This is a genomic window from Actinomadura opuntiae, assembly GCF_030283205.1.
Taxonomy (GTDB): domain Bacteria; phylum Actinomycetota; class Actinomycetes; order Streptosporangiales; family Streptosporangiaceae; genus Spirillospora.
On record NZ_JASNWF010000041.1, the window covers coordinates 1 to 41,463 of the forward strand.

44 protein-coding genes and 1 pseudogene are annotated in these 41,463 nt (G+C 73.4%); 30 read left to right on the forward strand and 15 right to left on the reverse strand.

The genetic code is table 11. The features are described 5' to 3' along the window. Positions 1–560: 560 nt before the first annotated feature. The 3 genes from QP089_RS46915 to QP089_RS46925 all read right to left on the reverse strand — a co-directional run bounded on the left by QP089_RS46915 (position 561) and on the right by QP089_RS46925 (position 4,226). Positions 561–1,832 carry an HNH endonuclease signature motif containing protein gene (locus QP089_RS46915; protein WP_285921101.1) on the reverse strand — a complete coding sequence of 424 codons (1,272 nt, stop codon included), beginning with the start codon at positions 1,830–1,832 and terminating at the stop codon, positions 561–563. A gap of 473 nt (positions 1,833–2,305) precedes the next feature. Continuing rightward, positions 2,306–2,986: an endonuclease NucS gene (gene nucS, locus QP089_RS46920; protein ID WP_285921102.1), complete on the reverse strand. Its 681-nt coding sequence runs from the start codon at positions 2,984–2,986 to the stop codon at positions 2,306–2,308. Between the two features lie 40 nt (positions 2,987–3,026). Next, positions 3,027–4,226, reverse strand: coding sequence for a HEAT repeat domain-containing protein (locus QP089_RS46925; protein WP_285921103.1), 1,200 nt, complete (start codon positions 4,224–4,226; stop codon positions 3,027–3,029). Positions 4,227–4,385: 159 nt separating this feature from the next. Between QP089_RS46925 and QP089_RS46930 the strand changes: the two genes are divergently transcribed. After that, positions 4,386–4,574 (forward strand): hypothetical protein, encoded by a 189-nt coding sequence (locus tag QP089_RS46930; RefSeq protein WP_285921104.1) that lies wholly within the window; start codon positions 4,386–4,388, stop codon positions 4,572–4,574. A gap of 138 nt (positions 4,575–4,712) precedes the next feature. Further along, positions 4,713–5,099 (forward strand): SCO5389 family protein, encoded by a 387-nt coding sequence (locus tag QP089_RS46935; protein ID WP_285921105.1) that lies wholly within the window; start codon positions 4,713–4,715, stop codon positions 5,097–5,099. Between the two features lie 47 nt (positions 5,100–5,146). On the opposite strand, the gene QP089_RS46940 is transcribed toward QP089_RS46935, so the two are convergent. Then, on the reverse strand, positions 5,147–6,133 hold the full coding sequence (locus QP089_RS46940) for an LLM class flavin-dependent oxidoreductase (protein ID WP_285921106.1): 987 nt from the start codon (positions 6,131–6,133) through the stop codon (positions 5,147–5,149). A 55-nt stretch (positions 6,134–6,188) separates the two neighbouring features. Between QP089_RS46940 and QP089_RS46945 the strand changes: the two genes are divergently transcribed. The 4 genes from QP089_RS46945 to QP089_RS46960 all read left to right on the forward strand — a co-directional run bounded on the left by QP089_RS46945 (position 6,189) and on the right by QP089_RS46960 (position 9,793). Then, positions 6,189–7,775, forward strand: a complete 1,587-nt coding sequence (locus QP089_RS46945) for a 3-hydroxyacyl-CoA dehydrogenase family protein (RefSeq protein WP_285921107.1) — start codon at positions 6,189–6,191, stop codon at positions 7,773–7,775. A 27-nt stretch (positions 7,776–7,802) separates the two neighbouring features. Beyond that, on the forward strand, positions 7,803–8,123 hold the full coding sequence (locus QP089_RS46950) for an Rv1322 family protein (protein WP_285921108.1): 321 nt from the start codon (positions 7,803–7,805) through the stop codon (positions 8,121–8,123). Positions 8,124–8,160: 37 nt separating this feature from the next. Beyond that, the gene (locus QP089_RS46955) at positions 8,161–8,883 is read left to right on the forward strand and encodes an alpha/beta hydrolase (RefSeq protein WP_285921109.1); all 723 of its coding nucleotides are present in this window, start codon (positions 8,161–8,163) and stop codon (positions 8,881–8,883) included. A gap of 118 nt (positions 8,884–9,001) precedes the next feature. Next, positions 9,002–9,793: an alpha/beta fold hydrolase gene (locus QP089_RS46960; protein ID WP_285921110.1), complete on the forward strand. Its 792-nt coding sequence runs from the start codon at positions 9,002–9,004 to the stop codon at positions 9,791–9,793. Between the two features lie 44 nt (positions 9,794–9,837). Here QP089_RS46960 and QP089_RS46965 read toward each other — a convergent pair whose 3' ends face one another. The 3 genes from QP089_RS46965 to mce all read right to left on the reverse strand — a co-directional run bounded on the left by QP089_RS46965 (position 9,838) and on the right by mce (position 13,698). Beyond that, positions 9,838–11,370: an AI-2E family transporter gene (locus QP089_RS46965; protein WP_285921111.1), complete on the reverse strand. Its 1,533-nt coding sequence runs from the start codon at positions 11,368–11,370 to the stop codon at positions 9,838–9,840. 153 nt (positions 11,371–11,523) lie between these two features. Continuing rightward, positions 11,524–12,873 carry a DivIVA domain-containing protein gene (locus QP089_RS46970; RefSeq protein ID WP_285921112.1) on the reverse strand — a complete coding sequence of 450 codons (1,350 nt, stop codon included), beginning with the start codon at positions 12,871–12,873 and terminating at the stop codon, positions 11,524–11,526. A 402-nt stretch (positions 12,874–13,275) separates the two neighbouring features. Then, entirely contained in the window at positions 13,276–13,698 is a 423-nt protein-coding gene (gene mce / locus QP089_RS46975; RefSeq protein ID WP_285921113.1) for a methylmalonyl-CoA epimerase, read from the reverse strand. 106 nt (positions 13,699–13,804) lie between these two features. Here mce and QP089_RS46980 point away from each other — a divergent pair, with 106 nt between their 5' ends. Next, positions 13,805–14,995, forward strand: coding sequence for an acetyl-CoA C-acetyltransferase (locus QP089_RS46980; protein WP_285921114.1), 1,191 nt, complete (start codon positions 13,805–13,807; stop codon positions 14,993–14,995). A 23-nt stretch (positions 14,996–15,018) separates the two neighbouring features. Here QP089_RS46980 and QP089_RS46985 read toward each other — a convergent pair whose 3' ends face one another. Next, positions 15,019–15,714 (reverse strand): DUF4230 domain-containing protein, encoded by a 696-nt coding sequence (locus QP089_RS46985; protein ID WP_285921115.1) that lies wholly within the window; start codon positions 15,712–15,714, stop codon positions 15,019–15,021. A gap of 35 nt (positions 15,715–15,749) precedes the next feature. Further along, positions 15,750–16,547, reverse strand: a complete 798-nt coding sequence (locus tag QP089_RS46990; RefSeq protein ID WP_285921116.1) for a DUF2127 domain-containing protein — start codon at positions 16,545–16,547, stop codon at positions 15,750–15,752. Between the two features lie 129 nt (positions 16,548–16,676). On the opposite strand from QP089_RS46990, the gene QP089_RS46995 reads away from it, so the two are divergent. Further along, positions 16,677–17,000 carry a DUF3817 domain-containing protein gene (locus tag QP089_RS46995; RefSeq protein ID WP_285921117.1) on the forward strand — a complete coding sequence of 108 codons (324 nt, stop codon included), beginning with the start codon at positions 16,677–16,679 and terminating at the stop codon, positions 16,998–17,000. Positions 17,001–17,040: 40 nt separating this feature from the next. On the opposite strand, the gene QP089_RS47000 is transcribed toward QP089_RS46995, so the two are convergent. Both QP089_RS47000 and QP089_RS47005 read right to left on the reverse strand, forming a co-directional pair. Next, positions 17,041–18,417 (reverse strand): hypothetical protein, encoded by a 1,377-nt coding sequence (locus QP089_RS47000; protein ID WP_285921118.1) that lies wholly within the window; start codon positions 18,415–18,417, stop codon positions 17,041–17,043. Beyond that, a complete protein-coding gene (locus QP089_RS47005) occupies positions 18,410–19,786 on the reverse strand; it encodes an ATP-binding cassette domain-containing protein (RefSeq protein ID WP_353070849.1) in 1,377 nt (458 codons plus the stop codon). The genes QP089_RS47000 and QP089_RS47005 overlap by 8 nt, the downstream gene beginning before the upstream one ends. Before the next feature lie 247 nt (positions 19,787–20,033). Here QP089_RS47005 and QP089_RS47010 point away from each other — a divergent pair, with 247 nt between their 5' ends. The 3 genes from QP089_RS47010 (at position 20,034) to QP089_RS47020 (ending at position 23,434) form a co-directional block, all read left to right on the forward strand. Then, positions 20,034–20,984: a tetratricopeptide repeat protein gene (locus QP089_RS47010; RefSeq protein WP_285921119.1), complete on the forward strand. Its 951-nt coding sequence runs from the start codon at positions 20,034–20,036 to the stop codon at positions 20,982–20,984. 224 nt (positions 20,985–21,208) lie between these two features. Then, complete coding sequence (locus tag QP089_RS47015; RefSeq protein ID WP_285921120.1) at positions 21,209–21,928, forward strand: cytidylate kinase-like family protein; 720 nt, start codon at positions 21,209–21,211, stop codon at positions 21,926–21,928. A gap of 102 nt (positions 21,929–22,030) precedes the next feature. Beyond that, complete coding sequence (locus QP089_RS47020) at positions 22,031–23,434, forward strand: NAD-dependent malic enzyme (protein WP_285921121.1); 1,404 nt, start codon at positions 22,031–22,033, stop codon at positions 23,432–23,434. A gap of 37 nt (positions 23,435–23,471) precedes the next feature. Here the strand turns inward: QP089_RS47020 and QP089_RS47025 are convergent, their stop codons facing one another. Beyond that, positions 23,472–24,152: a hypothetical protein gene (locus QP089_RS47025; RefSeq protein WP_285921122.1), complete on the reverse strand. Its 681-nt coding sequence runs from the start codon at positions 24,150–24,152 to the stop codon at positions 23,472–23,474. Between the two features lie 168 nt (positions 24,153–24,320). On the opposite strand from QP089_RS47025, the gene QP089_RS47030 reads away from it, so the two are divergent. The 4 genes from QP089_RS47030 (at position 24,321) to QP089_RS47045 (ending at position 28,286) form a co-directional block, all read left to right on the forward strand. Then, complete coding sequence (locus QP089_RS47030) at positions 24,321–24,896, forward strand: YqgE/AlgH family protein (protein ID WP_285921123.1); 576 nt, start codon at positions 24,321–24,323, stop codon at positions 24,894–24,896. 18 nt (positions 24,897–24,914) lie between these two features. Next, complete coding sequence (locus QP089_RS47035) at positions 24,915–25,184, forward strand: DUF3039 domain-containing protein (protein WP_285921124.1); 270 nt, start codon at positions 24,915–24,917, stop codon at positions 25,182–25,184. A 270-nt stretch (positions 25,185–25,454) separates the two neighbouring features. Continuing rightward, the gene (locus QP089_RS47040; RefSeq protein ID WP_285921125.1) at positions 25,455–26,510 is read left to right on the forward strand and encodes a zinc metalloprotease; all 1,056 of its coding nucleotides are present in this window, start codon (positions 25,455–25,457) and stop codon (positions 26,508–26,510) included. A 36-nt stretch (positions 26,511–26,546) separates the two neighbouring features. Continuing rightward, positions 26,547–28,286, forward strand: a complete 1,740-nt coding sequence (locus QP089_RS47045; protein WP_285921142.1) for a DEAD/DEAH box helicase — start codon at positions 26,547–26,549, stop codon at positions 28,284–28,286. A 2-nt stretch (positions 28,287–28,288) separates the two neighbouring features. Here QP089_RS47045 and QP089_RS47050 read toward each other — a convergent pair whose 3' ends face one another. The 3 genes from QP089_RS47050 to QP089_RS47060 all read right to left on the reverse strand — a co-directional run bounded on the left by QP089_RS47050 (position 28,289) and on the right by QP089_RS47060 (position 30,848). Next, entirely contained in the window at positions 28,289–28,816 is a 528-nt protein-coding gene (locus QP089_RS47050) for a gluconokinase (RefSeq protein ID WP_285921126.1), read from the reverse strand. Between the two features lie 3 nt (positions 28,817–28,819). Then, positions 28,820–29,401, reverse strand: coding sequence for an isochorismatase family protein (locus QP089_RS47055; RefSeq protein ID WP_285921127.1), 582 nt, complete (start codon positions 29,399–29,401; stop codon positions 28,820–28,822). Positions 29,402–29,495: 94 nt separating this feature from the next. Beyond that, entirely contained in the window at positions 29,496–30,848 is a 1,353-nt protein-coding gene (locus QP089_RS47060; protein WP_285921143.1) for a nicotinate phosphoribosyltransferase, read from the reverse strand. Positions 30,849–31,047: 199 nt separating this feature from the next. Between QP089_RS47060 and clpS the strand changes: the two genes are divergently transcribed. From clpS to QP089_RS47135, 15 genes and pseudogenes are all read left to right on the forward strand, one after another. Continuing rightward, positions 31,048–31,344, forward strand: coding sequence for an ATP-dependent Clp protease adapter ClpS (gene clpS / locus QP089_RS47065; protein ID WP_151546078.1), 297 nt, complete (start codon positions 31,048–31,050; stop codon positions 31,342–31,344). Positions 31,345–31,375: 31 nt separating this feature from the next. Continuing rightward, positions 31,376–31,903 (forward strand): DUF2017 domain-containing protein, encoded by a 528-nt coding sequence (locus tag QP089_RS47070; RefSeq protein ID WP_285921128.1) that lies wholly within the window; start codon positions 31,376–31,378, stop codon positions 31,901–31,903. 176 nt (positions 31,904–32,079) lie between these two features. After that, positions 32,080–33,012 carry an MEDS domain-containing protein gene (locus QP089_RS47075; protein WP_285921129.1) on the forward strand — a complete coding sequence of 311 codons (933 nt, stop codon included), beginning with the start codon at positions 32,080–32,082 and terminating at the stop codon, positions 33,010–33,012. 40 nt (positions 33,013–33,052) lie between these two features. Beyond that, a complete protein-coding gene (locus tag QP089_RS47080; protein WP_285921130.1) occupies positions 33,053–33,898 on the forward strand; it encodes an MEDS domain-containing protein in 846 nt (281 codons plus the stop codon). Then, complete coding sequence (locus QP089_RS47085; RefSeq protein WP_285921131.1) at positions 33,895–34,929, forward strand: anti-sigma factor RsbA family regulatory protein; 1,035 nt, start codon at positions 33,895–33,897, stop codon at positions 34,927–34,929. Before QP089_RS47080 ends, QP089_RS47085 begins: the two co-directional genes overlap by 4 nt. A 33-nt stretch (positions 34,930–34,962) precedes the next feature. Further along, positions 34,963–35,388 carry a M67 family metallopeptidase gene (locus QP089_RS47090; protein ID WP_285921132.1) on the forward strand — a complete coding sequence of 142 codons (426 nt, stop codon included), beginning with the start codon at positions 34,963–34,965 and terminating at the stop codon, positions 35,386–35,388. Between the two features lie 71 nt (positions 35,389–35,459). Next, positions 35,460–35,588, forward strand: a complete 129-nt coding sequence (locus QP089_RS47095) for a hypothetical protein (protein WP_285921133.1) — start codon at positions 35,460–35,462, stop codon at positions 35,586–35,588. A gap of 82 nt (positions 35,589–35,670) precedes the next feature. After that, positions 35,671–35,943 carry a MoaD/ThiS family protein gene (locus QP089_RS47100; protein WP_285921134.1) on the forward strand — a complete coding sequence of 91 codons (273 nt, stop codon included), beginning with the start codon at positions 35,671–35,673 and terminating at the stop codon, positions 35,941–35,943. Between the two features lie 20 nt (positions 35,944–35,963). After that, positions 35,964–36,911, forward strand: coding sequence for a PLP-dependent cysteine synthase family protein (locus QP089_RS47105; protein WP_285921135.1), 948 nt, complete (start codon positions 35,964–35,966; stop codon positions 36,909–36,911). A gap of 121 nt (positions 36,912–37,032) precedes the next feature. After that, positions 37,033–37,833 (forward strand): thioesterase family protein, encoded by an 801-nt coding sequence (locus tag QP089_RS47110; protein WP_285921136.1) that lies wholly within the window; start codon positions 37,033–37,035, stop codon positions 37,831–37,833. 164 nt (positions 37,834–37,997) lie between these two features. Next, the gene (murI, locus tag QP089_RS47115) at positions 37,998–38,900 is read left to right on the forward strand and encodes a glutamate racemase (RefSeq protein WP_285921137.1); all 903 of its coding nucleotides are present in this window, start codon (positions 37,998–38,000) and stop codon (positions 38,898–38,900) included. A gap of 30 nt (positions 38,901–38,930) precedes the next feature. Then, a complete protein-coding gene (locus QP089_RS47120) occupies positions 38,931–39,680 on the forward strand; it encodes an MBL fold metallo-hydrolase (protein WP_285921138.1) in 750 nt (249 codons plus the stop codon). A 29-nt stretch (positions 39,681–39,709) separates the two neighbouring features. Further along, positions 39,710–40,444, forward strand: a complete 735-nt coding sequence (rph, locus tag QP089_RS47125; protein ID WP_285921139.1) for a ribonuclease PH — start codon at positions 39,710–39,712, stop codon at positions 40,442–40,444. Further along, complete coding sequence (rdgB, locus tag QP089_RS47130; protein ID WP_285921140.1) at positions 40,441–41,076, forward strand: RdgB/HAM1 family non-canonical purine NTP pyrophosphatase; 636 nt, start codon at positions 40,441–40,443, stop codon at positions 41,074–41,076. The genes rph and rdgB overlap by 4 nt, the downstream gene beginning before the upstream one ends. Positions 41,077–41,184: 108 nt before the next feature. Then, positions 41,185–41,463, forward strand: a pseudogene (locus tag QP089_RS47135) (hypothetical protein); the annotation flags it as partial.

Below are 41,463 nucleotides of genomic sequence, written 5' to 3' on the forward strand. Positions count from 1 at the left end.
TTCGCGATGGACTTCGTCCACCCTTGACTTTGGAGCCTCTGCGGCCCCTGAGGCAGCGCCAAGGGGCAGGCTCCGCCTGCCCCGCCCGGGTCGCGCCACCCCACCGCCCCCGAACCAGAGGACGAAGAGGTTGAGTGGGGAGAGCAGTTCCAGCGCGTATGGGGCACCGGCCTCTCCTCCCAGCAATGCAGAGCAGGTTGGGGGTCTGCTCGCCTTCCATCCCGTGGCTAAGGGAGATGAGAGGGCAGAGGGAGCAGGAAGCGCGTCCCTGGGTTGGTCGGGTTGATGGCCATGGTCTCGATGGGGCGTGGGGGCAGAGGGCTGGTGTGCCTGTGCCGTTGCTTAGGCCAGATCGTGGTTGGGTCAGCGCACGCTTGGGGTGGTTGCCCCTCGCCCGCTGAGCGAAGCCACCAGCTAGTGCGGGGCCGAGGCCGTCCGGGTTCTGGTCGGTGCAGCGGCCGCTAGCGGAGAGCGGAGGGCTGGGGGCTAATGAGGGCATGCCGGTTCGCCCGAGATCCGCTGTGGATTCGGGCGAGCCGGTCATGTGAGGGTGGGGCTGGTTATGCGGCCCAGGTGATGGCGGGATCGGGTGGGCCGAGTGTGCCCGGCGGCCCGTTCCCGGTCCGGGTTCTTCGGGCGTCGGGTGGTGGCAGCAGCCGGTACACATACCGCCCGTCGGAATCCTTGCTGACGCCGATCTGGCGTGGGCTGCTGTGTTTGAAGCGGTTATGCCACCCACAGGTGAGCGTGAGCCGATCAATGTCGGTGGGCGAGTTTCCCAGAGCCCAGCCGTGGATGTGGTCGACCTCGCACAACGTCCCCGGAATCTCGCACTCCCGCACCGCACACGTCGGGTAGAGCGTCTCCAGGACCCGGCGTTGCGCGGGGCTGGCGAACCGCTCCCGATACCCGAGGTACAGCGGGTTGTGGCCACGCCCCAAAATCAGCGGCGATACACCGGCCGCAAGAGCGATGCGGCGCACCTGCTCGGCCGGGATCGGCGTCCCGTCGATGAGACGGCCCGGAACGTTGCCGCCGGTCAGTGTTTCGAGGTCGCAGATGACGGTGACTTTGGTGGCCTTGTGCCCACCGGACAGCACACTCGACAGCGCTGCGGCTGTTCGTTCGGCGACGTCGCGGTGGTCCTCTGGCCCGGCCGGCTTGGCCAGCGGGGCGAGTGTGCCGTCCCAGATGGCGGCGTCTTCGGCGTTCAGCCAGCCTTTGATGTAGCGGCCGCCGTCCAGGGAGCCGGTGCTGGTGATCCAGGACTTGGCGTAGCCGCGCTTGGCGTCCTCGGGTTCGTGTTCGGTGTCGTCGCGTTCGGCGATGACGTCGCGGATGCGGTGGCCGAACACCGCGATCTTCCCCGGTGAGAAGCCCTGGCCGACCATTTCCAGCAGCTTGTTCTCTGCCTTGGCGCAGTCGGTGTCGTCCAGCCGGGCTACTGAGTCGGCGACCGTGGCGGCGTAGCCGTAGGACAGCTCTCCGGCCGCCAGTTGCTCGGTCACCTGCGGTAGGCGGTGGCGTTGCCGGGCGAGGGTGAGGCGTTCTTTGGCGCGGTTCTCCCGCATCCCCAGCCGAGATCGCAGCCACGCCCGCGTGGACGGATATCCCCACCTCTGCTGCTCTCCGGTGGCGTCGACGCGGCCGATGAATCCGGCCAGTGCGCTTTCCTGCATATCGCAGGCGGCGGCCAGGTCTTCGGTGAGTTCCAGGCACGCGGCCGCCGATTCCGGGGCTTGTCGCTGGGCGAGTTCGGTGGCGATCGTTGAGAGCGCGTTCACCAATTCCATGGTGGACGCGCCCTCAAGGTCGACCGTCACTGACTGCATACCTAAAGTGTACCCCAAGTGACCGACAATTGCGCGCCGAGCGGGGCCCTTCTTTCTTGCTGATCAGTGGAAAAATATTGCTCAGTTCACCCCGACCCCCCTGCCTTTGGCTGGTCGGTGAATTGTTCCTTTCAGGTGGTTTGTTGAGCACGCGGACGGATGGGGGCGGTGGGGTGGCGCGACCCGGGCGGGGCAGGCGGAGCCTGCCCCTTTGGCGCTGCCTCAGGGGCCGCAGAGGCTCCAAAGTCAAGGGTGGACGAAGTCCATCGCGAAGCGACGCCGAAGGCGCCCTTGACTTTGGAGGGGCGGCCCCGTACGCCAGCGCCACCCCACCGCACGGCCAACCCCTCCGCCTCTGCCCCAAACACCCTTTTACGAGCTGCTAATGCAGGCAGCAGGGCGCTTCAAAAGTCCACGCCGGGCGATGGGTGCGAGAAAGGAGCCGAGATCACCAGGACGGCGGGGGACGTGGGCTAGAAGAGGGTGCCCTCGTGTTCGATGCCTCGGAGGGTGTCGTAGTCGAGGGTGACGCAGCTTATGCCGCGGTCGGTGGCGAGGACGCGGGCCTGGGGCTTGATCTCCTGGGCGGCGAAGATTCCGCGGACCGGCGCCAGGTGGGGGTCGCGGTTCAGCAGTTCCAGGTACCGGGTCAGCTGCTCGACGCCGTCGATCTCACCGCGCCGCTTGATCTCGACGGCGACGGTGGCGCTGTCGGAGTCGCGGCAGAGGATGTCGACCGGGCCGATCGCGGTGGGGTATTCGCGGCGGATCAGTGTCCAGCCCTCGCCGAGGGTGGTGATGTGCTCGGCGAGCAGTTCCTGCAGGTGCGCCTCGACGCCGTCCTTGCGCAGGCCCGGGTCCAGGCCGAGTTCGTGGCTGGTGTCGTGGAGGATCTCCTGGATGGTGAGGATCAGCCGCTCGCCCGACTTGCCGTGCGTGACCGTCCAGCGGGCGATCGCGCCGTTGTCCTCGTAGGGCTCCTCGCGCAGGGAGCAGGGCGGGTTCATCCAGTTCAGCGGCTTGTAGGCGCGGTCGTCGGCATGGATGCTGACGCTGCCGTCCGCCTTGATCAGGACGAGCCTGAGGGCCATGGGCAGGTGAGCGGTGAGCTTGCCGGCGTAGTCGACGCTGCAGCGGGCGATAACGAGACGCACGCTGCACAACCTTAGTTCGGCCGTGAACCCCGCGTGACCGTCATGCGAGACCCGCGTACGCGCGGCACTCGTCGCGGTCGGTGGGCAGGCCCCAGTCGCGCAGGATCTCCATGAGGTTGACCCACTGCCAGCTGTCGTCCGGCAGGTCGGCGATGGTCCGGACGGTCCGCTGCTGGACGGGTGTGAGGGAGGTGTAGGGCGGGAGTGGGGGAGACGGCTCGCCGAAGGCCAGTTTCAGCGCGGCCGCGGCCATGGGGAAGGACGTCTCGTCGGACGTGCGGGACAGGCCGTCGAGGACGGCGTCGGCGGCTTCGGGCGGGGCGTCGTCCAGCGCGGCGAGGCAGGTGGCCGAGTAGAGGCGCAGGTCGCCGTTGAGGAAGGCGACGGGCGGACCGGGCATCTCGGGCGGCGTGACGGTGGTGGCGGCGAGTTCGGCGATGACCGGTCGTTCGGTGACGCCGAACCCAAGGAGGGCGACGGCGGCGGCCCAGCGGGGGAGGGGCTCGTCGCCCGCCAGGTGCTCGCGGAGCGGGGGGATCAGGTCGCGGTCGTCCAGCAGTCCGGCGGAGACGAGCGCGGTGGCGGTGACGGCGGGATCGGTCTCGGTGCCGAGCAGCGTCCGCAGCGCCGGCAGTGAGGCGGCGGCCTCCTCGGGGAACCAACCGAGCGTGTAAGCGGCCGCGGAGCGGACCTGCGCGTCGGCGTCGGCGAGCAGGGCGCGGACAAGGGGCAGCCCGGACCGGACGGCGTCGTAGGCGGCCAGTTCGGCTTCGGCGTTGCTCAGCAGGTAGCCGGCGTCCACCAGTTCGCGGTGCCGCCTCCGGGACGGGTCGTCGGCCTCCTCGGCCCAGGCGTCCAGACGGCGTTCCTCGTCGGCGGGGTCGGCGGCGCGCATCCGGGCGACCTCGCGCCGCCAGCCGGCGATGTCGACGCCGGACGGCAGGTGCGACTCGTCGAAGCCGATGGCCATCCCGGCCGCCAGGTACAGCAGGTCGTCGCGGTCGGGTGTCGCCGGGTCGGCGGCGAGGGCCAGCAGGAACGGCACCGCGGGGCCGGACGCCGGGTAGCGGTTGCCCTGGTGGTAGATGCTCGCGTAGAGCGCGTGCAGCGCGTCGCGGCGTTCCTCCTGGTCCGGTGCGCGGAGCGTCCGCAGCAGGGCCGGGACGTCGTCCGCGGAACCGTAGGCGTGCCTGAGGCCGCTCCAGTCGATGCCGTCCAGCCCGGCCAGCAGATCGTCCATGGCGCGGGATTCTGCCAGCCGTCCCTGAGCTGCATAAGCACCCCTAAGACCCCGCATAGGGCCCGATATAAGGAGTCATCCCGATGTAGGGGTGGGCGCCTTAAGACGAACCTCTTGGATGTCGGGTCGTTTCCACGGCCCGCGACGGGAGGAGGGGCCGTGTACCACCACGACATCATGTACTCGATCGCGCAGGAGCGGGGCCGCGAGCGGCGGGCCGAGGCGCGCGCGGCCCGGAACGCGGCGAAGGTGCGGCGGGCCCGCGAGTTCTGGGACGAGCGGCTGCAGCAGCTCGCGCGCCCGGCGCGGCGGCCGTCCCGGCGGCGCGGAGCGGCGCCGGCGGGCTGACCGCCGGCGCCCGGCCGCGGGCCGGCGGCGAGCCCGCCGCATGGCGCAAGTAAGGATCTCTGTCAAGCCTGGAATTGTCGGGATGCCGTGATTAGCGTCGCGGGTGGTGGGTGTCATCCGTCTGCGAAAGGACCCGCAATGTCCCTCGACGTGACCCCGGAACTCCTGGAGACGGCTCGGCAGGGCGAGGTCGGCGACAAAGAGTTCGTCGAGTGCATCAGGACGTCCCTCCCGTACGCCTGGGAAATGATCAGCGGCCTGGTGGCGCGGCTGCAGGTGGACGGCGGCGAGTTCGCCGACAACCTGACGCCGCCGCCGGACGAGCGGGCCCGCGGCCAGTTGCTGCGGGTGCTGGCGAGCGACGCGATGCGCGGGGCGCTGGAGCGCTACTTCGGAATGAAGCTGGCGTTCCAGAACTGCCACCGCGTCGCGGTCTTCCCGTCCGGTGATTCGGAGTCGTACCGCACGTTCGTCACGGCGCGCGAGCAGATCCTCAATCAGTCCCCCGAACTCCGCGACTGCTGAATCGCGACGCGGCGCGCCGTCCCTTCGCGATGGGACGGCGCGCCGCGTCATTGCAGGGCGGCGCGGGCTTTCGGGAGGACCTCCGCGCCGAGGCGGGCGATGTTGCCGAGCGTCGCGCGATGCGATCCGGCGGCCTCGACCAGCAGGATGAGGTGGCGGATCCCGGTGCGCTCGGCGGTCGCGACGAGCGATGCGGCGCAGTCGTCGGGGGAGCCGACGGGGTGCAGGTCGCACAGGTGGCGGGTGTAGGCGGCGGGGTCGCGGGACGGCCGGGGACGGTCGTCCACGGGCACGTATCCGTCCAGGCCGGGCCCGAGCCAGCGCGGCATCTCGGCCAGCAGCGTCCGGACGGCCTGCTCGCGGGTGTCGGCGACCTGCGCGAGGTGCGTGGAGATGTGCGGCAGTTCAGGGAGGCCGTGCCGTTCGACGGCCGCGGCTTTCTCCGCGTCGCCGACGTGCATTCCCAGAAGCATCGGCAGCCCGCGTTCCGCGGCGATGGCCTCGGTGGCCGGAGACGTGCAGGCGACCGAAATCGGCGGCGGGACGACCGGGCGGGGCACCACCGGAACTTCGCGAAACGAGAAATGCTCGCCCCGCCAGCCGAGCCGTTCCGACCTGAGCCAGGCGAGCAGCAGGTCGAGCGATTCGGCGAAGCCTTCCTCGTAACGGCGCAGTCCCGTTCCGAAGACCTCCAGATCGCGCCAGGGGCCGCCGCGTCCGACGCCGAGCCGGAATCGCCCGCCGGAAAGCAGTGACAGCATCGCCGCCTGTTCCGCGAGTGCCACGGGGTGCTGGTTGGAAAGGACGCTGACGGCCGTCCCGACGTGGATCCGGCGGGTCGACGCGAGAATGTGACCGGCCATCAGCGGCGCGGACGGGATGACGCCGTAGGACATGAAATGGTGCTCGGCCAGCCACACGTCGTCGAATCCGGCCCTCTCGGCGGCGACGGCGGCCTCGACCGTGCGGGTCAGGGCGGCGGCGTCCCCCTGACCGGGATAGCGGGCGGCGAGCAGGAAGATTCCGAAGCGCACGTCCCGGTCGTACCCGGCATCCGGCGGTGCCGAGCGCTCTGGGAGACTGCCGTGCATGACTGGTGGTTCGTTCAGCAGGGTCGGGGTCGTCGGACTGGGGACCATGGGCGCGGGCATCGCCGAGGTGCTGGCGCGCGGCGGCCTGGCGGTCGTCGGCATCGAGGTGAACCAGGACGCGCTGGAGCGCGGCCGCGGCCATCTGGAGAAGTCCACGGGGCGCGCGGTGAAGCGCGGCAGGCTCACCGAGGACGCGCAGCGCGAGATCCTCGGCCGGGTCGCGCTGTCCACCGACTTCGCCGACCTCGGCGACTGCGACCTGGTCATCGAGGCGGTGCCGGAGCGCCTGGACCTCAAGCGCAAGGTGTTCGCGACCCTGGACGGGGTGTGCCGCGCCGACGCCGTCCTCGCCACCAACACCTCGTCGCTGTCGGTCACCGACATCGCGGTCACCACGAACCGCCCCACCAAGATCGTCGGGGTGCACTTCTTCAACCCCGCGCCGGTGATGAAGCTGGTCGAGGTCATCCGCACGGTGCTCACCGAGCCGGAGGCCGTCGACCGCGTCGCCGCCCTGGTGACCGGCCTCGGCAAGACCCCCGTCACCATCGGCGACCGCGCCGGGTTCGTCGCGAACCGGCTGCTGTTCGGCTACCTCAACCAGGCCGCCGGGATGCTGGAGTCGGGGCACGCGACCCGCGACGACATCGACACCGCGATGACGGCGGGCGCCGGGCTGCCGATGGGCCCGTTCACCCTCATGGACCTGATCGGGCTCGACACCTGCCTGGAGGTGCTGGAGGCGATCCACGCCGAGACCCGCGACCGGCGGCACGCCCCGTCCCCGCTGCTGCGCGAGCTGGTCACCGCCGGGCTGCTCGGCCGCAAGACCGGCCGCGGCTTCTACGACCACGGTGCCCCGAAGGACGAGGCGCCCGCGCGGGCGGACGGACCCGCGCCCGTCGTCGGCGTCCTCGGCGCGGGCGCCCTCGCCGACGCGTTCGCCGCGCTGTGCGACCGCGCCGGCGCGCAGGTCCGCGATGCCGCCGCCGACCTCGCCGACTGCGACCTGATCGTCGAGGCGTCCGGCGATGCCGACGCCGGCCGCGAGCTGCTCGCCGCCGCCGCGCAGGCCGCCAAGCCGGACGCGATCCTCGCCGTCACGTCCGCCACCGTCCCGGTGGCGGAGGCGGCGATGGCGTCCGGACGTCCCGCCGACGTCGTCGGCCTCCACCTGCCGGACCTGCCTTCAACGGACAGGGCCGGCACGCTCGCCGAGATCGCGGAGACCGTCGCGACCGGCCCCGGCGTCGCCGACCGCGCCGCCGCCCTGGCCGGACGGCTCGGCCTCACCGTCGTCCGCTGCCGCGCCCGCGCCGGCTTCATCGTGGACGCGCTGCGCTTCCCCTACCTCAACGACGCCGCCGCGATGCTCGGCGCCGGCTACGCCGACCCCGACTCGATCGACGCCGCGATGACGCTCGGCTGCGGCTACCCGACCGGCCCGATCGCCGACCTGGACCGCCTCGGAGTCGACCGCGCGGTCGCCGTCCTGCGCGCGCTGTACGCCGAGACGCGCGAGCCGGCGCTGGCGCCCGTGCCGCTGCTGACCGAGCACGTCACCGCCGGACGCCCGCTCCGCTGAGCGTCCGGGGCTGAATATCCTGGGCGCATGAGCCCCCGCAAGAACCGCCGTGCCGTGTCCAAGAAGCCCGGGCAGGGCGGCGGAGGCGGGGGCTGGGCGCAACGCACGGAGGAGGGGCCGGACGGCGAGTGGATCGTCCGGTCGATCACGGGTGCCGCGGCGGTGAAGGCGTACCGCTGCCCGGGGTGCGACCACGAGATCCCGCCGGGCGTCCCGCACGTCGTCGCCTGGCCGTCCGGCGAGCGCGGCGGCGCCGACGACCGGAGGCACTGGCACAGCCCGTGCTGGAACGCGCGCGCCCGCCGGGCGCCGCGCGTCCAGCGGAGCCGGAACGCGCCCCGCTACTGAGGCGCTACCAGTCCCGCATGAGCGAGTGAGGAGTCCGATGGCGGAGATCAGGGCGGCGACGGTGCTGCCGGCGCGGCGCGAGGAGATCACCCTGCACACCTCCGACGGGCTGCGGCTCGTCGGGGAACTGGCGCTGCCGCCCGACCGGCCCCCGGTCGCGACGCTGGTCTGCCTGCATCCGCTGCCGACCGCCGAGGGCATGATGGACAGCCACGTGCTGCGCAAGGCGTCCTACCGGCTGCCCGCCCTCGCGGGCCTGGCCGTCCTGCGGTTCAACACCCGCGGGACGACGTCGGCGCGCGGCACCAGCGAGGGCGAGTTCGGCGAGGGCGAGACCGAGCGCTTCGACGTCGCGGCGGCGCTGGAGTACACCGAGTACCACGACCTGCCGCGCCCGTGGCTGCTCGGCTGGTCGTTCGGCACCGAGCTCGCGCTGCGCTGGGGGCTGGACCCGCTGGTCGAGGGCGCGATCCTGCTGTCGCCGCCGCTGAAGCGGGCCGGGGACGCCGAGCTGGACGCCTGGGGCGCCGACGGCCGGCCGCTCGTCGCGCTCGTCCCCGAGTTCGACGACTACCTGCGCCCGGCGGAGGCGCGCGAGCGGTTCAAGCGCGCGCCGCAGGCGGAGGTGATCGGGGTGGACAAGGCCAAGCACCTGTGGGTGGGCGAGCCCTACGTCCGGACGGTGCTGGACGAGATCGTCCGGCACGTGGCCCCGGACGCGTATCCGCTCCCCACGGAATGGGACGAACCGGACAGATAAACTCGCACGGCCGATCGCGGCCACTCCCGTCCCGCCGCCTCCGATACCGGGTAACGATGACCTAGCCGTGGCGTTGGCCCGCGGCGGTGTTTCGCGGACGCGGACGTGAGGAAACCGTATGACCGTGCAGCTGTACGCCAGGGACGTCGGTTCGGGGACCCCGCTCGTCCTGCTGCACGCCTTCCCCCTGTCCTCGGCGATGTGGCTGGAGCAGCGGCAGGGCCTGGCGAACCGGTTCCGCGTCGTCACCCCCGACCTGCGGGGCTTCGGCGGCTCCCGGCTCGGCACCGACGAACCGTCGATCGAGGCGATGGCCGACGACGTCGCGCACCTGTTCCGCCGCCTCGGCCTCCAGCGCGCCGTCGTCGGCGGCCTGTCGATGGGCGGGTACGTCGCGATGGCGCTGTGCCGCCGCCACCCCGACCTGGTCCTCGGCGTCGTGCTCGCCTCCACCCGCGCCGCCGCCGACACCGACGCCGTCCGGGAGAACCGGCTGCGGCAGGCCGAGCAGATCGACCGCGACGGCAGCGTCCAGGTGCTGCTGGACGAGATGCTGCCCGGCCTCGTCGGGCCCACCACCTACCGGCAGCGCGCCCTCGTCTACGGGCGCGTGCGCGGGCTCGTCCAGGCGACGCCCCCGCAGGCCGCCGCGTGGGCGCAGCGCGCCATGGCCGGGCGCCCCGAGTCGTTCGAGACGCTGCGCGGCCTCAAGGTGCCCGCGCTGGTGATGGTCGGCGACGAGGACGCCCTCGCCACCGAGGACGAGGCGCGCGCGATGGCCGACGCCCTGCCGAACGCCGAGCTGCTCGTCATCCCGCGCGCCGGGCACCTGTGCGCCGTCGAGCAGCCCGACCTGTTCAACCAGGCCGTCGCCGAGTTCGCCGCCGCGCTCGCCCGCACCACCCGCTGACGCCGCGCAGCCCGCCGTCGCCGCGCCCCTCGCCCGTCGCCGCGCTAGAGGGTCTCCTGCCGGGGCATGACCACCTCGCGGATCAGCAGCGAGATCGCCGCCGCGGTCGGGATCGCCAGCAGCGCGCCGACCACGCCGAGCAGCGCCGCCCCGACCAGCGCCGCGACGATCGTCACCGCGGGCTGGACGTCCACCGTCCGCTTCATGACCCGCGGGTACACCAGGTAGTTCTCGACCTGCTGGTACACCACGTAGAACACCACGCAGACGATGAGGTCGGTGGTCGTCCCCGTCAGGAACGCCACCAGGCAGACGATCACCGCGCCGATCGTCGCGCCTATCAGCGGGACGAGGTCGGTGACCGCGACGATCAGCGCGAGCGCCAGCGCGTACTTCACCCCGAGGATCGACAGGAAGATGTACGAGCACAGCCCCGCGATGAACGCGATCGTGAACTGGCCGGCGACGTACCCGCCGATCCGGTCCAGGATCTCGTCGCCGAGCAGCGCGACGCGGGCCCGCCGGGAGCGCGGCGCGAGCTGGTAGAAGAAGGTCTTGATCTGCGGCAGCGAGCTCATGAAGTAGAGCGTCAGGATCAGGATCGTGACGGTCTGGAACACGCCGTTGATCGCGACCTTGCCGATGCCGGTGGCGGTGTCGGTCAGCCCGTTCTGGAAGCCCGGGCTGTTGACGGCCTTCTCCGCGCGCTTCAGCAGCCCGTAGCGCTTGTCCCAGTCGGCCAGCGTCCTGTTGTTCTGCAGCTGGTCGACGAAGTCGGGGATGCTGTGCCGCAGCTCGGTGACCTGCTCGGTGACCGGCTGGACGAGCGAGGCGACGAACCCCGCGAAGAACAGGATCACGATCAGGAACACCGAGCCGACCGCGGCGCCGCGCGGCAGCCCGAGCCGGCGCAGCCGCTCCACCGCCGGGTTCAGGCCGACCGCGAGGAACATCGCCACCACGATCATCACGAGCACCGACTTGGCGTTCGTGGCGGCCTTCACCAGCATCCACGCCGTGATCACGCCGAGCGCGGCGGTGAACCCGAACACGAACGGGTGGGCGCGGCCGAGCGGCTGGCCGGGCCGGCCGAACGGGAACAGCGGGTTCACGCCGGCCTCGCGGCGGCGCTGCTCCACGTCGTGCGCCGGGTCGGGCGCGTCCGGGTCGGGCACCGCGGGGGAGGGCGTCCGCGCGCCGGGCACCGTCGGGCCCGGCGCCCCCGCGCCGGACGCCCCCGCGCCGGACGCCCCGCCCTCGCCGGACGCACCGCCCTCGCCGGACGCCGGTGACCGGGGGCCGGACGGCGGGCCCGCGGCGGCGAGCGCCGGGCGCGTCCGCGGCCCGCCGGTCGCCGGGTCGAGCTCCCCGACGGGCTCGGTCTCGATCTCGTCCGGATCGAGGGCGCCGCTGGGCGCCTTGGCGTCCTCGGCCTCGTTCTCGTCCGGCGGGTTGCCGGTCCCGTCCGCGCCCTTGTCGGCGGGCGGGGCGGGTGCGGGGATGGCGCCGGCGGTGCCGGAACGTCCCTTCCCGGGGGCCGCCGCCGGCCGGTCCTCGTCGGGGGTGTCGTCGGCCACGCCGCTCTCCTTCGCCGTCCTGCCGTCGGTCCTTCACGGGTCAGGACGCAAGCCGCCGACCACGCGCTACCGCTGTAGACGACGGAAAGCCCGGAGACGTTTCCGCCTCCAGGCTCTCCGTCGCGCCGCCGGGCCGTCAGCCGGCCCGGCGGGTCACTCCTGCCACCAGTCCTCGTCGTCCTCGTCGGACTTCTTGGCCTGGCCCTGCTTGGCGGGCGCGGCCTTCGCGGCGGCCGGCTGCTGCTGCTGTTGCTGTTGCTGTTGCTGCGGCTTGGCCTGGGCCTGCGGCGCCTGCTTCGGCTCGGCCGCCGGGATGGCGGCCTTCTCCGGCGGCGCGGCCAGCTCGGGCTCGCCGCCCATCGCCGGGGCGACGCCGCCGATGAGCTGGCGCAGCTGGTTGAGGTGGCTGGTGATGCTGTCGCGCTGCCGGGTCAGCTCGTCGACCTGGCGCTGCGCGGCGGTGCGGACGCGGTCGGCCTCGGCCTTGGTCTCGGCGAGCAGCTGCTCGGCCTGCGACTTGGCCTCGGCGATGACGTTGTCGGAGTTCTTGCGCGCGTTGGCCATGAGCTGCTTGGCGTGCGAGTCGGCCTCGCGCCGGGTCTGCTCGGCCTGCTGGGTGGCCTTGGCGGCGCGCTGCTCGGCGGACGCGGCGCGCTGCTCGGCCTCGGCGACCAGCTTCTGGGTCGCGGCCTGCGCGGCGGCGTGCCGCTCGGCGTCCTGCCGGTCGGCCTCCTCGCGGCGGGCGGCCAGCTGGATCTCGAACTCGGCCTCGGCCTGCGCCCGCTGCGCCTCGCTCTCCTCCAGGATGCGCTGGGCCTGCGCGCGCATCTCGTCGGCCTGCCGCTTGGCGGTGGTGAGGATCTCGTCGCGCTCGCGCTTGGTGGAGGCGCGCAGCTGCGCGACCTCGCGCTCGGTCGTGGTGCGCAGCTTGGCGATCTCGCGCTCGGCGCCGGCGCGCTTCTCGGCGACCTCGTGGTCGGCGGTGGCGCGCAGCTTGGCGACCTCGCGCTCGGTCGTGGAGGTCAGCTCGTCGGCCTCGCGGCGGGCGGAGGTGCGCACCTCCTCGGCCTCGCGCTCGGCCGCGTTGCGCATGTCGTCGCCCTCGCGCTGGGCGGTGGCGCGCAGTTCGGCGGCGTCGTTCTCGGCGGTGGCGCGCTGCTCGGCGGCGTCGACCTTCGCGGCGGCCTTGATCTCGTTGGCCTCGGACCGGGCGGCCTGGACGAGCTCGGTGGCCTGCTCCTCGGCGAGCCGCAGCAGCTGCTCGATGCGCGCGCCGAGGCCGGAGTAGGTCGGGCGCTCCTGCTCCTGCAGCTGGCGGTGGGCGTCCGACAGCTCCCGCTGCAGGGCCTGGGTCTGCTCGCGTGCCTGCCGGCCCTCGTTCTCGAGCTGTTTGATGTGCTCGTCGACCTGGTGCCGGTCGTAGCCACGGAGCACCACGTCGAAATCGCGCGGGGGCGTGTCCTCGAAGAAGTTGCTGAGCTGGGCGTCGATGTCGGACTGCATAGGGCTCAATCCTGATGTGACGGGGCTACGGGTGGTTCCGGGGACCGGTTGATCGCCTGGCATGAACGGGCGCCATGAACGTGCGCAGTGCCCCAGACCTCTTCCGGCGAATGAAGCGTACTCCGGACACTGCCGTGTTGGGGGCTCATCTTGACGCGCTGCGTGGTTTGTCCCGGTTTGCGGTTACGGCGTCCGGTGCCCCAGGTGCCCAGGTACGGGGGCCGCAAATGCACCAGATGTGTCCGAATGCTCACAGAGCGGCGGTCTTGCACCCCGCCGCTCCGCGAGGTGATATCGAACACGTCACGATCCGGTCGCGCCCGGGCCGCGCCCCGCGCCGGACGCGCGCCGCCCCCGCGCGGCGCTCCGGCCCGCCGGATCCCGCGGCCCCCGTCCCGCCGGCTAGGCCTTCTGGACCAGCTCCGTCAGCACGCCGTGGCAGTCCTTCGGGTGCAAAAAGTTGATCAAGGAACCCATGGAGCCGTTCCTCGGCGCGTCGTACAGCACCCGGACGCCCTTGCCGCCGATCTCCGCCGCCTCGTCCGCGACGGCCCGGTCGGTGCCGAACGCGATGTGGTGCACGCCCTCGCCGTTCTTGGCCAGCCACTTGGCGACGGCCGAGTCGTCCCGGATCGGCTCGATGAGCTGCAGGTAGCTGGCGGCCCCGTCGCCGGTCTCGTTGATCTTGAGCATGCACTCCCGGACGCCCTGCTCCTCGTTCACCTCGAAGTGCGCGTCGGTGAAGCCGTAGGTCGCTTTGTAGAACTCGACGGTGGCCTCCAGGTCGTGACAGGCGATGCCGATGTGGTCGATACGGGTCAGCATGGGCGTTTCTCCCTACGGACGGCCAGACAGGGGCGAACGGAAGCGCGCGCCGCTTCCCTGGGTATGGTGGCAAACGTCGCCGCAGCACCCTCCTGGAGGCCCCCTCATGACCGCCACGTCCGTGATCGTCGCCGGAGCGCGCACCCCCGTCGGGCGCCTGCAGGGCGCGCTGAAGGACTTCTCCGCCGCCGACCTCGGGGCGCACGCGATCAAGGCGGCGCTGGAGCGCGCCGGCGTCCCCGGCGACCAGGTGCAGTACGTGATCCTCGGCCAGGTCCTGCAGGCGGGCGCGGGGCAGATCCCCTCCCGGCAGGCCGCGGTCAAGGCCGGGATCCCGATGAGCGTCCCGTCCATCACGATCAACAAGGTCTGCCTGTCCGGGCTCGACGCGATCGCTCTCGCCGACCAGCTCATCCGCGCCGGCGAGTTCGACATCGTGGTGGCGGGCGGCATGGAGTCGATGACCCAGGCCCCGCACCTGCTGCCGAAGTCCCGCGCCGGCTACAAGTACGGCTCGATCGAGGTGCTCGACCACATGGCCTACGACGCGCTGACCGACGCGTTCGACGACGTCTCCATGGGCGAGTCCACCGAGCGCTACAACGCCAAGCTCGGCATCTCCCGCGAGGAGCAGGACGAGTTCTCCGCCCGCTCGCACCAGCGCGCCGCCGAGGCCATCAAGAACGGCGTGTTCGACGACGAGATCGCGCCCGTCGAGATCCCCCAGCGCAAGGGCGACCCGATCGTGTTCGCCAAGGACGAGGGCGTGCGCGGCGACACCACCGCCGAGTCGCTCGCCCGGCTGCGTCCCGCGTTCAGCAAGGAGGGGACGATCACCGCCGGGTCGTCCTCGCAGATCTCCGACGGCGCCGCCGCCGTCGTGGTGATGTCCAAGGCCAAGGCCGAGGAGCTCGGCCTGAGCTGGCTCGCCGAGATCGGCGCGCACGGCAACGTCGCCGGCCCGGACAACTCGCTGCAGTCCCAGCCGTCCAACGCCATCAGGCACGCCCTCGGCAAGGAGGGGCTGAGCGTCGACGACCTCGACCTCATCGAGATCAACGAGGCGTTCGCCTCGGTCGGCATCCAGTCGATGCGCGACCTCGGCGTCGGCCCCGAGAAGGTCAACGTCAACGGCGGCGCCATCGCGCTCGGCCATCCGGTCGGCATGTCCGGCGCCCGCATCGCGCTGCACCTGGCCTATGAGCTGAAGCGGCGCGGCGGCGGCGTCGGCGCCGCCGGCCTCTGCGGCGGCGGCGGCCAGGGCGATGCGCTCATCCTCCGCGTCGCCAAGGACTGACGCCGCGCCGCCGCGCGCGACCGCTATTGGGCGTTGGGCTGCTGGACGGTGACCGTCTTGAAGCCCAGCGCCCTCAGCATGTTCTCCAGCATCCGCTTGGTGTTGGCGTCGGCCTGCGCCGCCAGCTTGCTCTCCTGCGCCGCGGTCTGGATCTTCTGGCTCGCCAGGACGTAGAGCTGCTGCTGGTTGCTCGGGTTGCTGCTGAAGAAGTCGCCGAACCGGTCGAACAGGCCGCGCTCGGTCGCGTAGACGTAGCTGCGCTTGGTGTCGAGGTTGGTCGGCTCGAGCTGGGCGTGCGGCAGCGTGATGGTCGCGGCCGTCCGGTCGGAGTTCACCTTGATCGCGCCGGAGGCGATCCTGGAGAAGTCCACGTAGGCGTCGACGGAGCCGTTGCCCACGAACAGGGTGCGCTTGCCGCGCAGCGAGGACGGCAGGAACTTGGCGTCCTTCTCCAGGTCCACGACGACCTGGAAGTTGCCGCTGGCGGCCTCGTAGCGGTTCAGGTCGCGGATCGACTGCAGCAGCACCGGGCCGCTGCGGTCCTTGGTCTCCTCATGGAAGGGGTTCAGCCAGTGCGGCAGGCCGTCCACCGCCCGCTGCACGACGATGACGACCGCGATGGTCGCCACTATGAGCACCAGAGCGGTGAGGAAACCGCGCCGGGGGACGGGTCGCACGCGCTGGGGGGCGGGCTCGCGGGCCACGTCGTTCTTCGACATGTCCCCCACATTCCCGCACTCGCCGCCCGCTCACCTCATCCGGGCGACCCGGCGGCCGGACGCGTCGCGCGCGACAGGTCCGGATCGGCCGCCGCATGCTCCACCTCCAGCAGCGACTCGCTGCGCAGATGCGCCTCGTGGGCGGCGCGCCCGCCGCGCACCCCGAACAGCCGTTTGGTGACGATGATGTAGACGATCAGACCGATGTTGATGGCCAGCGCGCCGATCCGCAGCGCGGTGACCCTCTCGGCCAGCTCGTAGATCTCGACCGGCAGCCCGAAGCAGGTCGCCACCACCGCGAAGTACTCGCCCCAGCGCTGCAGCAGCCACAGCCCGACCGCCTCGATGATCTCGACCGCCGCGTACACCAGCAGCGCGACCGCCAGCCAGCGCAGCGTCCGCTCGTGCAGCCCGAACACGTGCCGGATCGAGGTGACGACCTTGGAGTGGTCCAGGTCCCAGCCGAACTGGTCGGCGATCGGGCGCAGCAGCGGGATCTCCTTCTCGAAGACCTCCTGGACGGAGCCGCGGCTCTCCGCGAACCGCCACACCCCGTACGCCGCCACCGCCACGATCAGCCCGCGGATCAGCCGCTCCACCGCGAAGAAACGCATGATGAACGCGTCCCGCAGCTCCTTGCCGCGTTTCACCAGCGGCGCCCGGTCCGCCGGGCCCGAGCCCTGCGGTTCGCCGTGCACGTACGCGCCGCAGCGCAGGCACCGCCACGCCTCTCCCACGGGGGACGACACGAGCAGCCGCTTGCGCAACGGCTCCTCGTCGGGCGCGTAGGTGATGTGCCCCTTGCGCGCACACGTCAGCAAGCTCCAGTCCACGCCGAACACCTTAGAGCGGACCGATGCCCGGTATGTCGTCCCATCTTGGTAACGGCCCGTGCGGGACGTTGTGAGCAGGGCCATAGGGGCGCGGGAAACCGGGAACGGGGGCGGGGCGTTGAGGGGTTCGTGGACATCGTGCGCGCTTTCCGTGTCGTCTCCATCGCAGAGGCGACGTCCTTCCTGGTCCTGCTGCTGATCGCCATGCCGTTGAAGTACGGCGCGGACCTGCCGGTGGCGGTGCAGGTGATGGGGCCGATCCACGGGATCCTGTTCCTCGGCTACGTCGGGCTGGCGTTCCTCGCCGGCGAGAAGCTCGGCTGGGGCCTCAAGCGCACCGTGCTCGCGCTCGTCGCGGCGGTGCTGCCGGTGGCGCCGTTCTTCGTCGAGCGCCACTGGGCCAGGCCCGCCGATGCCGGACGGCCCGAGCCGCAGCCCGCCGGGCGCTCCTGACCTTCCGCGTGGCCGGGGCGGACAGGGGGTGCCGCCGCGGTCACGCGGGGGACTTCGCGGTCTCCAGTTCCCGCCGGGACGCCGGCACCTTGCGCGCGGGCGCCTTGGGCGACGGCACGGGACGGTGGGCGTCGCGCGCCGTCCGCCCGGGACCCCGGTGGACGTGCCGGACCGCCGGGCGGAAGTCCGCCGGGCCCAGCGCGCAGGACCGGTAGCCGGCGAAGTGCCGGCGCAGCCACTCGCGCCGCCGGTCCTCGTCCCACGAGCCGAACCGGCGCGCCGCCTGCGCGTCGCGGATCGCCGGCGGCTCCTCGCCGAGCAGCCACGCGTCCACCAGGGCGCCGTAGCCGCGCGTCCGGCCGGGGGCCGCGCACGCGCTCGCGTTGAGCAGGCCGTCCCTGATCCCCTGGACGGCCCGCTCCTGATACCCGGGCGCCAGGTTCTCGTCCAGATGGACGCCCGCGACGCCGTTCGCCACCCCGGCGGGCGCCCAGCCGGGAAGCTGCTCCACGCGGGTGAAACCGCCCGGGGTGCCGCTGAGCCGCGCCGCGAGCGGCGTCACGGCCGTCATCAGCGAGGGCAGCGCCGCGCGCAGCGCCGGATGGACGCAGACGGTCAGCGGCCACTGCCGGCACACCCGCTCCGCCGCCACCGGCGTCACCGTCCCGCCGGCGCCGCGCAGCCCGAGCGTCGCGCCGGTCGTCGCCGCCAGCGCCACCGCCAGCGGCAGGACGAGCAGCAGCCGCCGCGTCGCCCACAGCACGTAGCCCAGGACCAGCGCCGCCGTCAGCCCCAGCGCCCACAGCACCTGGTAGGCGAGCACTCCGGCGCGCAACGTGGTGAACAGGTGGATGCGGTTGAACGCGGCCGGGGGGAGCAGGCTCAGCCACGACGTCCCGGGCACCCGCAGGATCGCCCACAGGCCCGTCACCACGAGCACCACGGCCGCCGTCGCGCGATGCGGGACGACGCGTCCGGCCAGGTAGCCCGCCGCGACGTGCAGGACCAGCGCGCCCGCGCCGGCGACCACGCCGAGCGGATGCGCCTGACCGGCCTCCTGCCGCAGCAGCGTGACGACCACCACCAGCGCGGTCACCACCGCGTACGACGCCAGCGCCGCCGCCGACAGCAGCAGCAGGTCGAGCAGCGCGCCCGTGGCGGGCGAGCGGGCCGTCAGGTCGCGCAGGTAGTCGAGCGGACGCTCCCGGACGGCCGTCCACGCGGCCAGCCCCGCGGCGGCCGGTCCGAGGAACCGCACCGCGTTGACCAGCGCGACGACGGAGTTGTCCCAGTACGCGACCGAGGGCAGCAGCGGCGGTCCGGCCGCCGCCGTCCCGACCGCGGACAGGACCGGCACCGCGACCAGCAGCGCCGAGCGGCGGGCGTCCAGCCGGAGCACCCGACCGAGGTCAGACACCGGCGCCGCTCCCCGCGGCCGCCCGTCTCGACCGCAGCCTCGACACGGGCAGCGACACCTGCCGTAGCGCGGCGGGACGCAGGTTCACGTGCGGGAGCGCCAGCCGCGCCGGCCGCCGCTTCACCGCGGCGCGCCGCACCCGGGCCCGCACCCGCTCCTTGGCGACGTGCGCCCCCGCCTCCTGGCCGCCGCGACCCGCCCGCCGCTCGTCCTCCCCGTCCTGCTCCGCGGCCGCCCGCGAGCCGGTTCCGGCCACGAGGCGGTCGGCGTCGGTGGGGCGGTCGGCGTCGGTGGGGTGCTCGGGCGCGGCGCGGCGGTCCATCGGCGTGCGGTGGTCGGTTCCCGGCAGGGGCTCGGCTTCGGCGGAACGGTCGGTCGCGGCGCGCGGTTCGGGCTCGGCGGGACGCGGCGCGGGTGCGTGCGGGTCGGGCTGGAGATTGGCGGCGTGGTCCGCGGGGGCGGTGCGGGCGCGGCGGTCGGCGGCGGTGCGGCCGCGGCGGGCCGCGGCGGAGTGCGTGGGCTGCTCGCTGAGCTTGCCGCGCGCCAGCGTGAGCAGGCGGTCGCACCAGCCGTTGAGCGTCTCGGTGTCGTCCGCGCTGACCAGGACGGTGGGCGCGAGCGAGCGCAGCACCGGGACCAGCTCCGCCATCGCGGCGGAGTAGGCGGAGCCGCCCGGGCCCGCCGCGCCGGTCGGCCACGGGTCGGCGGCGGCCCGCAGCTCGCCGAACGGGTCGTCCAGCACCAGCAGATCCGGGCCGTGCACGCAGGCGGCGGCCAGCCCGGCGCGCAGCCGGACGTCCGGCGGCAGCAGCGACAGCGCCGTCCCGGCGGCCTCGGCGAGGTCCAGCCGCTTCATGATGGACCGTGCCACTGACGCGCTCGTGCGCTTGTAGTACGCCGCGTACGCGACGAACTCGCCGGCCGTCATGTGCTCCGCGCGCGAGAACCGGGCCGGCAGGTAGCCGATCCGGGCCCGCGCAGCGCGCAGGTCCGCGGCGTTCGCTATGTCGTGCCCGAGAATGTGCAGCACGCCGGAATTGGGCCGGCGCAAGGTCGCGAACGTGGCCAGCAGAGTGGATTTACCGACACCAGGTGGACCGGCGAAGCCGACCACGCCTTCGGTCACGCCGAAGGTCACCGGGCGCAGGAGCCACCGCCCCCCGCGGCGGACACCCATTCCTCGGGCCACGATCGCGGAATGCTCCGCGATCACTTGTTTCCCCCCGTTGCTCGTCATGCGAGCGCGACGGTCGCCTGAGCCGGGCCGGTGGCCGCTCCCCGCGCCACGCGGCGCCCGCCGGCCGGACCGGCCGAATCGGCGGGGCCCGGGGCACCGGATCTCTTTTGCCGTCGCACGCTGCATCGACATCGCGACTATAACCGGGCTTGGTGATGGCTGTCAGCAATCTTTTTGCCTTTACGGCAGGACGCCTGGATTCTTTGCCTACCGACCGAAGGTGAGAATTCAAAAAAGGCGGACAATTGCGTCGGCATGCCTTCGGACCGGGGCGTCGCGGGCGGGGCCGGCCGGCGGCGCGCTCCGCTCGCAGCGGACGGGGGCACCGGCGGGCGCGGTCATGGGGCAGGATGGACCCATGCCTTCTCGGGACTTTTCGTTGCACGGGGCCATTGACCTGGGGGCCCGCCAGGCGGCCACCAGGAAGCAGCAGGAGCGCCGGGCGCAGGCCGGCGCCGCGCCCGCGGGCGCTCCGGCCGGCGGAGCCGGCGCCGGCGCGGGCGGCCAGTACGTCGTGGACGTCACCGACCAGACGTTCAACACCGAGGTCGTGGAGCGGTCGCAGACCGTCCCGGTGCTCGTCGACTTCTGGGCCGACTGGTGCGGGCCGTGCAAGCAGCTCAGCCCGATCCTGGAGAAGCTCGCCACCGAGGCGGCCGGCAAGTGGATCCTCGCCAAGGTCGACATCGACGCCAACCCGCAGCTCGGCGCGTACATGCAGCAGATGGGCGTGCGCGGCATCCCGTTCGTCGCGGCCGTCGTCGCCGGGCAGCTGCTGCCGTTCCTGAACGGCGCGGCGCCCGAGCCGCAGGTCCGGCAGGCGATCGACCAGCTCTTCGAGGCGCTGCGGCAGGAGGGCATCCTGCCCGAGGCCCCGGAGGGCGAGGCCGCGGCGCAGGGCCAGGCCGCCTCCCCGGCCGACTCGGTCTACGCGGCGGCCGAGGACGCGCTGCAGCGCGGCGACCTCGACGGCGCCAAGGCCGCGTTCGAGCAGGTCCTGGCCGGCAACCCGAGGGACGGCCAGGCCAAGCAGGGCCTCGCGCTGGTGGAGCTCAGCCTGCGGGTGCGCGGGCTGGACGCCGAGCGCGCCGTCCAGGAGGCCGCCGACAAGCCCGGCGACGTGCGCGCCCAGATCCAGGCCGCGGACGTGGAGATGGTGTCCGGCCGGATCGACGACGCGTTCGGGCGGCTGCTCGCCGCGGTGCGCGGCAGCGCGGGCGACGACCGCGACGCGGCCCGCACGCACCTGCTGTCGCTGTTCGAGCTGCTGCCGCCGGACGACCCCCGCGTGGGCAAGGCCCGCCGCTCCCTCCAGGCTGCTCTCTTTTAAATCCCGGCCCAAGGGCCTCGCCTGGCGGCTCGGCCCTTGACCGTGATTGGGCGAGCGCGACCTCGCTTCGCGAGCTTCCCGGTGGGGGCTCGCCTTCGGCTTCGCCCCCACCGGTCAGATAACGCGCTCGCGTGGTGGCCGGCGTCCGGCCGCAGCAGCGGCGGATCGGCCTAGTTCGGGGGGTTTGTGGCCTTGCTTCGCGCGGAATCGGGCATGGGTGCGGTGTGAGCGCTCGTGTCGTGACCATCTCGGCCGCGTTCGGCGCGCGGGGCGACCTCGTCGGGCCCGCCGTCGCCGAGCGGCTCGCGCTGCCGTTCCTCGACCGGGCCATCCCCGTCCAGGTCGCCGGGGAGATCGGCTGCACGCTGGAGGAGGCGCTCGCGCACGACGGCCGCGCCGAGAGCGGCATCGGCCGCATCCTCGCGGGCGCGGCGCGGCTGCCGAACGTCGCGCTCGGCGCCATGGACGTCTACCTGCCCGAGCAGGTGATCCTGCGGCCCGAGGAGTTCGTCCAGCACACCGAGCGCTTCATCCACCGCACGGCGGAGCGCGGCGGGGGCGTGCTGCTCGGCCGCGCCGCCGCCATCGTGCTCGCCGACCGGCCGGGAGTGCTGCACGTCCGGCTGGACGGCCCGCGCGAGCGCCGGCTCGCGGTCGTCGCGCGGGAGTTGGCGAAGGGCGCGGGGAAGCCGGCGCGGGCCGCGGGCGGGCGCGGTGGCCGCGCCGCAGGCGGGACGCGGGGTCCGGGTGAGGCGACCGGGACGCCGGACCGCGATGTTGAGCGTATGCTCGATGACAACGACCGCGCCCGCACGGCCTACGTGAAGCACTTCTACGGGGCCGACCCCGCCGATCCGCGGCTCTACCACCTCGTGATCGACACCACGAGGCTGCCCGTGCCCGCCGCCGCCGACCTGATCGCGGCCGCGGCCCGGGCGCTGTGAGCCGCCCGGCGGAGAGGGCGTCGGCCCCCGGGCGTGCGTGCCCACCAGGGACGCGGCGGCCGGGACGAGGACGTACCCGGTAGCAAGAGGGAGCAGGTTGTCGTGGCGAGCGTGCCCAGCGTTTCGTACTCCATCACCGTCCGGCTGGAGGTCCCGGCCGGCGGCAGGGCGGTCAGCCAGATCACGCACGTGGTCGAGAACGCCGGGGGGATCGTCACGGCCCTCGACGTCAACACCGCCGGGCACGAGACGCTGCGCATCGACGTGACGATCGCCACCCGCGACACCCAGCACGCCGAGGCGATCGCGAGCGCGCTGGAGAAGATCGACGCGATCAAGATCCACAAGGTCAGCGACCGGACCTTCCTGATGCACCTCGGCGGCAAGATCGAGATGCAGTCGAAGGTGCCGCTGCGCAACCGCGACGAGCTGTCGATGGCCTACACCCCCGGCGTCGCGCGGGTGTCGCTGGCGATCGCCCGCAACCCCGAGGACGTCCGCCGGCTGACGATCAAGCGCAACAGCGTCGCGGTGGTCACCGACGGGTCGGCGGTGCTCGGCCTCGGCAACATCGGCCCGGAGGCGGCGCTGCCGGTGATGGAGGGCAAGGCGGCGCTGTTCAAGCGGTTCGCCGGCATCGACGCCTGGCCGATCTGCCTGGACACCCAGGACACCGACGAGATCGTCCGGACGGTGCAGATCCTCGCGCCCGCGTTCGGCGGCATCAACCTGGAGGACATCTCCGCGCCGCGCTGCTTCGAGGTCGAGCGGCGGCTGCGCGAGCTGCTGGACATCCCGGTGTTCCACGACGACCAGCACGGCACCGCGATCTGCGTGCTGGCGGCGCTGACCAACGCGCTGCGGGTCGTCGGCAAGGACATCGCGAACGTGCGCATCACGATGGCGGGCGCGGGCGCGGCGGGCACCGCGATCCTCAAGCTGCTGATGCACGCCGGCGCGCGCGACCTGATCGTCTGCGACTACCGGGGCGCGGTGCACAAGGGCCGCGACGACCTGGACGACTCGCTGCGCTGGATCGCCGACCACACCAACGCCGCCGGCTACTCCGGCGACCTGCGCGGCGCGGTGAAGGACGCGGACGTGTTCGTCGGCGTCTCCGCGCCCGGCATCCTCACCGGCGACGACATCGCGACGATGAACAAGGACGCGATCGTGTTCGCGCTGGCCAACCCGGAGCCGGAGGTGTCGCCGGACGAGGCGCGCGAGCACGCCGCCGTCGTCGCGACCGGGCGCAGCGACTACCCGAACCAGATCAACAACGTGCTGGCGTTCCCCGGGGTGTTCCGTGGGCTGCTGGACGCGCAGGCGAACGGCGTCACCGAGGCGATGCTGGCCGCGGCGGCGCAGGCGCTCGCCGAGGTCGTCACGCCGGGCGAGCTCGGCCCGAACTACATCGTGCCGAGCGTGTTCCACCCTGATGTCGCGTCCCGCGTCGCCGGCGCCGTCCGCGAGGCCGCCGGCGGCCGCCCCCGCACGGAGGCCTGACGAGAACGGGCCCGGCGGGGCCTAGGCCGGGCATAGCCTAGTCGCTCTTCTTGGCGAAGATCTGCTCGCGGCGGCGCGGCCAGATCCCGCCGTACCAGAAGATGACGACGCCGGTGAGCATCACGCCGACGCCGGTCGCGGCCCGCGCCCACAGCACGGTGTCGGGGCCGGTGTGCGGCAGCTTGTTCGGCGCGGTCTTGTTCGGCGCGGCGCCCGCGTGCTTGCAGTTGGCCTTGAGCGTGCGGCTCTCGAGCCGCTGGTTGGCCCAGTCGACCTGGACGAGGGTGCGCCGGTCCTCCTCGAGCTTCACCGTGAGGGTCCTGCTGTCGTGCGCGGCGACGGTGCCGGGGACGGTGGCGCTCTCGTCGTTCTTGACGACGGTGAAGTCCTCGCGCTGCGTCCCGGTGTTGCGGATCGTGACGCGGACCGAGCGCGACGGGCAGGACACCGACCCGATCGAGGCCGTGACGGGCTGCGACGTGCCGCCGGTGGTCGGCGTGCTCGGGGGGCGGCTCGTCGGGGACTTCGTCGGCTTGTGGGACGTGGAGCCGGACGGGGACGGCGTCGTCCCGGTGCCGGAGGTGCTCGGGCTCGGCGAGGCCGAGGCCGTCGAGGAGGCCCGCGCGCCCGAGCCCGACGAGTTCGTCAGGGCCGGGATGGCGATCAGTGCTCCGATCACGAGAAACACTGCGGCGATGACGACCCTGGGCAACTGCATCGCTGTCCTCCTGACCCGCGGGGGGCGTCGAGCGGGCGGCCGGATGATCCGGGATCATTCTCAACCTAGGCGGTTGTGGTGCCGATATCCCCATCGCTAGGAATGCCTAACAGGCTAACGAGCGGGGGGACGTGCCGTGGGAGGTCCGCGCAACGCATGATGGAACCCATGGAAGACGGCATCAGGGTGGGGCTTCTGCTGGTCGCGACCCCGCAATTGGAGGATCCCAACTTCAGGCGCAGCGTCGTCCTGGTGGTCGAGCACGATGTGGACGGGGGCACGCTCGGAGTTGTCCTCAACCGGCCGACCGAGATTCCGGTCGACCGGGTGCTGCCGCCGTGGGCCGAGCTGGTGACCGGCCCCTCGGTGGTGTTCCAGGGCGGCCCGGTCGCGCTGGACAACGCGCTCGCCCTGGCCCGTCTGCCCGGTGAGGACGAGCCGCTCGGCTGGCGGGCGCTGGAGGGCGGCTCGGAGGTCGCCCGGGTCGGCCTGGTCGACCTGGAGGCCCCGCCCGGGCTGCTGGCGCCGGAGCTGCTGCAGCTGCGGGTGTTCGCCGGGTACGCCGGCTGGTCGGCCGGGCAGCTGCGCGGCGAGATCGAGGACGGCGCCTGGTACCTGGTGCCGGCCGAGGCGGGCGACGTGTTCGCCGCCGACCCGGACCGGCTGTGGCAGGAGGTGCTCCGCAGGCAGGGCGGTGACCTGGCGTTCGTCTCCACTTTCCCCGAGGACCCGACGTTGAACTAGCGACGCTGAACTAAGGTGATGGACGTGAGTACGAAGATCCTTCCCGAGAGCGACACCCAGCAGGACGTCCGGCCGGACCTCTCGCACGGTGACGGCGACCACGAGCGGTTCGCCCACTACGTGAAGAAGCAGAAGATCACCGAGAGCGCGGTGACCGGCACGCCCGTGATCGCGCTGTGCGGCAAGGTCTGGGTGCCCAACCGGGACCCGAAGAAGTACCCGGTCTGCCCGGAGTGCAAGGAGATCTACGAGTCCATGCAGCCGGGCGGCGGCAAGGACGGCGAGTGACGGCCGGCTGAGCGCCGGATGAGGGCGCCGGGCCGCGCGGCGACGCGCGAGGCCCGCGTGCGCCCGTGACGGCCCCGCGGTCGAGCGTGCGCCGGCAGGCGGACGCCCGGCCGCGGGGCCGCCGCGTTTCCACACTGCTTTTCTGAACAAACAGGGACATACGGGGGACAGATGCGGCGGTTCGCCGGGGTTTCGGTGTGCGCACTGATGGTCACAGCGTGTGCGGTACCGATTTCGATGAGTGACGGCCCGCGGGGGCGGGCCCGTGCGATGGGGGCGCGCGCGGCCGCCCCGGCCAAGAAGGACGAGGCCGTCCCGGCCGGGAAGCGCGAGGCCGTCCCGGCCGGGAAGGGCGACTGCGTCCCGGGGGCGGCGGCGCGGGCGGCGCGGCCGCGCGACCGGGCCGGGGAGCTGACCCGCGACCAGGTCGTCGCGATGCTCGCGGACCTGCGCGGCACGCTGCGCGAGCGGTACGGGACGCCGGACGAGGCGCGGTTCGACGCGCAGTGGCCGGGCCCGCAGGGGTCCGACGCGCAGAGGTCCGACGCGGGGCGGCGCAGGGTCCGGCTGACGGTCCCGGTGCGGTTCCACACGCTTGCCGCCGGACGGAGCGGCCGGCTGTCCGCGGCGTCGGTGCGCGGCCAGATCGCCACGCTGAACGCGGCCTACGGCGGGCGGATGGGCGGCGCGGACACCGGCGTTCGGTTCCGCCTCGTCCACTACGACGTCACGAACAAGGCCGCCTGGTTCTACCACCCGCAGAAGTACGAGCGCCGCATCAAGCAGCGGCTGCGCAAGGGAGGGCGCGGCACGCTCAACCTCTACACCGCAGCGGTGGGCAGCGACGTGCTGGGCTTCTCCACGTTCCCGCAGTGGTATCGCAGGAGCCCGCGCCTGGACGGCGTCGTCGTCGACTACCGCAGCCTCCCGCACGGGACGTACCGGCGCTTCAACCGGGGCTACACCGCCGTGCACGAGATCGGGCACTGGCTGGGGCTGCTGCACACGTTCCAGGGCGGCTGCACGCCGCCGGGCGACGGGGTGTCCGACACCCCGTACGAGGCGACGCCCGCGCAGGGATGCCCGCATTACAAGGACACCTGCCCGCAGCGCGGCGACGACCCGGTGCACAACTTCATGAACTACGGCTTCGACTCCTGCATGCGGAGCTTCACCGCAGGTCAGGGCCGCCGCATCCGGGCCGCGTGGGCCGCCTACCGGGTCCCGAAGCGGCGGCACGGGCACGGGCGCAAACGGGGTCGCCGGAGTGTGGATCGCGGCACAGGGGAGGCCGGGGCGGCGCGATCTGTCGGTGGGTCTCGGTAGCCTGCTATGACCGTGAGCACCTTCGCCGCATCGAGCATGCCCCCCGCGTTCCCCGAGCGGGCCGCCTGGGGGACCGCGCAGTCCCTGCGCGCCTGGCAGCAGCAGGCGCTGGAGGCTTACTTCGGCGCGGACGGGCAGGGGCCCGGCCCGCGCGACTTCCTCACCGTCGCCACGCCCGGCGCCGGTAAGACGACGTTCGCGCTGCGGCTGGCCCGCGAGCTGCTGGACCGGCGGATCGTCCAGTCGCTCACCATCGTCTGCCCGACCGAGCACCTCAAGCGGCAGTGGGCCGAGTCCGCCGACCGGGTCGGCATCAGGATCAATCCGGAGTACCAGAACGGCGACGGCCCGGTCGGCAAGGACTTCCACGGCATCGCGGTCACCTACGCGACCGTCGCGGCGCGGCCGGCGCTGCACCGCAACCGCACCGAGCAGCGCAAGTCCCTGGTGATCTTCGACGAGGTGCACCACGCGGGCGACGGCCTGTCCTGGGGCGACGCCGTCCGGGAGGCGTTCGAGCCGGCGACCCGGCGGCTCGCGCTGTCGGGCACCCCGTTCCGCACCGACATCAACCCGATCCCGTTCGTCCGCTACGAGGAGGGCCCGGACGGGATCAGGCGCAGCCGGGCCGACTACACCTACGGCTACGGCCCGGCGCTCGCCGACGGGGTCGTCCGCCCGGTCATCTTCCTGGCGTACGCGGGGGAGATGCGCTGGCGCACCCGCGCCGGCGACGAGATCACCGCGACGCTCGGCGAGCCGCTCACCCAGGACCAGACCGCGCAGGCGTGGCGGGCCGCGCTCGACCCCAAGGGCGACTGGATCAGGCAGGTGCTGGCCGCCGCCGACCGCCGGCTCACCGAGCTGCGCCGCGCCATCCCGGACGCGGGCGGGCTGGTCATCGCCACCGACCACGAGGCCGCCCGCGCCTACGCCAAGATGCTGCGCGCGGTCACCGGGCAGGGCGCCACGATCGTGCTGTCGGACGACCCGACCGCGTCCAAGAAGATCAAGGCGTTCGGCGAGACCGAGGACCGGTGGATGGTCGCGGTCCGGATGGTGTCGGAGGGCGTCGACATCCCGCGGCTGGCCGTCGGCGTCTACGCCACCTCCACCAGCACGCCGCTGTTCTTCGCGCAGGCGGTCGGCCGCTTCGTCCGCGCCCGCAGGCGCGGCGAGACCGCGTCGGTGTTCCTGCCGTCGGTGCCCACGCTGATGGGGCACGCCGCCGAGCTGGAGGAGGAGCGCGACCACGTCCTCGACCGGCCGGTCCGCGAGGACGGCCTCGACGACGACCTGCTCGCCGAGGCCAACCGCAAGCAGGACTCCCCGGACGTCGGCGAGGAGCTGCCGTTCGAGACGGTCGAGGCGTCCGCGACGTTCGACCGCGTCCTGTACGACGGCGGCGAGTTCGGCATGCAGGCCCAGCCGGGCTCCGCCGAGGAGGAGGAGTTCCTCGGCATCCCCGGGCTGCTGGAGCCCGAGCAGGTGACGCAGCTGCTGCGCAAGCGGCAGGCCGACCAGATCGCCAACGAGCGCCGGCGCAAGACCGGCGACCCGCGCGCCGACCGCACCTCCGCCGAGGACCTGCACGCCCTGCGCAAGGAGCTGAACGGCCTGGTCAACGCGTGGAACCACCGCACCGGCCAGCCGCAGGGCGTGATCCACAGCCAGCTGCGCTCCGCCTGCGGCGGCCCGCCCGTCCCGCAGGCCAGCGCCGAGGAGATCCGCGCGCGGATCACCAAGATCCGCGAATGGGCCACCAAGCGCGCCTGACCTCAGTGCTCGGGCGTCAGGTCCAGGGACTTGATGATGCGGGTGACCGTCTCCTCGGGGGAGTCGGTGACGGGGACGGTCAGGACGTGCTCGTCCGGGGCCGGGCGCTCGAGGTCGGCGAACTGGCTGTCCAGCAGGTCGGCGCCGAAGAAGTGGCCGTGCCGCCTGCGCATCCGCTCGGCGATGACGTCGCGGTCGCCGTCGAGCAGCACGGTGCGGACGCCGGGCCGGCCGCCGGCCAGCTCGTCGCGGTAGGCGCGCTTGAGGGCCGAGCAGGTGACGACGCCGGGCCGTCCGGAGGTGAGCCGGTCGTCGATCCAGGCGGCGATGGCGCGCAGCCAGGGGGCGCGGTCGGCGTCGGTCAGCGGGTGCCCGGCGCGCATCTTGGCGATGTTGGCCGCGGAGTGGAACGCGTCGGCCTCGGCGTAGTCCCAGCCGAGCCGCTCGGCGAGCAGGCTCCCGACGGTGGTCTTGCCGCTGCCGGACACGCCGGCGACCAGGATGACCGTGGGCTTTCGGGGGGTGCTCACGGTTCAGGCGCCCACGACCGGGTCGCCGGAGAGGGTCACGCCCTCGCGGCCGAGCTCGTCGAGGGTGCGGTCGACGGTGGTCTTGGCGACGCCCGCCGTCAGGTCGAGCAGCACGGTGGTGCGCAGCCCGGCGCGGGCGGCGTCGACGGCGGTGGCGCGGACGCAGTGGTCGGTGGCGATCCCGACGATGTCCACGGCGTCGACGCCGCGGGCGGACAGCCAGTCGGCGAGCGGGACGTCGTCGTCGGAGACGCCCTCGAAGCCGCTGTAGGCGGCGCTCTCGCGGCCCTTGCTGAACACCGTCTCGATGGGGGCGAGCGTCAGCGCGGGATGGAAGTCGGCGCCGGGAGTGCCGATCACGCAGTGCGGGGGCCAGCTGTCGACGTAGTCGGGGTGGTCGGAGAAGTGGTCGCCCGGGTCGAGGTGGAGGTCGCGGGTCGCGACGATGTGCGCGTAGCCGGCGCCGCGCTCGGCGAGGTGGCCGGAGATGGCCGCCGCCACGCCCGCGCCGCCGCCGACGGCCAGCGACCCGCCCTCGCAGAAGTCGTTCTGCACGTCCACGATGATCAGAGCCTTCTTGCCCACGACCGCTCCTCTGCCGGTTTCTCCCCGCCGTCGACGCTACCCCAGCGCCCCCGGTGCCCTTCAGTGTCCCGCCCGGCCGTCCGCCGTGCGCCGGTCAGGCGCGCGGGCCGCCGTCCACGAACTCGGTGGGGACGGCCGGCTCGCCCTTGGACAGCTGGAGCGCGGTCGGCGGCAGCTCCGCGACGGAGCGGACGTGCCGCTCGCGGGCGTCCCGCAGCGACTCGCGCCCGACGATCTCGCCGTCGCGGACGAGCGGGACGTGCAGCACGCGGTCGCGCCGGCCCGGGGCGGGCTCGCCGATCGACACCGTCTCGGCGTAGGCGGTGCCGTGCGCGTCGATGCGCCGGACGGCGCCCTTGCGGCCGCCGCGGCTCGGCTTGCCCGTGGACCGCTTCGCGACCGGGCGCATGGGCGCGTCCTCGTCCGGGCCGTCGGCGCGGGCGACGAGCTTGTAGACGAGCGAGGCGGTCGGGGCGCCCGACCCCGTCACCAGGGACGTCCCCACGCCGTAGCCGTTCACCGGCGCCGCCGCGAGGGCGGCGATGCCGTACTCGTCGAGGTCGCCGGTCACCACGATGCGGGTGTCGTGCGCGCCGAGCGAGTCGAGCTGCTCGCGCACGCGGCGGGCCACCACGCCGAGGTCGCCGCTGTCGATGCGGACGGCGCCCAGCGACGGGCCCGCCAGCTCCACGGCCGTCCGGACGGCCCGCTCGACGTCGTAGGTGTCGACCAGCAGCGTCGTGCTCTCGCCCAGGGACGCCAGCTGCGCCTCGAACGCGTGCCGCTCGCTGTCGTGCAGCAGCGTGAAGGAGTGCGCGCTCGTCCCGGCCGTGGGAACGCCGTAGAGCCGGCCCGCCTCCAGGTTCGAGGTGGTGGTGAACCCGGCGATGTAGGCGGCGCGGGCGGCCGCGACGGCGGCGCGCTCGTGGGTGCGCCGCGACCCCATCTCGATGATCGGGCGGTCCTGCGCGGCCTGCACCATCCGGGACGCGGCCGACGCGATCGCGCAGTCGTGGTTGAGGATCGACAGCACGATGGTCTCCAGCAGGACCGCCTCGGCGAACGTCCCCTCCACCACCAGGATGGGCGATTCCGGGAAGTAGCAGTCGCCCTCGGCGTAGCCCCAGACGTTCCCGGAGAAGCGGTACTTCTCCAGCCACTGCGCCGTCGGCTCGTCCACGATCCCGTTGGCGGCCAGGAACTCCAGCTCCGCGGCGTCGAACCGGAACGCCTCGATCGCGTCCAGCAGCCGCCCGGTGCCGGCGACGACGCCGTAGCGGCGGCCGGCGGGCAGGCTGCGCGCGAACACCTCGAAGACCGCGCGCCGGCCGGCCGTCCCGCTGCGCAGCGCGGCCTGCAGCATCGTCAGCTCGTACCGGTCGGTCAGCAGTGCGGTGCCGTCGTCAAGGTCCACAAGTGGAACCCTATGGCCAGGTGCGGGCACCATGGACATGGAGGTCATCACACCCGGCGGCGCCTCCCGGCGGGGCGCGGAGGGGGGCGCACAGCGCGCGGACGGGCCGCGGGCGACGGGCGAAGATCGCACCCGACGGCGCGGGGACGCATAGCATCGGGTGCGTGGGCGGCCCGACAACGCGGGGAAGGGGGATACGGCCGATGAACGTCGTGAGCGGCGGAGGGGGATCATGAGCACGGCACCCGCGCCGGTCGAGCTGGAGCGGCCCGACGCCGAGGAGGACGTGCGCGCCGACCGGCCGTGGCTGGCGATCGTCTGGAACGACCCGATCAACCTGATGTCCTACGTCACGTACGTGTTCCAGACCGTCTTCGGGTACCCCAAGAGCAAGGCCGAGAAGCTGATGCTGGACGTCCACCACAAGGGCCGGGCCGTCGTGGCCAAGGGCACGCGGGAGGAGATGGAGCGGGACGTGGAGATCCTGCACTCCTACGGGCTGTGGGCCACCGTGAAAAGGGACGACTGATCCCCGGCGAAGCTTTGGGCGGAGCGATCCGATGAGCAACGTGAAGAAGACCCGCAAGGGCATCGTCGTACGGCTGGAGCCGGAGGAGACGGCGCTGGTGCGGGCGCTGATGGAGCAGCTGGTCACCCTCCTCGGGGACACCCCGGGCGACGACGGCGAGCTGGCCTCCGTGGGCATCACCGAGAACGCCGTCAAGCCGGACGACCCGGTGCTGGCGCGGCTGTTCCCCGACGCCTACCGCGACGACGGCGAGGCGGCCGGGGAGTTCCGCCGCTACACCGAGATGGGACTGCGGGACGGCAAGCGCGAGGCGGCGCAGGCGGTGCTGGACGAGCTGAAGGACCCGGGCGCCGACATCGTCCTCGACAAGGAGCATGCGCAGATGTGGCTGCGCGCGCTGAACGACGTGCGGCTGGCGCTCGGCACCCGGCTGGACATCAGCGAGGAGTGGTACGAGGAGGCCGAGCAGCTCGACCCGCGTGACCCGCGCGCGCCGATGTTCGCCGCCTATGACTGGCTGACGATGCTGCAGGAGGGCCTCGTCCGCGCCCTCTGGTAGCGGCTCCCTGACAGCGACTCCGGCGCCCGCGGGGCGGGCGTTCCCGTCCGCACCCGGCCATCCGCGACATCACCGATTGTCGGGACGCGGACGCCCTCGGTGGTGTCCACTGATGGGTGAGGGGACGCCGCCGAGTCCCGCCGCGAAGGCGGGCCGCTAGCCAACCGGAGGGCGCGATGCCGGCAACGACCGGTCACAGCAAGCCCGTCGGCTCGATGGAGCTGGGCGACCACCTGTGCCTTTTCTTCGACAACGACGCCGAGCGGCGGTCGGTCATGGCCGCCTACGTCCGCGACGGGGTGCGCGCGGGCCACAAGGTGATCTACATCTCCGACGCGGTGCCCGCGCGGGAGGTCGCCGCCTGGCTCGGCGGCCGGGCGGGCGCCGGGCCCGACGCCGCTCGCCCGCAGGAGGACGACCCGTTCGACTTCGCCGCGGCGCTGGACGCCGGGCACTTCGTCGTCCGCACCGCCGAGGAGACGTTCCTGGCCAGCGGCAGGTTCGACCCGGACGAGAGCCTGCGGCTGATGGCCACGGAGATCGACCTGGCGCTCGTCCAGGGCTACTCGGGGGTCCGGATCGCCGGGGAGGCGCGGTTCTCGCTGCGCCGCTGGCCCGGGACCGAGCGGCACGGCGACTTCGAGCGCATGCTCGACCAGGCGTTCATGACCACCGACCTGAAGGCGATGGCGATCTGCCAGTTCGACCGCCGCTGGTTCGACGAGCCGCGGCTGGCGGTGATGGAGGGCGCCCACATGGGCCGGGTGCGGGCCGACGACCACTACGACGACGGCGCGCTGCGGATCACGCCGACCTTCGCGCCGCCGGGCGCGGCGCTGGCCGGGGTGCTGGACGCGGCGACCGCGCCGGCCGCGGAGAAGGTGCTGGCGTCGGTCGCGTCCACGGCGGGCCTGCTCTGCCTGGACCTGCACGGCCTGACCGGCTGGGACGAGGCCGGGCTGCGGCTGCTGGCCGACGCGGACCGGCCGGGCCTCGGCGCGGGCCGCGGCCTGCTGCTGCGCGGCGCCCCGCCCGAGCTGGCCGGCCGGCTGCGCGCCTCCGGGCTGCTGGCGCGGTCGGGCGTGTCGGTCGAGGAACGGACCGGGTGACCCCGGGCCCGGACCCGGCGAGCGGAGGGACGTGTCGCGCATGGCAGGCGGGAACCGCACGGCGGTCGGCGGCATGCGCTTCGGCGACCACCTCTACCTCGCCTACGACAACGGCGCGGAACGGCACGCCGTCCTGGCGGCCTACCTGCGCGGCGGGCTGCGGGCCGGGCACGCCCTGCTCTACCTGGCCGACGGCGAGCCCGCGGAGGCCGTGCGCGACCGGCTGCGGGCGGTCTTCGCGGCGGACGACCCCGACCTGCTCGCGGCCCTCAACGACGGCCGGCTGGCCGTGCCCGCCACCGCCGGGCGCCCGGCCGGCGAGATGATCGCGGCGGCCGGTGGCCGGGGCGCCGGGGTCCGGGTGACCGTCGAGGCGTCGCCGGCGTCGCGCGGCTGGCCCGGCACCGACGGGTTCGCGGCGTTCGAGGACGCCGTGGGCCGGGCGGTGGCGCGGACCGGGGACGCGATGGCGCTGTGCCAGTTCGACCGGCGCTGGTTCGGGTCCGGCCTGCCGGACGCGCTGGACGCGTGCCACGGCGGGCGGGCCGGCGCCGACGCCGTCTTCGACGACGGCGCGCTGCGGATCGACCCGCTGTTCGCCCCGCCGGGCCTCCGGCTGTCCGGCTCGATCGACGAGTCGACGCTGCCGGGGCTGCTGGCGGCGCTGCGCGGGCTCGACGACCGCGCCGCGCACGTGTGCCTCGACCTGGCCGGGGTGGAGTTCTGCGACCTGGCCGGGCTGCGCGCGCTGGTCGGCGTGAACGAGTGGAGCATCGTCCCCGACCGGCTGGTCGTGCTGCGGTCGGCGCCCCGCTGCGTGGAGATGATGATGCGGGTGACCGGCTGGGAGGGCGTGCCCGGGATCGTCCGCGAGGGGGCGCGATGAGCGCTCACCGGGCGGGCCCGCCGCAGGCCCGCGACGTCCTGCCGGAGGCGCCGCCGCAGACCGGCGGCCGCGACGCGCTGGTGCACCGGGCGGTGCCGTACGGCTGGCCGCGCGAGCTGGCGCTGACCGCTGTCCCGTACCTGCGGGCCGGGCGGCGCGCGGGCGAGGCGGTGGTGGTGATCGCGTCGGAGCCGGTCCGGGTGACGCTGCGCGAGCAGCTCGGCGCCGAGACCTGCACCGGGATCGAGTTCATCGACTCCGGCGACTGGTTCGGCGGCCCGATGCGGGCGCTGGCCGGCTACCACGACCGGATGCGCGCCGACTGGTGGCCGCGCGGGCGGCTGCGGCTGCTCGCCGAGCCGGTGTGGGACGGGCTGACGCCGCTGGAGACGCGCGAGTGGCAGCGGCACGAGTCGCTGCTGAACGTGGTGTTCGCCGGCACCCCGACCATGATGATGTGCGCCTACGACACGGCGTCGCTGCCCCGGAACGTGCTGGACGGCATGGCCCGCACGCACCCGGAGCTGACCGGCCCGGACGGCCCGCGCCCCAGCCCCGCGTACACCGACCCCGCCGAGTACTACGCCGAATGCAACGCGGGCGCGCTGCCGCCGCCCCCGACCGCCGCCGCGCACCGGGCGTTCGGCGCGGGCGGGCTGCCGTCGCTGCGCGGCTTCCTCGCCGCCGGGGCCGCCCGGCTCGGACTGCCGGAGGGCCGGACGCTGCCGCTCGTGCTGGCGGTGAACGAGGTCGCCACGATGATCGTCCGGGACGGCGGCGGGCACGGCTCGGTGCGGCTGTGGGCCGAGGCCGGCGAGCTGGTCTGCGACGTGGCCGGTCCCGGCCGCGCGCTCACCGACCGGTTCCTCGGCTACACCCCGCCGCGCCTCCCGCCCGCCGGCGACGGGCCGGGCGGCCGCGACGCCGAGGGCGCGATGTGGGCGGTGCGCCGGCTCTGCCACATCGTGCAGATCAGGTCCGGCGCGGGCGGCACCCAGATCCGGCTGCACGTCCGGCTCGACGGCGGGTGAGGCGCGCGCCCGCCGGGGCGGTAGCCTTCGGGCATGCTGACGATCGAGCGTGCCCTGGTCGAGAAGATCGTCGCGCATGCGCGCGCCGACCATCCGGACGAGGCATGCGGCATCATCGCCGGCCCGATCGGGTCCGACCGGCCCGTCCGGTACGTCGCGATGACCAACGCCGAGCGGTCCCCGACGTTCTACCGGTTCGACTCGCAGGAGCAGCTGAAGCTGTGGCGCGAGATGGACGACCGCGACGAGGAGCCGGTGGTGATCTACCACTCGCACACCGCGACCGAGGCGTACCCGTCCCGCACCGACATCTCCTACGCCTCCGAGCCGAACGCGCACTACGTGCTCGTGTCGACCCGCGCCGAGGGCACCGAGGAGTTCCGGTCGTACCGGATCGCGGACGGCGAGGTGACCGAGGAAGAGGTCCGGATCGTCGACTCCTACGACGCCGGGCACTGAGCCCGGTCGCCGGGGTCGCGGAGCCGATGGCGGCGGGGAGCGGCCGGAACGCGGCCGGTAAACTGGTCGACATGTGGACGAGCGGGGACGTGACGGGCGTGCGGCGCCGCGTCCCGGCCCTCGCGCTGCCACCCGTACAGAGCTTCCTGTTCGGGCATTCGCGCGCCGAGGTCGTCTACGACTGTTCGCCGGCCCGTTGATCCTGCCCGGAATTCCCCCGCTGCCCGCCCGGTTGTGACGCAGAGGGCGGGGAGCCCCGTACGACCGAAGGAGATCATCGCGATGGCGATCGAGGTCCGGATCCCGACGATCCTGCGCAACCTCACCGACGGCGCCAAGGCCGTCGAGGGCAAGGGCGGCACGCTCGACGAGCTGTTCACCGACCTGGACTCCCGCCACCCCGGGCTGCGCGACCGGCTGGTGGACGACAAGGGCCTGCGCCGGTTCGTCAACGTCTACCTCAACGACGAGGACGTGCGCTTCCTCGGCGGCCTGGAGACCGAGGTCTCCGACGGCGACGGCGTGACGATCCTGCCGGCCGTCGCGGGCGGCTGAGCCGGGCTGGACGGGCCGACATGCGATTCGACTCGCTGCTGGACTCGCTCGGCGGCACCCCGCTGGTCGGGCTGCCGCGGCTGTCGCCGAGCGCCGACGTCCGGCTCTGGGCCAAGCTGGAGGACCGCAACCCGACCGGGTCGGTGAAGGACCGGCCCGCCTTCTACATGATCGAGAAGGCGGAGAAGGACGGCCTGCTGACGCCGGGCTGCACGATCCTGGAGCCGACGTCCGGGAACACCGGCATCTCGCTGGCCATGGTCGCCAAGCTGCGCGGCTACCGGATGGTGTGCGTGATGCCGGAGAACACCTCGGCGGAGCGCCGCCAGCTGCTGGAGATGTGGGGGGCGGAGATCATCCCCTCGCCCGCCGCGGGCGGCTCGAACGAGGCGGTCCGGGTGGCGAAGGGGCTGGCGGCCGAGAACCCCGACTGGGTGATGCTGTACCAGTACGGCAACGAGGCCAACGCGCTGGCGCACTACGAGACGACCGGGCCGGAGATCCTCGCCGACCTGCCGTCGGTGACGCACTTCGTCGCGGGGCTCGGCACCACCGGCACGCTGATGGGCGTCGGCCGGTACCTGCGCGAGCAGGTGCCGGACGTGAGGATCGTCGCCGCGGAGCCGCGGTACGGCGAGCTGGTGTACGGGCTGCGCAACATCGACGAGGGCTTCATCCCCGAGCTGTACGACGACTCGATACTGACGACCCGGTTCTCCGTCGGGTCCCGGGACGCGCTGCGCCGCACCCGTGAGCTGCTGGAGCAGGAGGGCATCTTCGCGGGCATCTCGACGGGCGGCGCGCTGCACGCCGCGATCGGCATGGCGAACAAGGCGGTGAAGGCGGGCGAGCGCGCCGACATCGTGTTCGTCGTCGCCGACGGCGGCTGGAAGTACCTGTCCACCGGCGCCTACGGCGGCACGCTGGAGGAGGCCGAGGCGCGCCTGGAGGGCCAGCTCTGGGCCTGAGCCGGGCGTGATCCCGGCCACGGCGGCATCGCGGCCGGCACGGTAGAGTTCGTTCTCGAATGAGATTCTAGAACCGTGCCGGCCGGGTGGACGCCCGCCGGCCGGAACGGGGAGACAGCGCATGGGCGGGTTCGAGGCGGCCACCGCGGTCAGGCGGATCGGCGAGGGCCGGTACGCGGCCGATCTGGACGGCGACTTCGGCTTCGCCGAGGCGCTGAACGGCGGCTACCTGATGGCCGTCCTCGGCCGCGCCGCCGTCGACGCCTCCCCGCACGCGCACCCCATCGCCACCGCCGCGACGTTCCTGCGCCCCGCCAAGCCCGGCCCCGCCGAGCTGGTCGTCGACACCCGCAAGAGCGGCCGCACCGCCGCCACCGCGCTGGTCAGCCTCGTCCAGGGCGGGCGTCCCGCGGTGGAGGCGCTCATCACCACCGGCACCCTCGACGCCGCCGCCGAGCCCGCGTTCGCCGGCCCCGCGCCCGCCGTGGAGGTCCCGCCGCTGGCCGAGTGCACCAGCATGCTGCCGGAGGAGGGCACCGAGGGCTTCGCCGGCCAGGTCGACATGCGCTTCGACCGCTCCACCATGGGCTGGCTGGACGGCACGCCGAGCGGCCGGCCGGAGATCCGCGCCTGGTTCCGGCTGCGCGACGAGTACGGCCCGGACGCCTTCTCCCTCGCGCTCACCGTCGACGCGCTCCCGCCCGTCGCGCTCAACCTCGGCTCCAAGGGCTGGGCGCCGACCGTCGAGCTCACCTGGCACATGCGGGCCGTCCCGGCGCCCGGCTGGCTCGCCGTGCACGGCACCGGGCGGCTGCTGTCGGACGGCTGGTTCGACGAGGAGGTCGAGGTCTGGGACTCGGCCGGGCGCCTGGTCGCGCAGAGCCGCCAGATCGCCCGCGTCGGCATCGGCGCCAAGAAGTGACCCCCGGGCGGCGCGCGGCGTGACGCGCTTCACCGGCGTTTCGCGCGCCCGGCGAACCGATCGCGCGCGCCGCCCGTGAACTGGCGCGTTTTCCAACGGGTGACGGTGTGATGTCCAACGCATGACGCACCTGGACGGGGGTAAGTCGCCTAGCCTGTAGGACCATGTCAGCGACCGGCGACCTCGACCCGACCGCGCCCTCATCCGGTCACCGGTCGGACCTGCCGATCGGTGTGTTCGACAGCGGATTCGGCGGCCTCACCGTGGCGCGCGCGATCCTCGACCAGCTGCCGAACGAGCCGATCGTCTACCTCGGCGACTCGGCCCGCCAGCCGTACGGGCCGCGCCCGATCGCCGAGGTCCGCGCGTACGCCCTGGAGATGCTCGACCAGCTCGTCGACGAGGGCGTGAAGATGCTGGTGATCGCCTGCAACAGCGCCAGCTCGGCGATGCTGCGCGACGCCCGCGAGCGCTACGACGTCCCGGTCGTCGAGGTGATCAACCCGGCGACGCGGCGCGCGGCCCGCGCCACCTCCAACGGCCGGGTCGGGCTGATCGCGACGCACGCCACCGTCACCAGCCGCGCCTACGACGACGCGTTCGCGGCCGCGCCGCACATCGAACTGGTCAGCGCGGCCTGCCCGCGCTTCGTCGAGTTCGTCGAGGCGGGCGTGACGATGGGGGAGGAGCTGCTGGACGCGGCGCGCGGCTACCTGCGGCCGATCGTGGCCGCCGGATGCGACACCCTCATCCTCGGCTGCACCCATTACCCACTGCTGACCGGCGTCATCTCGTATGTCGTCGGCGACGGGGTCACACTGGTATCGAGCGCCGACGAGACCGCCAAGGACGTGTATCGAGTGCTGCACGACCAGGGGCTGGCGCGCGACGAGGCGAGGCCCCGGCCACGGCACCGGTTCCGCGCGACCGGTGATCCCGCCGTGTTCGCCGAACTCGGCCGGCGGTTCCTCGGACCGGAGATCGACGCGGTGGAGACGGCCGGCCAGGCCGGGCCGGGCGGCGCGGGGGGCACCGGCCCCGCCTTGAGCAAGGCTCTGACGACCTGATTCCTCGGGGACACAAGAGGAGGAGTGAGCGTGCGGGTCACAGTGATCGGCTGCTCCGGCAGTTTCCCGGGGCCGGACAGCCCCGCGTCCAGCTACCTGATCGAGGCCGACGGCTACGCGCTCGTGCTCGATCTCGGCAACGGCGCCCTCGGATCGCTGCAGCGCTTCCGCTCGCTGCAGGAGATCGACGCGGTGTGCGTCTCGCACCTGCACGCCGACCACTGCCTGGACCTGTGCGGGCTGTGGGTGGCGCGCACCTACCATCCCGAGGGCCCGCAGCCGCGGCTGCCGGTGCACGGCCCCGAGGGGACCGCGGTGCGGATGGCGAAGGCCTACGACCTGGAGCCCGAGCCGGGGATGTGCGAGACGTTCGACTTCCACGTGCTGCGCCGCGGCCCGTACGAGATCGGACCGTTCCGGGTGACGACCGCGCTGATGCCGCACCCGGTGGAGGCGTACGCGTTCCGCATCGAGCACGGCGGCAAGGCGCTCGCCTACTCCGGTGACACCGGGGTGTCCGACACCCTGGTGGAGCTGGCGCGCGGCGCCGACCTGTTCCTGTGCGAGGCGTCGTTCCTGGAGGGGCCCGGCCTGCCGTCCGAGCTGCACCTGACCGCGCGGGAGGCGGGCGAGCACGCCGCCCGCGCCGACGCCGGCCGCCTGGTGCTCACCCATCTGGTGCCGTGGAACGACCAGGACATGTCGCTGAAGGAGGCCAAGGCCAGCGGCTACGGCGGCGACATCGAGCTGGCCCGGGTGGGCGCCTCCTACGACCTGTGACCCGCCGTCCGGGCACTAGGGTGGTGCGCATGGCACGCCCCGATGATCGCGCACCGGACCAGCTCCGCCCCGTCCGCATCCAACGCGGATGGCTCGACCACGCGGAGGGGTCGGTGCTCGTCGAGTTCGGCCGGACGCGGGTGCTGTGCGCGGCCTCCGTGCAGGACTCGGTGCCCCGCTGGCGGCGCGACAGCGGCCTCGGCTGGGTCACCGCCGAGTACGCGATGCTGCCCCGCGCGACCAACACCCGCAACGACCGCGAGTCCATCAAGGGCCGGGTCGGCGGACGCACGCACGAGATCTCCCGGCTGATCGGCCGGTCCGTCCGGGCGTGCCTCGACCTCAAGGCGCTCGGCGAGAACACCGTCCAGCTCGACTGCGACGTGCTGCAGGCCGACGGCGGCACCCGCACCGCCGCGATCACCGGCGCCTACGTCGCGCTCGCCGACGCGGTGTCGTGGATGCGCGAGCGCAAGATGCTGCGCGGGAACCCGCTGGTCACCTCGGTCGCGGCGGTGAGCGTCGGCGTCGTCGCCGGGGAGGCGCGGCTCGACCTGTGCTACGAGGAGGACTCGGCCGCCGGCACCGACATGAACGTGGTGTGCACCGGCGACGGGAGGTTCGTCGAGGTGCAGGGCACCGCCGAGGGCGCCCCGTTCGACCGCGCCGAGCTGGACGCGCTGCTCGACCTCGCCGCGGGCGGCTGCGCCGACCTGACCCGGCTGCAGAACGAGGCCCTGCAGAAGGGGAAGCCGGGTCGGTGACGCGGATCGTGCTGGCGACCCGCAACGCGGGAAAGATCGCCGAACTGGAGCGGATCCTCGGCGGCATCGACGTGGCGGGCCTCGCGGAGTTCCCGGACGCCCCCGACGTCCCCGAGACCGAGTTGACCTTCGAGGGCAACGCGCTGCTGAAGGCCCGCGCGATCGCCGCGCACACCGGCCTGCCGGCCGTCTCCGACGACTCGGGGTTGTGCGTGGACGCGCTGAACGGGATGCCGGGCGTGCTGTCGGCCCGCTGGTCGGGACGGTTCGGCGACGCCGCCGGCGACAAGGACGCCGCGAACCTCCAGCTCGTCCTCGACCAGCTCGGCGACGTCGCCGACGGCCTGCGCGGCGCGGCGTTCGTGTGCGCGGCGGCGCTGGTGGTCCCGGCGGGCGGCGGCCGCGCCGCGGTCGAGCACACGGTCGAGGGCCGGATGCGCGGGACGGTGCTCCGCGCGCCGCGCGGCACCGGTGGCTTCGGCTACGACCCGATCTTCCTGCCGGACGGCGAGACCCGCACGACCGCGGAGATGGCGCCGGCGGAGAAGGACGCGATCAGCCACCGGGGCCGGGCGTTCCGGGCGCTGGCCGAGCTTCTCCCGGACGCGCTCGCCGCCGCCGGCCGCCGCTGAGCCGGCCGGTTCCCGGAATCTCCTAGAATTCCTCCCGGGTCATGACAACCGGACGGGCCGCCGCGGGGGTTCTGAGGGGTGTACGGACGACGTCCCCCGAGGAGCAACATGATCGACAAGGGTCGCATCCGCCGCGGGCCGATGCTGGCGGTGGCCGGGGCGGTGGGCGCGGGCGCGCTCGCCGCCGGGATCTGGACGGCCGCCGGCTCCGGCTCGTCGCCGCACGTCACGCCGGTGGCGGAGCGGAACGCGCTGGCGCATCCGAAGACCCCCGCCCCCGCGCCGCCGGCGCGGCACTGCGCGCCGGGGCGGCCGCCGGCGGTCCGCAGTCCCGCACCGGCCCCGCCGAAGGCGGCGCCGGGGGCGCCGGCCGAGCCGTCCGCCGTG

Excerpts from the sequence above, each read along its gene's own strand:
- QP089_RS46955 (WP_285921109.1), top strand. The coding sequence starts at position 8,161 with ATGGCGGAGATCAGGGCGGCGACGGTGCTGCCGGCGCGGCGCGAGGAG.
- QP089_RS47100 (WP_285921134.1), top strand. The coding sequence starts at position 35,671 with ATGGCGATCGAGGTCCGGATCCCGACGATCCTGCGCAACCTCACCGAC.
- QP089_RS47110 (WP_285921136.1), top strand. The coding sequence starts at position 37,033 with ATGGGCGGGTTCGAGGCGGCCACCGCGGTCAGGCGGATCGGCGAGGGC.
- QP089_RS47085 (WP_285921131.1), top strand. The coding sequence starts at position 33,895 with ATGAGCGCTCACCGGGCGGGCCCGCCGCAGGCCCGCGACGTCCTGCCG.
- QP089_RS46970 (WP_285921112.1), bottom strand. The coding sequence starts at position 12,873 with ATGCAGTCCGACATCGACGCCCAGCTCAGCAACTTCTTCGAGGACACG.
- QP089_RS47005 (WP_353070849.1), bottom strand. The coding sequence starts at position 19,786 with ATGTCGATGCAGCGTGCGACGGCAAAAGAGATCCGGTGCCCCGGGCCC.
- QP089_RS47090 (WP_285921132.1), top strand. The coding sequence starts at position 34,963 with ATGCTGACGATCGAGCGTGCCCTGGTCGAGAAGATCGTCGCGCATGCG.
- QP089_RS46915 (WP_285921101.1), bottom strand. The coding sequence starts at position 1,832 with ATGCAGTCAGTGACGGTCGACCTTGAGGGCGCGTCCACCATGGAATTG.
- rph (WP_285921139.1), top strand. The coding sequence starts at position 39,710 with ATGGCACGCCCCGATGATCGCGCACCGGACCAGCTCCGCCCCGTCCGC.
- QP089_RS47035 (WP_285921124.1), top strand. The coding sequence starts at position 24,915 with ATGGACGTGAGTACGAAGATCCTTCCCGAGAGCGACACCCAGCAGGAC.
- QP089_RS46935 (WP_285921105.1), top strand. The coding sequence starts at position 4,713 with ATGTCCCTCGACGTGACCCCGGAACTCCTGGAGACGGCTCGGCAGGGC.
- mce (WP_285921113.1), bottom strand. The coding sequence starts at position 13,698 with ATGCTGACCCGTATCGACCACATCGGCATCGCCTGTCACGACCTGGAG.
- QP089_RS46960 (WP_285921110.1), top strand. The coding sequence starts at position 9,002 with ATGACCGTGCAGCTGTACGCCAGGGACGTCGGTTCGGGGACCCCGCTC.
- QP089_RS46985 (WP_285921115.1), bottom strand. The coding sequence starts at position 15,714 with ATGTCGAAGAACGACGTGGCCCGCGAGCCCGCCCCCCAGCGCGTGCGA.
- QP089_RS47070 (WP_285921128.1), top strand. The coding sequence starts at position 31,376 with ATGAGCAACGTGAAGAAGACCCGCAAGGGCATCGTCGTACGGCTGGAG.
- QP089_RS46925 (WP_285921103.1), bottom strand. The coding sequence starts at position 4,226 with ATGGACGATCTGCTGGCCGGGCTGGACGGCATCGACTGGAGCGGCCTC.
- QP089_RS47030 (WP_285921123.1), top strand. The coding sequence starts at position 24,321 with ATGGAAGACGGCATCAGGGTGGGGCTTCTGCTGGTCGCGACCCCGCAA.
- QP089_RS47025 (WP_285921122.1), bottom strand. The coding sequence starts at position 24,152 with ATGCAGTTGCCCAGGGTCGTCATCGCCGCAGTGTTTCTCGTGATCGGA.
- QP089_RS47060 (WP_285921143.1), bottom strand. The coding sequence starts at position 30,848 with ATGGTGCCCGCACCTGGCCATAGGGTTCCACTTGTGGACCTTGACGAC.
- QP089_RS47080 (WP_285921130.1), top strand. The coding sequence starts at position 33,053 with ATGGCAGGCGGGAACCGCACGGCGGTCGGCGGCATGCGCTTCGGCGAC.
- clpS (WP_151546078.1), top strand. The coding sequence starts at position 31,048 with ATGAGCACGGCACCCGCGCCGGTCGAGCTGGAGCGGCCCGACGCCGAG.
- murI (WP_285921137.1), top strand. The coding sequence starts at position 37,998 with ATGTCAGCGACCGGCGACCTCGACCCGACCGCGCCCTCATCCGGTCAC.
- QP089_RS46980 (WP_285921114.1), top strand. The coding sequence starts at position 13,805 with ATGACCGCCACGTCCGTGATCGTCGCCGGAGCGCGCACCCCCGTCGGG.
- QP089_RS47105 (WP_285921135.1), top strand. The coding sequence starts at position 35,964 with ATGCGATTCGACTCGCTGCTGGACTCGCTCGGCGGCACCCCGCTGGTC.
- QP089_RS46950 (WP_285921108.1), top strand. The coding sequence starts at position 7,803 with ATGAGCCCCCGCAAGAACCGCCGTGCCGTGTCCAAGAAGCCCGGGCAG.
- QP089_RS47045 (WP_285921142.1), top strand. The coding sequence starts at position 26,547 with ATGCCCCCCGCGTTCCCCGAGCGGGCCGCCTGGGGGACCGCGCAGTCC.
- QP089_RS47095 (WP_285921133.1), top strand. The coding sequence starts at position 35,460 with ATGTGGACGAGCGGGGACGTGACGGGCGTGCGGCGCCGCGTCCCGGCC.
- QP089_RS46945 (WP_285921107.1), top strand. The coding sequence starts at position 6,189 with ATGACTGGTGGTTCGTTCAGCAGGGTCGGGGTCGTCGGACTGGGGACC.
- QP089_RS47075 (WP_285921129.1), top strand. The coding sequence starts at position 32,080 with ATGCCGGCAACGACCGGTCACAGCAAGCCCGTCGGCTCGATGGAGCTG.
- QP089_RS47040 (WP_285921125.1), top strand. The coding sequence starts at position 25,455 with ATGGGGGCGCGCGCGGCCGCCCCGGCCAAGAAGGACGAGGCCGTCCCG.